The organism is Paracidobacterium acidisoli, from assembly GCF_003428625.2.
In the GTDB taxonomy this organism is placed as follows: Bacteria; Acidobacteriota; Terriglobia; order Terriglobales; family Acidobacteriaceae; genus Paracidobacterium; species Paracidobacterium acidisoli.
In genome coordinates, this window is sequence record NZ_QVQT02000005.1 from 230,686 (window position 1) to 288,356 (window position 57,671).

Here is a 57,671-nt window from a genome sequence, read left to right on the forward strand (position 1 = left end):
ATGGCCATTTCCCCGACTCACAGGACCAGCGCAACACCCTGAGAACACGCTTCCAGTATCAGGTGATAAAGCGCGCCTGGTTCGCCGGCGGCGCCGACTACGGCTCCGGCCTGCCGTTTGAGTTTGACGGAGATCCAGGAGAGGCTCTTGCAGAGTATGGACCAGAGGTGATCAGCCGTATTAATTTCGATCGGGGTCGCATTCGTCCATTACTATCCGTAAATGCGTCTCTCGGGGTCGATGTTTATTCAGGCGAGAAAGTGAAGATGCACTTTCAGGCCGATGGTGACAACCTGAACAATCGGCTCAATGTGATTGACTTCGGAGGCCTCTTCTCTGGCAATGCCATTGGTCCGGCTCGCAGCTTTGGGCTAAGGCTGAATACAACTTTCTGATCCGGCCTCGTTCCCTGTCAGATATTGATTAGAGTTGAGAGCCGCCTGTGAGCGGCTCTCTTCGTTTTTACGCTTCAAAGCACGATGTGCTGATTCGGCTGAAGTGCCAGATGCCGTGGAGCGCGGCCTGCTCCCTGAAAGGTGATGGATTGTGCCTTATCGCTGATGCCGGTCAGGCGCATCGCCTTTCCACGCTTATCTGTCGATAAACGTGCCGTACCGCCTTCGATGCGGCCAAGGAGCGCGCCACGGAAATACAGTGCTGCCCCGGTCGCGTCATAGCGCATCTCGGCCTCATAGCCCGCATCTGTGAGCAGGCTGAACTTTGCCTGATGGGCTGCCGGGTGGCCGGGACGCACATTCCATTGCAATGCCTGCTGCCCTTCGTGCAGGCCTGCAAGCCTCCACGTAAAATCCAGCATGACCAGAGCGGCAGGCGAATAATTCGGCAGATCGCCTGCAGTAAACGCACCGCTAAGCGGGTCGATCTGTTGTCGAAACGTCATATCGCGCAGAATAGCCGTGCACCATTGATCCATCAGATAGCTAAACTCTGCCGATCGGTCATAGTGGTCGAACCACCGGCCAGCCCGCAGCGCGGTCAGTGCCTGTGCTGCTCCGCCCCAGGAGTTGTGTGGAATGGGGCGAACGAAGGTCGGATCGTCGAGAGCAACGGAGGGCAAAGGAAACGGCGCCCAGAATGCCTTCGGGTTGTGAATCTGGCGCTCCCACAGGGAATCGAAAAGTTTCTGATCCACCACGTGTTCACCACACATGCGAGTCACAATGCACGTACGTACCTTGACAAAGTGATTCTGCGCATCCAGATCATAGAAGGCCGCGTCTTCGGGCACATAAAGCTTCGTGAGAATCAGTTTGCGGATATACTCTGCCTGCTCTGTCCAGCTGTCAGCTTCAGAAGGCTTGCCCAGCGCCTTCGCCATGTCGGCCAAAGCCACCCGCGCTCCGTATACTGTGGCCGAAAGGTCGGGACAAAGGCGCGGAAGCGTTGAAAGCTGCGTGCATTTCTTCGCATCTTTGTCCGGGCACTGAGGAGGAATGCCTGCCCAGCGCGGGCAGTTGTCCATTCCCGTGTCGTAGGTGCAGAAGCCTTCGATCAGTCCGGTTCCACGGGTATTGCGGTAACGCATCAGCCAGCCATCCCAGCGCGAGCAGGCTCTGTATGTAGTTTCCAGCAACTCGTGGTCTCCGGTCGCCTGAGCCAGTTCCCATGCGGTAGCGGCAATCGGCACCACCATCTGGATCTGCCCAAAGCTCGTTTCAGAGCGTTTGTTGTTTGCCGGAAGCTGACCGTCCGGCCGCTGCAGTGCAAAGAAAACCATGTGGCTGTTCCGCGCTACATCGCTGCGAAATTTTCTGTAGACCAGCGCCTCGAGCGGTCCACATTCCTGCCATATCCCTGCATATTGTGAGCCTTCAATCAGCACAGGCCGATCAAATCGCGGAAGAATCTGAACGTTATTTCGCAGAATCTCCAGCGCCTTGTCATACGCTGCCTGCCAGCCGGAATGGTTCGTTGTGAAAACCGGAGCCGTGGAAGAAACCTTGGTTGATAAGGAAGATGCACCGGATCTCGCTGCAGTCGCAACCACCGCAGAAGCCAAACTCTGCCTGATAAAGCTTCGCCTGTTCACAACTCGCACGCTACACAAAAAGCAGCGCATTGTCCAATAGGGAAATTATTCCTAGCTGTCAGCCGCCATGCCTTCACAGCCTCAATCCTGCGGCGATAACCTGTTGCCGTAAAGATTCCGGCTGTAGATCTGCTCAATCGCCAATGCAATCTGACCAGCGGGGCCAGAGATTCCAGCGAGTGTGGGTCTGTAATCACAAAGTCTTCTGGAACTCGCGGGTAGCTGCTGGGCACTGAAGCGCGTGATCCACCAGGCTTCGGAAATTTCGGCAGAACACCTCAGTGCTGAACCTCTCGGTCCATGCGCGAATAATGCCTGGGTCAAAGCGATGTTCATTGGCTTCAAAATGAAGAATCGCATTGGCGGCAGCCATGGCTGTCGTTTCATGGAAGAAGACTCCTGTGCACTGCAGCCGAGTTGCTGCCTTGTCGAGACTCACGACACTTTCGAGAGCGCCTCCTCTCCCAAAAGCAATAATGGGCCGCCCACAGGCCTGAGCCTCCACAACAGCCATACCGAAATCCTCATCTGCCGCAAAGAGAAATGCGCGGCAGCGCGCATACTCATTCCAGAGGGTTGCGTGGTCCACATTTCCCAGAAACTCAATCGTGCGGCCGGCAAGAGCACGTAATCGCGATTCTTCCGGTCCGGTGCCGATGATCCTCAGAGGCCTGCCGAGACGATTGCACGCTTCGATCAGCAGGTCGATCCGCTTGCAGGGCACCAGTCGCCCAACCGTAAGATAAGCGCCATGATGATCTTTCGCCAGATAACTGGATGCAGTATCAACTGGAGGATAGATGACAGTGCTCTCTCTTCCGTAGTAACGCCGGATTCGCGAGGCGACGTAGCGGGAGTTGGAGGCGAAATGAGTCACACGCTGCGCCGCCAGTTGATCCCAGCAGCGGACATAGTGCGCCGATGCGCTGAATGCAAGCCTTGGGATAAGTCTCATCTCGCTGCGATATACATGATACTGATCCCACAGGTAGCGCATTGGGGCATGACAATAACAGATGTGCACGGCAGATGGCCCGATGATGGCCCCTTTCATCGGTCCACTGTCTGAAGTGAGAATCAGATCATATTCACGAAGGTCAAGCTGTTCCACAGCGATCGGGTAGAAAGGGAGCAGATGACGGTGAAAGCGTCGTGCAAAGGGCAGCTTATTCAGAGCTGAGGTATGCAGGGTGCGCTTGTGCAGATCGGCTGGCAGATATTTTGGATCAACGATCAGAGAAAACAGATCTGCATCCGGATACATGCGCGCAAGGGCTTCAGCGACCTTTTCTCCGCTTCCCTGCGATACAAACCAGTGATGCACCACCGCAACGCGCACACGGACCCCACACCTGCATATTCCACCCCGGCGCAAGATGCCCGATGGCTGATGCCATTACAGTAATGGCGATCGCAGGGCATGTTGTCGGCTCGCGGTCAAAGCATTGTAAGGGTTTTGTCGAATGCGGTGACGAATGACGAAGATCACCTGGGAACGATATTGGTCGGGTGTTCTTCCTTCCAGAGTGAAGGTTCTGTCTGTTCGGCAGGGCGCAGCGAATCAAGGCTGCTCCTGGACAGCGACAACACAAAAACCGTGCGGCCGGGCCGTGATTCTTCCAGTTGCACAGTCCCGCCATGCTCCTGAACAATGCGGTGCGCGATCGTCAGGCCAAGACCAATGCCGCGACGTTTTCCATTGGTAACGAAGGGATCGAAAAGCGTGTCGCGAATGGCTTCGGGCACGCCAGTGCCGCTGTCTGTAATGCGAAGCTCTATAAGATCCGGAGAATCTGCGAGCTCAACGCGAACAATGGCAGGCAAAGCGCCATTGCGCGCCGCCTGTACTGCATTGATGAGCAAATTGCACACGGCGCGTTCGATCATCCGTGCGTCGAGCCACGTCTCAATATGAGGTAGCTGCTCCATGACAATGGTCACCGAATGAGCGTCGGGATGCATGCGGATAAGAGCTGCTGCGCGCTCAATAAGGAAGCTCAGAGATTCATAAGTGGGATTCAGAGATCTGCCGGTACGGCTGAAGACCAGTAATGACTCCAGAACATCTGTCATCCCCTGAACGGCGAGCGAAACTTCAGCAAGCAGTTCGTCACGCTCCTCCTCCGGAATGGACGAATGGCTCAGAAATTCGGCATTGGCGTAAATGGCGGAAAGATAATGGCGCAGATCATGCGAAATGGAGCTGGCCATGCGGCCGATAATAGCAAGCCGCGCAGATTCCACCAGCTCCTGCTGCGACCGCCGCAGCTGATTCCGCATATGGTCGAAGGCTGTACCCAGCTCGTTGAGCTCCCTCACTCCTCTGCGCGTGAACTGATAATCAAAATTACCGGAACCCAGGGCTCGTGCGCCTGCCAGCAGCGCATCGAGCGGCCGGGTGATGGTCCCCGAGATATAAAGAGCGAGCACCGTCCCCACAAGAAGCACCAGCAGGCCTATCCCCACCAGCAGTCGATTCAGACGCATGGCAAAGCTGCTGGCCTGATCGTAAGACTTCAGTACCAGAAGCCGCACTGGAACATCGGAGAAGGTCGGAATCGGCATAGAAGCCGTAAGGTAATGTTCCTTCCCAATCCGCAGATCACCGGTGGAAGAGTGTGGAGCGATCAGGTTTTGCTGCCTGAGCAAATCCTTGTCGTGCTCGCTGTTGAGTGTCCCCGAAATAATTTCGTTCGCTGCAAGAAATACAACGTCGGCGGCCGCTGCCTCACGTACCTCTCGAATCACATGGTCATCGATGGCATAGCCGGCAATCACGTAGCCCAGTGGAACTCCCGTGCTCTCCGGACCAAAGTAAAGCGGTTGAAACGATATCTGATAGAGACGGTGATTGCTGAAGAGATAATGCTGGCCTGACGGGGAATCGAGCACGCGCTTAAGCTGCAGGTTCATGTCCTGCCGGTCAGGCAGCGCTGTATTTGCATAAACAGCCTCGACCTGTTCTGCGCTGGTTGCCAGAGCAAACAGATCGCTGCCGCTTACCTTCCAGAATTCGACCCCGCCATCGCTGATGGTATTCAGGTCGTTGGTCGTCATCAGTGCCTTCAGGCTTGGCAGATCGGCCAGCAGCGCAACCTCGCGGTCGAGCATCTGCTGTCGCTGATGCTGAATATTGCCGAACGTTGCTGTGGAGTGAGCAAGGTCGGCAGCCAGATTACTGCGTATCTGTGTCTGCAGACTGCTGTGAATCACGATGAGACTCATCACAGTGAGCCCGCACGCGAGTGACAACAGAGAGAGCAGTAAAATCGTCCGCATTCGCATGGTAAGGTGCTCTCTCTCTGGCCGTATAAGTAACGAATTTATGTCTGTGCGACGAACTTATAGCCCATGCCGTGCATTGTCCGAATGTGTCTCGGATTCGAAGGATCGGACTCCAGCTTTTGTCTGAGCTTAAGAATCTGGTTGTCCACAGTGCGCGTGGAAGGATAACAGTTGTAACCCCAGACGTGATTGAGCAGTTCCTCGCGCGACAGAACCCGTTCAGGATTTTCCAGCATGAAGCGCAGAAGTTTGAATTCGTGCGCCGTCAAAGCAACCGGCTCTCCACTGCGGGTTGCTTCCATCTTCAGAAAGTCAACATTCACTGTGCCGAAAGAATAAGATTTGACCGGTTGAGGCTTATTGATGCGGCGAATAGCGGCTTGTACTCGCGCCAGCAGCTCACGCGGGCTGAATGGCTTCGTCACATAATCATCCGCGCCAAGCTCGAGGAGAAGAACCTTGTCTGTGACATCGGATATAGCACTGAGAACAATGACCGGCACATTGGGAAAGGCCTGTTTCAGGCTCTTGCACAAGTCGCGTCCCGATGTTCCAGGCAGCATAAGGTCGAGAATCACGATCTCAGGAGCCGTCCCTTTTATGGCCTCCTGAGCTTCCTTCCCATCCTGCGCGGACTTGACCTGAAACCCCTCCGCCAGAAACAGGCGGTGAAGCACTTTCTGAATTCCCGGATCGTCTTCGATTACGAGCACCATGGCGGTTTCCTTCAGGCGATGCCAACGATCGGCAGAATTGCCTTTTCACTTTATTTTCTCCCGCCTGGTGCCGAAGTGGTTCAAAAAACAAGCGAAGTGACATTTCCGTGACAATCTTCTGGCAAACCTGCGATCTCAGCAGGTTCTGCTTCGATATTTTGATCCTTTTCCTGTTGGGCTGTACACCATGGCATCGGCATGTCAGAAGGCTGCAGCAACCTGCACGGATTGGTATGCGGTCCCAGGCTCGGCCCGAGCTTTCGTCCGGACAAGTCAGGCCAAAACCCCAAACCCTTAAATGTCTCCCGAAGCATCATCTGCACCGGAGCTCGTATCAGACGTTCAATATTGTTGATCCGAATCGACTCCAGCCCCTCCAGAAGCTCTGCAGGGAAACGCGCTGCCATCTCCATAGATGACAGCACGATCCGTCCGCTCTCAATGACGAGTTCAATGTCCTCCCATGAGATTTGTGTCAGCGTTTCCGCCGGGCTCCTGTTACGATCCCGAACTGCGATAAAGCTGGCCACATGTCCGGATCGCAGGCTGCCCTCACCTCGTTTGAGTCGAAGAAGATGGGCCGCACGCGTCGTCACGAGCTCATACAAAAGAGCCGGTTGCGCCTGCAATTCTCGTGCAATGAATCGGATATGATCCAGCAGGTCCCCTTCCGCCGTGAGAGGAGAATCTGTACCAAGCGCGACACTCGAATGGCACTGAATGTGGTCGAGTGAGAGCGTTCGCCCCAGATTGAACAGATTCGATACCGGACACCAGATCAAGCCCATTCCAACTTGTTCCGCCCGTTTCCATTGTGCTGCTGTAAGCCCCGTGCCATGGACGAAGACGATTCGATCATCCAGTGGCAGCAGCGATGCAAGCTCGTCAAACTCTGCCTCGGCAGCAGCATCGATCCCCTCGGCGAGATGAAGAATGAATGGGGCATGATCCGATGTCTCTCGAAAACGATCGATCACCTGCCGGGGATCGGCCAGCGAGTGAGCCCATCCATAGTCGTTCGGAATATGCACGGGGAAGGCAGATTCAAATACGCACGGCAGGCAGCGGTCATGTTGCACGAGAGTCGTAACACCACAAAGAAGATTGCGTACAGCCCCCCACCAGAAGCGTATTTCGCGAGGAACGCAAAGATGCTCCTTCACCGGCGATTTGTCAGGATGATGAATCGTCGCAGCCCATTCTCGCCAGTTGCGCCAGGGGCCTTCCCCGAGCCGGGGAAAGAGCGAAAAATCCAGATGATCATGCGCATTAATAAGGCCCGGCATCAGGAGGAAGCCAGACAGATCAGCCACTATCTGGTGATCGCCGGCAATATGGCTGCTCATGGGATGATGCGAAGAAAGCGTTTCGATCCTGGGTCCGAGAAACGAGAGCGTGCCGTGAGTCGCAGTTATGGCCGAGTGTGCGATGCGGGCGTTCTTCAGTGTCACAGCTCGACTGGTTGCCTCTGTCAACTGTGTCGAGACTGAGCCGGTCGTCGCATTCATGTGTTGCGGTCCGAATCTGCTGCGAAGCGCGCCCAGTAAATGGCCGGAACCAATCTGAATTGAAGAAAGATATCCGGCTTGCCGGCAAGACGAAATATCTCCTCTTCTTCTGCGCCGAAGCAAGGCTCGTTCATCTCCTCCAGCCGAAAGCCTGAGCAGGCCATGACATGAAACAGCTCGGCGAAGTCATAGCTGTAGGTCTCCATTTCGAAAAGACCCTCGGGCGTTCTGAAGCTACGGCGCCATCCATAGGAAGCGGCATTGGGATGCACGTCAGACAAGACAAGCCAGCCGCCACAGCGCACAATTCTTCTGGCCTCCCGGGCAAACCGCTCCAGATCTGAGAGGTATGACAATACGAACGATGACAAAAGAAGGTCCGCAGAGTTTTTGAACAAAGGTGTCGCGGTGCAGTCGGAGTGAAGCAGCGTGGTGGAGCGCAGAGACTTCTTATGCGCCTCCGCGAGCATGGCCGCTGAGGCATCTACACCCGTCAGCGACGCTGGCTCCATCTGTTCCAGCCTGCGCAGCCAGCGGCCCGTGCCACATCCCAGATCCACAATATGACCCTTCGCAAATCTCTCAAGAACCGGTGTCAGGCAACGTTCTTCGAGCGTGAGTAGTGGATTCGCTGCAGAGTCGTACCAGGGGGCCCACAAGCGATAAGCATGCTCTGCCGTGAGTCGGGTCGGGCTCTCTGCGCGAGGAGAGGTCATATGCTTTCTTCCTTCGGTTTCCGTAGCCGGATCCAGTTCTGAGCCCAGCGCAGCTCTTCCGGCGCTGCATAAATGCGAAGGGAATATCGCCAAGAGGCAAGTGTGCGGAGCAAAGCGCGGCTCCACTTGCGTGCCTGAATGTCCTGGACAGTAGGCCAGCGCGTGGAGACGACAGTTTCAAAATTGTCGATGAGTTGTTTGGTCTGCGGCTTGAGCCACGGCATAGAAGGATTGACTCGAACGGTAAAGTTATACCAGCGTGGTGTGGCCCACTCATCCGGGGTGGATGGAAAATTCACCAGGCCATCAATGCCCCCATACATCTTGCCGCGTTGTGGAACGGGAGTGTAGTGCTGCACGATGATCTCTGACGTGGGGTTGATACGCTTGATCGTACGAATGAAGGAAATCGTGGCCTGCGTGTCGCCTTCAGGATCTTTTGGATTGCCGACGACAAAGGAGAACTCGGGAATGATCCCGACCTGCCGCAGACGGCGCGCGACCTCCAGGGTCTGTTCGGTTGTGATCCCTTTTTTCATCTCCTGCAGTACGCTGTTCGATCCCGATTCAGCGCCGAAAAAGATCATGGTGCATCCTGCTTTGCGGATCAGCTCGAGTGTCTGCTGAGAGTAACGGCAGATGGTGTCGATGCGGCCCTCGCACCACCACTGAAGCCCGAGAGGCGCAAGGCGTTCCATCAGCTCTCGCGTATGGCTCTCATTCACAAAAAAATTCATGTCGTAGAATTGAACGCCGTCCATTCCGTAGGCTTCTACGAGATGGCGGAGAATCGCCTCGGTTCGTGCCGGAGATTCCATCTTCTGCTTGCTGCCGAAGGCTTCATGCACCGCACAGAAAGTGCACTGAAAAGGGCAGCCGAGGCTGGCCTGATGGGCGCCAGTACGTTTTCCGAAAAAAGAAGGGCGCAAATAGCTTTCAATACGCAGCCGGTGAAACGGGCTCCACGGAAAATCATCCGGGCTTTGCATGGACCGTTCCGGGTTGTGCATGCGTTTTCCAAAGCCGTCTTTCCAGGAGAGACCGGCGACGTCGGAAGAGTCGCGCTGGCCGCGCACAACTTCGATCAGTTCAAGGAGGGTTTGTTCGCCCTGGCCCCGCACAGCGTAATCTACATAGTTCGCATTCAGCGTGGCGTCCCGATAAACAGAAGGGAAATACCCGCCCCAGACGATAGGTACATGAGGGTAACGCTCGCGAATCGTTTTACAGCTGTTCATCGCGGATACCATTTGAGGCCCGGGCATGACACTGACACCCAGCAGCTCGATTCGATTTGTTTCGATCAGGCGCGCGAGCGTTGCATCAGGATCAGAATCGAGATTTCCATCGACAATCTCGTATCTCTCTCGCCCTTCAAGCACGGCCGCAAGGGCCATGATGGAGAGAGGAAGCCGTCGATTCTTCGGCTTCGTCAATTTGGGGTAATAGAGAAGAATCATTACGCCCTCACCTGCCCTTCGTACAGATAAAACTGAGACGGCTCTCTGCGGCGTTTCATCTTCGCGATCCAGGGGCGAAGCCACCAGCGTATGCCGTACCACGCGCGATGAGTTGTCCAATCAATGCCAGTAGCGGAAAGACCATTGAGCATGTCGGGAGTGAGAAAATCCTGTGTCGCCAAAGCATCACTGCGCATACCAAAATGCGCCTGAAACTGCTCATGTCGTTCCGCGCGCATACGCTCACCGCTTGCTGCAAGTCGATAGGTCGGAGAGTCAATAATCAGGACTGTTCCTCCCGGCCGAAGGCAGCGTATTACTTCGCGAAGAGTACGATCGTAGTCGGTTGAATAGTGAAAGGAAGCATTAAAGATAGCGACGTGGAACTGCGCATCTTCGAACGGGAGCTGGTCCATGTTGGCCTCTATACGTGGAAAGAACTCCGCGAGTACCGGTGCATAATGGCGGGCAGCTTCGAGGCCATCGAATGCATTGCTGCAGAGATCGACCGCAACCGGACGGCAGCCCGCCAGCGCAAGCCGGTAACTCAGCCATCCATTGCCGGCTCCGATATCAAGAACCCGAAGCCCTTGTCCATAACGAACCTGAAGCCGTGGAAGAATACTGCGTTCGAGAAAACGATAGCTGCGCCCGCGAATTAGCCATTGACCGGAAAAGCGTCCGGTCAGATCAGCGAAGGGAAGAGCCAGATAAAATGCAGGATGCGCAGATCCGCGGCCCTCACGGCGGCGAATCTCTTCATAATCGCGTACAAACGATTCGATATTCTTCCGTCCAGACGCTGCCAGCATCCTCCATACGCCGCGCTTCTTGTGGATCTCGACACCACAGCAGACGCAGCGAATCCAGGTGAAAGATTCGTCGTCGTCGTGATGGGAGATCGAGCCGGCATTGCCTGCGCAGTCGGGACAGCGCAGCCACAACATATCGCCTTGAATCTGCGGATGGCCGACGGCAATCGCCGCAACTGCGGTGGTCATAGCCCCTCCCTCACAAAATGAAAAAGTGTGTGATCTCCGGCATTGCGAAGGAGGGGGAACCTGCCAACCCAGCGGTCGATTTGAGTCAGAACCGCAATCAGCGCCGGATATTTGCAGAAAAAGGGTTCCAGCCAGGATGGAGGAACCGTTACTCCAATGCCGCGCCATTCCCTGAGACGAAACGACGGCGCAAAAGCAGTCCTGATCTCATCCACCGTGGGAAAAAAGACCTGAACGGAAAGATTGCCCACATGGGCTCTCGTTCCTCCGGATTTATGGCGACGGAGGGCTTTTTCTCTTTGGCCATGTGCGTAATACCACACCATCTCCCACAGGCACGTACGGCCGAGCATGCAGAGAAAAAAGTTACCACCTGGACGGATGAAAGCAGCAAGCTTCCTTGCCACAGAGGGTAAATCAGAACTGCAGTTGAGACCGCCAAAATTAGACAACGCGCCGTCGAAATGACCAAAGAGATGGAGTGTCTCAAGATCTTCGTTTGCCAGCACGGTGAAGGTCACGGGCGCCGAAGCGTCACAGCCGGCAAGTTTTTGTCTGGCTATATCGAGCATTCGTTCCGACGTATCACATGCTGTAACGGAAATTCCCTGCGATGCGAGATGAAGAGCATCTTCACCGGTTCCGCAATTGAGCTCAAGGATGTGCTCGCCTGCATGGAAGGAATGAGCTATCGCATCATGAACAAGAAATCGCTGCGCATTTCCGATGCAGGTGTGGGTGAATATCTGATCGTATGTCTCAGCGACAGTGTCAAATACCGCTGATGAGGAGTACGTCTCAGGTATAGGCTCAGCTATGCGCATACGCCTGTATCTCCTGTCGACGGATAGGTATAAAGCGAGCGGCGCCTTTCACCTACAAGGGCAGTAAGTTCAGCAATCCGCGGGGCTGCTATCGTATCGAGAGTGGTTTCCTCTTTCGTGGCGCGAAGCTTCGCCAGCTCCACCTCATAACGCAAAAGCTCATCGGCTATACGATAGAACTCCCTTGGGCGGCGGCCTGTGAGTTCAAACTCCCGGTCTGAAGTCTGATCCCATGGCTTGATCTGAATCAATCGCGAAGCGACTTTATTGTAGTAAGGAGTCCCCTTGATGGGATAAGAGACTGTCGTCAGGAAAATATCGGGATTTGAAGACCGCACATGATCGATAGTTGCTTCAATATCCTCCAGCTCCTCGCCTTCATAGCCCCACATAAGAAACATGCCGGTTTGAATTCCGTATTGGCGGCACAGGGTTACTGCCTGACGAACGGCCTGCACGCTGACTCCCCGCTGCATGGAATCAAGAATCTTCTGCGAGCCGCTTTCAGAGCCGACCCACAAACGAAAACAACCCAGTTCGGCGAGTATGGCAATGACTTTCTCATTCAACCGATCGGAGCGGGAGATGCATTCAAAGGGAATATGTATCCTTCTTCGCCGCAGCTCGGCCGCCCAGCGGGTAAGCCAGTCATGATTGATCGTAAAAACATCATCTGCAATCCACAGCATGTCAGGCTTATAGCGCTCAATCAGCCATTCCAGCTCATCTGCAACAAGTTCCGGTTTGCGGCGGCGATGAGTCTGACCAAAGACGGCATGACTGCACCACTCACAGCGAAACGGGCAACCGCGCGCGGTAATGATGGAGATAGAACCTTTGCCATGATGTGTGCGCCACGTTTCGACATAGCGATCCATGTCGATGGCTTCTCTGGCAGGCCAGGGCTGCGCATCAAGATCCGTGATCTGGGTACGTGAAGCCGTACGATGCGTAACGCCGTCCTTTCGAAATGCAATGCCGGAGACAGCATCAAGTTCGGCTTCGCGGTTGTCTCGCCATGTTGTGAGCAGTTCCTGAAGCGTAAGCTCTCCTTCGCCAATCACAACCACATCCGCACCCGCGTCCAGGTATTCCTCGATGTAGGCTCCTGGCTCGGGGCCGCCGACGATCGTCTTCCAGCCAGCCTGTTTTGCGTCACCAAGAATGCTTACGATCTTCGGCCGCGTCATGAGATTTGCATAAATGCCGAGCACCGAAGGCGGTCCTGTATGGAGGCGCTCACGAAGTGCGGCGAAGGTCTGGAATGTGCTGTCGAATACTTCCACGGAAAAGCCCTTCGCTCTGAGGTGCGAGCAGATATAGAGAAGCCCCAGCGGCGGGTAGGGTTTCATAATCTGAAGTTCCTTGGGATCTTCATAGAGAAAATAACCGTGGGTAAGCAGCAGTTCCATCGTTGGGCTCCTATTCGCAGATACCGATTCCATACAGAATGGGCTCTTCTCCCATGCCGGATTGCAGCACCGGGAGCTGCGTGGGCACAGCATTTCTGCAGCGTCTTTCGAGACGGTAGACCTCGCTCCATAAATAAGCCGAGCGGCTGCGGTCCTGCCTGTCCGCGGGACGCGCATACTGTTCCACTTCATGGTGCAGCGCATTGCGCAGAGAGCGGTAGAACTCGTCGGTATAGGCAGCGCGGAACATCACAGTGAGATCATCGCTGTCGACCCAGTTGCGCTTGGCTCCGAGTTGTTCGCGCACCCGCTGATAAAAAACTGTGCCAGGAAGAGGATAGGAAACGGATACTCCGATGTCATCAGGCTGAGTCGTCCGCACAAGAGCAATCGTCTCTTCGATCTCTGCCAGGGTTTCACCGGGATAGCCGAATTGCAGGAAAAATGCAGCGCGGATGCCCGCTTCTTTGAGCCGTGCCCGTGCTTCGCGAATGGAGTCAACTGATAACCCCTTGTCCATTGCATTCAGGATCGCCTGCGATCCTGACTCGGCTCCCATCCACACCTCTTCGCAGCCGGCTCTTTTCAGGGCAAGTACAGTTTCTGAAGTCATAAGATCGGCGCGGCTTTGAATTTTGAAGGGCAGTGCGGCATCTCTCCGCTCTACCGCATCCGCAAAGTCCTGTACCCAGTGCCGGTTCAGCGCGAAGATATCATCGGCAAACCACAGGTGCTCAACCGAGTAGTCGTATTTAAGAATCTGCATCTCAGCGGCCACCGAATCCGCCGAGCGCAATACAAATCTGTTTCCGTAGATGGGCTTGGCGCACCAGTTGCAGTGAAACGGGCAGCCACGGCTGGCTACCAGATTGGTGGAGGCACGGCCGTGATGTTCGCGCCAGATCGAGGAGTAGCGATGGATGGAAGCCAGGTCTCTTGCTGGCAAAGGATACTGGTCAAGCTCCATGGACGATCTGCGCGGGCCTGTTGAGATGATCTGACCATCCGGCTTGCTCAGGTAAGCGAGCCCGGTAATATTCCAGTCGCTCGTCAGGCCATCCCGAAGTACAGCCTGGAGCAGTTCGAGGATGGTGATTTCGCATTCTCCAAGCAAAACAGCAAGAAAGCCGTGGCTGAGGTACGCCTGCAGGTGGTCGGACGAATCGGAGCCATGTACGACAGAAGGAATACCAGCCGCGGAGGCCTGCCTTTGCATGTTGAAGCTGACATCGCGCATGCGCGAGAGGCACATTTTCGAGAGGAAGTTGAAGCTGTCCTCGCAAATGATCACCAGACGCGGACGATAGCGGGTTAGCGCTTCTTCAAAGCCGTGCTCAGGATCGTCAATCATGGTGTCGAACAACGCAACCGAGTATCCCGCTTCCCTGGCCAGCCCGGCCGCGTAGAGCGTCCCAAGCGGAGGATACGGTTGCTGACGCTGTACCTGCTTGCGGTCGTAATACAAGTGATAAGAATGAGTAAAGAGAACATCCGTCCGTTCTCTGTCGATTTCCGCAGCCATCAAACAACCTCCTGCGATTTCTGTTTTCCCACTGTCGTACTGGCTGCGGTGTCAGGCCTTTGTCACTCCTTTGTCATTTGAGGCAGATCAGAGACTTACGCGCTTTATTTCAGCGCTAGGCTTTGATTTGAGTACACGGTGGAACATGCAGAACAGTCACATGGAAGAGCGGGAATTTGTCGTCTGTGCGCAGGGGCTCCTGTTCGCGGGCAGGCAGATTTTGCTGCGGACGAACGCTCCCAAAATCGCAGGCTATGTAAGCGACTTCTTCCCTGCATATGACATGGCGACGGATCACTCTGCAGGACCAGCGGCTGAGATCACCCTCATGATTACGGAAGGAGAGTCCACGGCTGGCGATGGCTTTCCGTGGTTTAGGGGAAGAGGAGAATTCGCTGTCGCCCAATTTACCCCGGACGACACGCTGTGGTTCAATCTGCGAGCGCGCAGAGTCTTCGGCAGTTTCTCGGCTGCGGTCGCCAACGACCGCGAGCGCTGGCGAAGGCACATATTTCCAACACTATTTGGCATTCTTGCCGCCGCCGTCGATGTTGCCCCGGTGCACGCAGCATGCCTTGCTCGGGATACGGGCGGCCTTTTACTGGCCGCACCGTCGGGGACTGGAAAGTCAACTCTGGCCGTTGCTCTCGGTAGGCGTGGTTACACGTTTTTGTCAGATGACTGGACGTGTCTGGCGCTGGAGGAGGGTGTGATCCGAGCATCGGGATTCCCAATGCCGGTAAAGCTCTTGCCCGATGCTGATCGCTTCTTCCCTGAACTCAGGAGCTATCGCACAGGCATTTCACTGAATGGCGAACTTGCCTTTGAGGTGTCGCCGGTCGACTGCTTCGGTCTCCAGCGTGTTCGCAGCTGCGCGGTCACCTGCATCATTCTCCTGGAGCGTACTGGGAGGACCGGCTGCGATATATCGGAGATTGATTTTGATGAGGCTGCGCAACACCTGATCGCAGAGATTGAGCCCCTGGAAGGAAGTCTTGCTGCCTGCTATGAGCGGCAGATCGATCTCATCCATCATCTGAAGGGCGCAGCTTGCTTTCGTCTCCATTTTGACGAAAACCCGGATGTAGTAGCTGAAGAGCTGGATGCAGTGTGCGGCCCATGGATAAGACATGAGCACCGGTCATAATGGAACACCCGCATCGGGTGACATGATGCATCGCCGCAAAGTGCTGGCGCTGAACGCCTGCTTTTTATGGGAGGGAAGGCGCATCGCCATCCGAACAAACTCTGTCGCAGTACTTCGTGCCGCGGCGTCAGCCGATTCTGACATGCGGATAGCTCCGTCTGATCGTGTCGACATGCAATGGGAGATTGTTGCGGAGATCCCGGATATTGTTCCGAGAAGCAGGCTGAATTGCCGCGTGGTGCGTGACAGAGGCACGGTGTATCTGGATATGGGCCCGAGCCAGTGGTTTGCCTTTGATTCGGAAACGGGCAATGGAGCAGGTTTTGTGTACGGTGCTGAATCTGATGAAGAAACAGCAGAGAACGCAGTTCAATACCTGTCTCTCATTCTCAATCACCTCAAACCAATTCTTTTGGAAGAAGAACAGGGAACCTGGCAGAGATGAATGCTGCAACGACATTTCGCAAAGCGGTGACAACCTTTCTGGGAATCAGGCGGCCGGATCTGTTGGCGGGACTGAAGCAGGCAGAGTGGCAAAGAAATCTTCGGTGGCTCGATCGGAGCGGCCTTGCGCTTCCATTGGCTTCCTGTCTCGAAAAGGGTAATAGCGAGATACCCATCCCTCCTGAAGTGGCAGATGCGCTGTTGCTGCGCCTCGCAGATAACGAAAAGCGAATGGAGAGCATACTCTGCATTTTCAGGGAGACTCTATCCGCACTGAATGCAGCTGAAGTGCGTTATTGCTGCGTCAAGGGTTTTACCCTGATACCTGAATGTTTCCACCACATTCGCGAGCGCCATCAGGTAGATCTGGACTTTCTCATAGATCCCGGCGACGTAAAGCGCGCTGTTTCGGCTATGGAGACGGCCGGTTATCCATTGCTCGAAGCTCGATCGTCCGGCGAGTTGCGTTTCTCGCGGCCGCGAAAAAAGCATCTTGGGGTGAATGCATGGCTCTACCAGATGCCTGAGACAATCTCCATCGAATTGCATACTCAGGTGTGGGAGCCCGAGCCCGGGGCAGTCAACCTCACGCCTCCCGAAAACTTCCTGAATCATACAGTGCCTCACGAAGTATCGGGTGTGAGCCTTCAATGCCTCAGTCCTTCATATCAGTTCGTTTATCTTGTGCTGCACATCTTTCGTCATTTGGCCTCTTCCTGGGTACGCCTGCTCTCTGTATACGAAGTTTCGATGCTGCTGCGTAAATGGCAGGCGGAAAAAGATCGATGGGAAGAGATATCCGTGCTGATGGAAAGCAATCAAAACCTGTCTTCAGCCTGCGCACTGATTATCGAGATAGCGCGCCGCATATTCGATGTTGAGCCTCCTCAGTTACTTGCTGAATTTTGCCGGAGATCGCTGTCTGCGGAAAGCACTCGTTGGCTTGGCCGGCACCTCGAATCATGGGCTTTCACCGATCCTCCTGGGAATAAGCTCGCTTTGCTCGTTCAGGGGCAGTTCTTTCATGACCGCAGCATCTGGCATCAATATCTGCTGCAAAGGCTGTTCCCGCGACACAAAACTCCTTTACTGAGCGAAGATGCCGATCCAGCGACGAAGGAAAGCCTGTCTTTTCGTATGGAAGACCTTCTTTATAAGGCAGATCGTGCCTGGTATCACTTCCATTCCAACTATCAATATCTGATGGCGCAGCTTCAGCGGCAGACAGCAGAGCGCAGGCGGCAGCAGATACCGGACAGATTTGCAGGCGGAGTGTAGCGATGGCATCTTCCTCAGAGGAGATACGCGCCACATCCCGTTTCGCAAGTGTTGCCCAATTCGGGCCTGCCCTCGAAAATTCGATCATCGCGGTATCGGTCATTATCCTGCTGTGGAAAGGCGTAATCGCAGGATTTCGCAGCATTAATACGGATTTCCCCAATTATTATGTGGTTGCCAGACTCATTCGCGAGCACTATCTGCTGGATCGCATTTATGACTGGGTATGGTTTCAGCGGGCCACAGATCATTTTGGAATCACCCATCAGCTGACCGGATATGTCGGCCTTACTCCGTTCTCCGCTTTTCCATTGCTGCCTTTCGCAGAGCTGAGTCCCATGCATGCAAAGTATCTTTGGGTAGCATGCAACATTGTGCTGCTTGTACTTTCTGTATGCGCACTCGGGAAAATCAGCGGCATGGGCTCGCGCAGAGCATGGTTTATCGCATTATGCGCACTTGTTCCGTTGAGAAATGATTTGCTCTATGGCCAGATGCACCTGGTAATTCTGGCTTTGCTGGCAGCGGGCTATATCTTTCATATGCGGGGGAAGCAGGTTGCCAGCGGATGCTGCATGGCCATCGCCGGTGCGTTAAAAATATATCCGCTGTTTTTCTGTTTGTACTTCCTTTTAAAGAGAAGGTGGAAAGCTCTTACAGCAACGATTCTCTGTGCCGCGGCCTGTATTGCTCTTTCATATGTTGTGGCAGGACAGTCCGCTATGCATGCATATCTTACAGAGCAGTTGCCACGCTCACTTCGCGGAGAAAGTACAGATCCCTTCCTGCCGACGGTAACCTCCGCGACAGCGATGTTCCATCGGTTGTTTCTTTTCGAGCCAGAACTCAACCCCCACCCCTTTCTGCAGTCGCCACTGCTTTATGCGATGCTTTATCCGCTTTGGCAGGCCATTCTGGCTGGTGTGCTGCTGTCACTCTTCCGGCCGGCATTTAATACTGATGCGCGCGAGGCGCTGGAATGGGCCTCGTTTACCACTCTGTTGCTGTTTCTCTCGTCCGCTCCGGCGACCTATCACTACGTCGTATTGATTTTGCCCGCGGTGATCACGCTTGCGGCATTGTTAGCGATCGGAAAGAAGAGGGCTGCGGTTGTATTCTTCCTCCTGTATCTTGCTGCATGCAATCTCACCACGATTCGCACGGCACACAATGTGGTGAACATATTCACGCCGTTGCATTACGTAAAGCTCTGGGCCGGAGTCGGTCTGATTTGTTGCTATTGCATTTTTCTATTGTCTGAAGATATCCCGGAGCCGACCGGGAAGAAATATCCCTTTGTTCCGGTCAGGACCGCGACATTTGTTCTGGGATTATGGCTTGCAGGAGCCATCATCCCTCTGAGCCATCTCCGGCATTTTCGACAGGATGTAGCATCGCGCATCGCGCTCTCTGATTCGGCATATGTGAGAAGCGCACCAATACAAACAGATCGGGGGCTCATGTATGTCGCGATGCTTCGCAGTGGGTATCACATTATGCTTTCCGGGAAGCAGTTGCCCGGCGGAACCGGGGAAAGGCAGCCAGTCGAAGATCAATTGAGTTTCACCACGGATGTATCAGGGAAAGAAGTCTGGATAGAGGAGGCTGGCTCATCGATCTCTCGTGTTGTGCGTATGGGCCCGTCTGGCGTGACCTGTGAGATCGAGAATGCGGAATCTCCGGCTTTGTCGCGCGATGGCCGCAAGGTAGCCTTCCTGCGTGAGGATCACGGACATGGCAGCCTCTGGCTTTTCGACGCTGTAAGCTGTGAAAAAACAGGGAGCGTTGACCCGGTGAAGCTCACCTCTGCCGGCATGGATGTGCGTACGGTCGTATCAGCTTCCGGAGATGAGTGGATATTCAGTGCATTGGCCGGCGGTCGAGAGCGCATTTATGCCATTGTTCCAGGTCATGCCGCGCATCCGTTGATTGAGGAGCAATCCGATCTGGATTCACCTTCCCCTGATCCCGAAGGCGGACGGATAGTAGCAAGGAAGAGAATTGGAGAGCATTGGCAGCTTATCGTGATAAATCCAGCCGCTGCTGCCCAGACCTTCCTGGAAAAGCAGCTCACATCAGGAGACTGCGACGCATATACGCCTTCATGGGAAGGTGAAAACACCATACTTTACGCCACCGATTGTTCCCGCGGTCGCGGAATGAATGCTTTGGCCACGCTAAAGGTATACAGATAAGCGGGACTCTTTGCGTCGAAGGCAGCCCGAGACAGCCGCCTCTCTGTCAGTACGATGAGGGCTGTGAGACGTCGTAGTCTTCGCCAAATTTATTTTTGTGTGGTCCCGGAATCGACGCTTCAACGGAAATCGTGCCCAGCTCCCGTGTGCGGCCGGAGACAGAGATGCGGCGTCCGAGTGCGGCGAGGCTCGCATCTGAGCTGCCCATCGCCCACACGTGCAGATCATAGGTTCCGGGCGCAACATCCGGAATGGTTACCGCCCCCGTCGCAGAGGACACGGCAAACCAGCGCGTCGGTACGGTAATGATGATGGCGCTCATTTCGGGATGAATGTTACAGAAGATATACGACACCCCTGAGCGGTCGAAATGAACGCTGCGGGTCGTTCCGCTTTCATACAATCCAAGATCGAATCGCCTGCCGTTGAAGAGCGAAAACACATTGTGGAAGAAGGGATCCTCATTTGGAAAATCAACCACGCCGCCGGTCGGTATGACGAGGAGGTGTGGGATAAACTGCTTATTTTTTTGCGCAAGCTGATAATGGGTTTTCCCGATATCGCGTGGAACCACACTGGATTCGCCCGGGTCTGCAGGCGTGAGCCAAAGAACTACATCTGCATTGGAGTGGTGCCGGCTGCTGCGATCGGCCCCCAACATCTTTACCTTTATCTGCGCAGTAATCTCCGTGCCGTCAGCATAGGCCGCAGTGGTCAGCAGGATGCTTCCGGCAACGCAGATTAAAAGAGGACGCAGAAGTCTCATCATCACTCGTCAGAAGAGGTAGCCCATCGTCAGCGTCATGTCGCCGGCCGATTGCGCTGGGCCGTAAATATACCAGGAGCGAAGGTTTCGGTATTCGCCCGAAAATACAAGGTAGCTTTTCGGGCGAAAAATAAGGTTGGCGCCCACACCGCGATTCCTTGTCAGATAGAAATATGCTGAGGTGACCGACATCGGATTGCCGTCCCGCAACTCACCGGCGTCCGCATCGTCCTCACCCCAGAAAACATTGGCTTCTGTCACCGGGTTGAACCGCGCTTTAAGCTGTGTCCAGCCGCCAGTCGCATCAAGGGCATGAGCATATTTTCCTTCATAACCGATGACGATGTTCTTGAACGCTCCTCCGCCAAGATCACCGATTCCGCTGCCCCGGTAAAATTCTCCGGATAGCTCTGCAATCCGGGAGAGGGGAATGCGCCAGTCTGCCGTTCCGGCCCAGAAGTTCAGAGAGTCGTCACCATAATAGAGCTGACGAGTGAAGTAGCCGTTGAATCCTATCTGCCATGGACGCTGCGAGTCTCCCCACTGATAAGAGGCCCTGGCCTCATAGCCGGGCTGCAGACTTCTTCTCGTGATGCCGTAGGATTGCTCGCTGGTGATGTCATCCGTAGTGGGATCGAGAAGGCCAAAACCCAGCACCGCTCGTGACGTGCCGGACATGGGAATCTTTTGTTCTACCGTCACCTGCGGAAGCCATGTCCACAGATTGCCTGACCACGCCAGCGAAGGCTCACCGACGGTGGCAAACGACGTGGGCGAGAGCAGCGAGATCATCGGTGTCTCATATCCCGCGGAGACCTGAGTATTTGTCCAGTCGAGAGTCACATCGGCGGTCCGCAGGTGGAGATTGCTCTGAGGAGCCGTCGTCGTGACAGTGGACGTGTAGCCTGGCTGGTCGAAAAAATCTGTCATCACATCTGCGGATGTACGAGCATTCCACACTCGAGGTCCGGTTGCATGCAGCCCGATCTCGGTTTGCCGGACACTGGCGCCCAGCGAATGGTGCGTGTAATCGTTGTTCTGGGGGAGTGCGATCAGTGGGAGGGTCGGATTGTCCACACTGCCATCGACCACAAACGAATTAAAAAGAAGCATCCCCGTGATGCTGAGAGGGTATTTTGACTCAGTCGTCACCTTGGTCTGATCGAAGGTCCTGAGCTGAGAATGAACGACCGCCTGATCCTCCCGCAGCTGATCGACATCAGCCTTCAGAGCATCTGCCCCAGTCGCGCGCTGCTGAGCTGCTCCTACTTCGCTTTGCAGCTCGGTTACCTGTTTCTTCAGCTCTTCCACCTGCTGATGCGAATCATGAAGCTCCCGCTTCATTTCATCGAGCGCGTGCAGAATGTCTGTAAGCTGTGGCTGCGATGAGGCCGCCGGGTTAGCTGCTCCTGCCGAAACCGGTGGTGAATCATTTTCAGGTGCTGATGAAACCTGCTGTGCCTGAAGCGGCAGAGCAAGCGAAAGTATTGTCAAAAATGCACAAAGGGAGGGTATCGCGATCAGAAGACACGGTGTTCTCCTCAATGGCATGTTCATAATCGTCACCGCGCCGACCTGTTAGGCGCAAACAACTGAAAGCAATTCCCAGCTTTACACAAGCATGATCAGATCGAAAGATCGTCGTCGATGCTTCCGTATTCTGTTGGCAGATATCCCGCTTCAGCCTGTACAGGCGATTTTTGATTTCGTCTCAGGATTAGGGTCTATCAACATGCTCCGCTTCTGTCCCACACGATATGAAGGGTCTTTGTCAGCACCCGAATATCCCGTGTGAGAGACCAGTTGCTTACGTATTCTACGTCGAGAGCAACGCGGCGTTCATACGGAACATCGCCACGTCCATTTACCGGCCACATGCCTGTAATTTCCGGCAATACAGCTCTGTACAGCGAGATACCGCCCGTATTGTGCCATCTCCTCGAGTACGACGGGGGGCGGAACCGGCCAGGCTCATCTGCCCGGGAAGAGCATTGAGGATTTGTGATAATTCGTCGAGATCGGTCCGGCGAAGGAAGCGTCCGATACCTGAGACGCGAGGATACTTCCGCAGTTTGCGATAACAGTTCCACCCATTCTGGGCATCGAAATCCACCACCCCTCCTGGTGAAGACTGAATCCACAGGCTCTGCTTCCATTCCCGGCAGATCGTGTGGCGGTTCAGCTTTATCGATATCTTCGTTGAATGCCGCAGGAGAGCTGGCAATGCAGCGTCACTTGTTTGTCACTATTTTGTCAGTGCCGCATGAAGATTCGGAACGAGGGTATCGCTTCGTCGTCATCTTCCGCTCTCGTTATCTGTATTGCCGCTGTAAACCTGCGGCTCCCCCAGACTCCCTGCGGGAGGAAGGTGGCGAATATAGTCCACTGCCTGCCACATCTCGTCATCACTCAGCGTCCCTTTGGCCGCAGGCATGCCGGAGGGGGCAATGCCATGCTCGATGATCCACTTCAGTTGCCCATCGGAGTAGCTCTGCACCTCACGCGATGCCAGTGACGGAATGGGAGGAGAAAGACTTGCGGCAAATGGAACTCCCGTGTTCTGCCCGTCCCGCCCGTGACATACAACGCAGTAATAGCCAAAGACCTGCTTGCCGGCATCGACGTTCATACTGGTATCCGGTACAGGGTTATGAACATCTCTGTCGCCGACCGTGACGTGATGCTTTGTCCACTGCACCGTCCGGGTCTCCAGATCGCCAGGAGGCTTCACGCTGCATCCGCAACTCCAGAGGAGCGCTGCGCCTCCCAGTGCCATAACTGCAATTCGTCTTTGCATGTCACTTATCTGTTACGTGAATCACAAACGTCATCGAGCCATGTCCGGAGCCGCAAAACCGCCCGCAGCGCCCCGGAAAATCACCGGCAGCCTCAGGCGTAAACGTAACCTCCGCAACATGGCCCTTTGTGATCGTCTGGTTGATATGGAGTCCCGGCACGAACAGGCTGTGCGTGACATCTTCTGACGTCAGCGCCAGGGTCACCGGTTCGCCCTTCACCACCGTGATCTCGGCGGGTGTAAATGAAAACCGTTTAGCATGAATCTCGATGCGGTGCGTGCCTGCATCAGGGGCTGCCGCCTGAGCCGCAGCGCTGGTTCCGGACAAAGTCAGCATAGGTAACAGCAGGAACATCCAGAAAAGATGTTTCATCTAAAAATCCTCATAGTCAGGGGCTGAAGGACACATCGGAACCTCTGGCGAAGAGCATCCAGAAGAAGAATTATGGAGCGAGGTAACGCAAAAGGTCCTGCTGATCTTTGCTGGACAATCTTGCCCGTGTGCGCATGTGCATCACAATGGTGCCCGTGATCTGCGGAGGAATCGTCATCGGAGGTTTATGGCAGCGCGAGCAGTTGTTCATAAAAACGCGCTCCCCGCGTGGCTGTTCAGTCTTCTGCGTACTCTGTGATGTTTTGGTCCCTGCACTGCCTGTCTGCGCGCGTGCGGTAAACGGTACTGTGCCGCTCGCGGCAAGAAGAACGATGCCGGCCAGTAAGAAGATTGTTGGGTAACGACGAAGCATCGTTTTCATCTCACTTTCTTTTCCGGCCAAAGCGGCCATGTAAAGCGATAGGTAAAGCCCGTGTTCCAGATATTGGCATCCTGTTTTGAAGTGAATTGCCGCCCATAACTCGAGATAATTCTCCAGTTGCTCTTGAGGTAGTAATTCACTCCAAAATCCACCCGTTGTGTCTCGATGTTCGGTACTCCGGAGCCGCCTCCATGAAGCGGATGGAAGTCCTGGACGCGCATCGCGAGCTGAACATTTTTCATAAAGGCATTCGCCACAGGAACCTGAGAAAGCATGTACGCTCCATCAATCCAGAATCCCTGCCCCGTAAAGGAGCGGTCGTATTGTGCCTTCAGATCGAATGGCGCCTGTAGCGGCTGCCATGAGAGATAAGCGGTTTCATTATTGCTGTGGTGTCCCTCGCGAAATCGCTGATAAGAGGTGCCCAGCTCAATATGCCGATTGGGAAAATAGACACTCACGTCCTCACCAAGCGTTCGCGATGCTTGAAGCTGATTCACGCCGCTGTGAGCCGAGTAATATGCGGAGTACTGCACGCTGGCACTGTTGGTCTGCGCAATAACACCGCGCAGCATGCCGCCTTCGCCTGCTCCGCTGGTGCGTGTGCCAATCGAATAGTCAATAGGAAGATCCTGAAAGTTACGTATCCATACCGGCTCAAGACGCTCCGATACCAGCCCGAAGGGAAGAATGTACTTGCCGGCCACAACAGTCGCATGCGTATTCGCCAGCCAGTCGAGCTGCGCATAGTCAACGGTTTTGAATATCTCTCCGGTGTAATCTCCTGAAGTTCCGTTACGGCGCTCAAAGAAGCCGGTAAATTCCGTACGGCTTTCCACGAGGAGATGGCTTCCCAGCGGAAGCAGTAAAAGCGGATTGATCTGCGGCAGGAGCGTGGGAATGCCGCCATTCACGTTGTAGATGTAATCGACATCTCCGCTCAGGACCGGCGCATAGCCGGCATGAGTCGTATCGGTATCGGCGTCCTGTGCATGGAGCTGGAGAGCGCACAACAGCAATAAGCCTGCAAGTATCCAGACTCTCATCTCGTTCCCATCTTTCCAGTGGTTGCGTTTTGCTCTTCGTGACTCAACGGCCACCTCTTTGATTCGGACTCACAGCTGCGTGAACAGCCGTGGCAACTGTCAATGAGGCGAGTGTAGGAAATGCCTGTCTGCTGCTTGCCTGCGTGATGTCATTCCTTTGTCACGTATTCGGGTCTGCAATTTAAGAGGGTTTGCCGGGATATAAATCACTCGTGATGCACGGAAACAGATGCGTTCAGGTGGATGAAAAAATGCCCTGTGAGAGCAATGCGATAAGTGAGGCCGAATCGTCGTCGCCATCGGTTGCCTACGGAGTGGGGCGCCAAAAATTTGGAGGCACGCTTCGTAAAAATCACAGAGTTCCGGTGATTTGTTGCAGGGCAACTGAAAAGTTGTTCCCGGCATTTGGCAGCAGCCTATTCCTGAATGCTCCGTCGACCTTTGCTCCGCCGGACAGGGGACCTGTTACGCCTGACTATATCGTCGGTCCAGGAGATGAACTCCTTCTCCGAGCATGGGGTACAGCAGTGCCACCGTTTTGGCGGAATAAGGAACGGCCGTATGCCCGGGAAAGGCCAAAAATCTTTAGCGCGAACAGCTGCCATTCAGGAGTTGCATTCCGATGGTACGCTGGTTCAGTATTTGTATGAGTAAGCGTTTTCCCCGGACAGCCTTCGCCTAGGAAAACGCTCGACCGACAGCCGCCGAAACGGGGAGCCCGTAATGAAAAAAACAGAGACAATGAGCCGCAGAACGTTTCTATCGGCCGCAGCAGGCACAGCCGCGGCATCACTGTTCACTACCGCACATGCCGGCGCTCTGTACTCTTCAATGGCCCAGGCGGGCAACGCAGATCCGCAGTATCCGTGGAAAGACAAAGGCGTCATCGATCTTTCTCATTCGCCGTATGCAAAACTCAAAGGCGTGCCGGTGGCCGCCGTCACCATCCAGGAAGGATTCTGGTCGAAAAGACGGCAGACGAATGTGCAGGACAGTATCCCAAGCATGTATGACGAGCTGATCGCCCACGGCCGCATGGATAATTTTCTCCGGCTTGAAGGCAGATCGGATGCGCCGCAAAAGGGTCCCGTCTACTCCGATTCCGACATGTATAAGTGGACCGAAGCCGTTGGATTTGCCCTGCAGACCCAAAATCTGCCGGCGCTTCGGGAAAAAGCCGACACAGTCATTCATGAAATCGTGGCCGCGCAGGAGCCGGGCGGCTATCTGAACACCTATTATGTGCAGGATCGGTCGAAACTACGCATGCTTCCGGATACGCAGACCACCGGGCATGAGCTGTACAACATCGGTCATCTCATCCAGGGTTCCATTGCGTACTATCGGGCCACCGGCGATCCTACGCTGCTCGATGCAGGCATAAAGTTTGTCGACGGCTTTCTTCTGCCAAACTACGGCCCCGGCCCCAATCAGAAGCCGATCGTGGCAGGGCATCCTGAAATCGAGATGTCGCTGATCGAGCTGTATCGCACCACCGGGAATCATAAGTATCTTGAGCTCGCAGGATATATCCTGCACGGCGACACGCGCATTCCGCTGAAAGAGCGGCAGATCGTGTATATGTTCTGCGGCATTCCTTTCACGTCGCGCACAAAGCTCGAAGGACATGCTGTGCGTGCCATGTATGCGTGTTGCGGCGCGACAGATTACTACCTCGAAACCGGAGATGCGTCTTATCTCAATACGCTGACGCATCTGTGGGAAGACCTGATCGAGCATCAGCTCTACATCACCGGGGGAGTCGGTGCGCGCAGCGAAGGAGAAGCCTTCGGCGATGCCTACGAGCTTCCGAACGCGCGGGCTTATGGAGAAAGCTGCGCGGCAATCGGAAACATGATGTGGAATTACCGCATGCTCTCGGCAACTGCCGACGCAAGGCATGCAGATGTGATGGAGCGCGCGCTCTATAACGGAATCAATTCCGGTATGTCGCTGAATGGCAGGCTGTATTGTTATCGCAATCCGCTGGCCTTCGACCCCTCGACTGGCGATCGTATCCGCAATCCGTGGTACGACACCACCTGCTGCCCCCCGAATCTGGAGCGCACCCTGGCATCGCTGCCGGGATATTTTTACAGCACCTCATCAGAAGGGATCTACATTCATCTCTATGACAATTCTGAGCTGAACTGGCGCCTGGAGAGCGGGAATGCGATTCGCATCACGCAGACCACAAAATATCCCTGGGAAGGCCGCGTCAATCTGCGCGTAATGCCTGGCCAGCCGGAAGAGTTCACCATATTCCTGCGCATTCCCTCCTGGTCCCGAGCGTCATCGGTGAGTGTGGGGGGTAGGCAAATGGGAAATATTGCCCCCGGACGATATCTGGCCATTCGGCGCCGCTGGAGCGGAGAAGAAAATATCGAGCTTAATCTCGATATGCAGCCGAAGCTCGTACGGGCCAATCCGGCCGTCGCCGAAGACACAGGCCGGATCGCAGTACAGCGCGGGCCGGTGGTCTTCTGTATGGAGCAGCTCGACCAGGCCGACGCAAAGCCGGACAACTTCGCGTTATTCGCCGCACGCCTGTCAGGAGAAACGACGGCGCAGTACAACGCCGACCTTCTGGATGGCGTTGTTGAGTTGACGCACGCAGGGGTGGTCAACGAGCAGGCCGCTTCCGCTGCACTTTATCAAGCTGCGCAGACCGCAGGCTCCGGAGGACAGAGCATGCCGCTCCGTCTCATTCCGTATTACGCATGGGCAAATCGGGAGCCGTCAAATATGCAGGTCTGGATACCGTATTCACGCGCATAGTCGAATTCGTTTTCACGCTTGCCTGTCCTGCTTTGGAGAGAATATGCAGAAAATATCACGGAGAAGTTTTCTGAAGACGAGCGCGGCCGCAGCGGGAGGTGCTGTCCTGCTGCGGTCCGCTCGCAGTGCGAATGCCCTTGCCGGAAATGCGGTAACGCCGCGGCTTTCTCAGTTTGGCTATGCGGATGTTCAGTTGCTCGATGGTCCAATGCTCGAACAGTTTCGAGCCAATCATGCATTCTTTCTCTCCCTCGACGATGACCGCCTGTTGAAACCCTTTCGCCAGAAAGCAGGTTTGCCTGCGCCTGGAGAAGATATGGGCGGCTGGTACAGCTTCTCGGCCGAATTCGATCCGCCGCGCAATATGACCGGTTACATTGCAGGCCACTCGTTCGGGCAATATCTGTCCGGGTTGGCGCGTGCCTCTGCTGTTACAGGGTCAAAGCCCACACAGCAGAAGGTTCAGCGGCTCGTGCGGGGCTTCGCGGCAACGGTATCGAAGAAGTTCTATATGGACTATCCGTTGCCGGCGTACACATTCGATAAAACGAACTGTGGTCTGATCGATGCACATCAGTTTGCTGCTGATCCTGAAGCGCTTGCCGTGCTGAATCACGCCACCGATGCGGTGCTTCCTTTCTTGCCGGAGAAGGCGCTTACTCGTGCCGAGCAGGAGGCGCGCCCCCACAAAAACATCGCTTTTACCTGGGACGAAACCTATACGCTGCCTGAAAACTTTTATCTTGCCTGGCAGCGCGGTGCAGGCCCTCGATACAGGCATCTCGCAGAGCGCTTTTTGCAGGACAAGGACTATTTCGATCCTCTGGCCGAAGGGGAGAACGTTCTTCCCGGGCAGCATGCTTACAGTCATCTCAATGCGTTGTGCTCCGCGTTTCAGTGCTATCTGGTAAGTGGCAGCGATGCCCACCTGCGCGCAGCGCGCAACGGCTTCGATTTCGTCAGAACAACGCAGAGCTTCGCTACCGGAGGATGGGGGCCGGATGAAACCTTCCGTGCTCCTGGGAGTGGTGAAATTGGCGAAAGCCTTGAAAAAACACATGCGAGCTTTGAAACTCCATGTGGCGCTTACGGACATTTTAAGATCGCACGCTACCTGCTCAGCGTCTCCGGAGACAGCCGCTACGGAGACAGCATGGAAAGAGTGCTCTACAACACAATCCTCGGGGCGAAGCCATTACTGGAAGATGGAAGCAGTTTCTACTACTCGGACTATAACGATTCAGCTTCAAAGTTCTATCACCAGGACAAATGGCCGTGCTGCTCGGGAACATTCCCGCAGATTACAGCCGACTACGGAATCAGCTCGTATTTTCGAAGCGCACGGGGCGTGTACGTCAATTTATATGTCCCTTCGAAAGTGACATGGCGGCAGAACGGAACACTTTGCTCGCTGACGCAGAGAACGAATTATCCTCTGCTGGCGCAGTCGAGCCTGGATCTTCAGCTTGATCAGCCGGAAGAGTTCGAGATAGCTTTGCGCATCCCCGCATGGGCCGGGTCCGGCACACAAGTATCCATAAATGGAAGAAAAGTGGATCAGGATATAAGCCCTGGAGCATTCTTTTTAGTTCGGCGTACGTGGAAAAGCAGAGATCGGGTGGAGATTGAGTTCGATATGCCAATGCGTCTCGAAGCCGTGGACCCTCAGCATCCGAATACCCTGGCTCTTACCCATGGTCCTCTGGCGCTCTTCGCAATAGGCGAATCCTTCGGACAGTTCGATCGGAGCCAGTTGATGCATGCGGCGCAGACGTCTTCCGGATCTTCCGACTGGCAGGTCGAAAGCAGCACCGGAAAAGTTCGATTTACATCCTTTGCATCCATCCGCAGCGAAAAGTACCGCCTCTATCAGAAAGTCCTCTGACGGAATCGTTGTAAGGCGCATAGTCTGCATCGCCCTAAGGTGCATCGAACACCTGGCGATTTGGCCTGTATACCGAACAAATATTGGCACAGAATGTTTACTCGCGGGAGACGCCGACACACCATGCGTCTCCTGCCGCATTTTGGTCTATTGAAATACCTTCCTGAAGAGAAATCCCTAATAAAAGCGATTTAACTATCTTCACTGACCGGACACGTCTGGTTATTGATGGATAGTTCAATGTGTCACTGCAGAGGTCTTAATCGGCCGTGCATTCATTACGGAACTTCCTTTCAAAAAACTCCTTGACACCTCTTGCAGCCCAAAGCTAAGAACTTAGCTGCAATTGAGCGATTGGTAGGCAGTTCGCTATGGAACTATAACGAATTGCAGGACTAAGGAGATATACCGTGGGCCAGCTCATTAAAAAAGCTGAGTTCCAGTCAACCTCCTGGCAACTCCTGAGCGCAGTTGCGAGAACAAAGATTGTGGATTCGCTCCGAGCCCGGATACCACCCCTCAATCCGGAATGATCGGGCAGGCAGGAAGCAGACAAATCGGTGTTGAGTTCAGAGAACTATGGATTGCTTCATTTGTCAGACTCGTGAAGATAGAACCACGGTGATATTTCAAGGAGACTATCAGTGGCCAACAGCTATAAATTCAGAAAATATACATTTCTGTACTGCGTGTTGCCGGCGCTAATCATATTATTGGCATCTGCAACAGGAGTTTGGGCCCAGGCCGGAGGAGGTTCTCTGACCGGAACGGTAACAGATCCTGGCGGTGCCGTAATCCCCAACGCCACCGTTACCCTGACGAACGCCGAAATGGGCACCAACTATTCATCGATATCGAACAGTGATGGACGATATGTGTTCCCTCAGGTCGCCGTAGGCACCTATACGCTGAAAGTCGCCGCTACGGGCTTCAGCCAGCAGATCCAGCAAGGCGTAGGCATCTCGGTTGGCAATACTACGACAGCCAATGTCTCGATGCAGATCGGCCAGGCGACGCAGCAGGTCGTAGTGAATGGAAACGTGCAGCAGATTCAGACGGAAAGCTCCGACGTTGGTACTACTGTTTCTCCGAAGCTGATTCAGCAGCTGCCTCTGAGTTTCAGTGGCCTGGTTCGCAGCCCCCTGCAGTTCATGACGCTGACGCCGGGCTTTGAGGGAGATGCCTCCGGCAATCCGCAGTCGCAGGCCAGCTTCAAACTAAACGGCGGTGGAAGCGGCAGCGCGGATGTTCTCCTGGATGGCGCATCGGTCTCTCTCGCCTCGCCGAACTATCAATGGAACTTTGGGATCAGTGTCGAGGCAGTCAACGAGTTCAAAGTGCAGACCAGTACCTTCCCTGCGGAGTATGGTCGCACGGGCGGTGGGTTTGTCAACGTTGCTACCAGATCGGGCGGGGATCAGTTCCATGGCGGTGTCTATGATCTGTTGAAGAACAAGGTATTCGACGCGAACAGCTGGCAGAACAATCATCTGGGAAATGCCAAGCCCACGGATACTCAGAACGACTTCGGCGGTTTTGGCGGCGGCCCGGTCTTTATTCCAAAACTGTATGACGGCAGAGGTAAGACATTCTGGTTCTTCTCGTATGAAGGTTTCCGTTACATCTCCGTCTCGCATAACACGCAGTCCTATCCGACGCCCGCCATGTGGCAGAATGGAGACTTTTCCGCACTGCTGCCCACGCAGTCGGTGAATGGAGTGGTTTATCCAGGAAGACAGCTCTATGACTACACAACGTGCTCGGGAGCGAATCTTGGAAAGACCTGCCAGCCATTCGTAAACAATCAGATTCCGACGGATCGGCTGGATCCGCTCGCTAAAAACTACATGGCTCTGCTGCCAACTCCTCAGATAACGACACGGCCATGGTTGAACCTGAATTATTCGCTTTCAGCTCCGGTGAACAACGACCTGTATTCTATCCGCATTGATCAGAATATCGGCCAGAGGAACAAGCTGTATGGAAGCTTCGCTCAGGCAGATATGCCGGTAGTGGATAACTATTCCATCGGCCCTCTTTTCACAAATAACTTCGGCAGCACCATGACGCACTATGTGCGTTTGGCAGAAGACTGGACAATCACGCCGAATCTTCTGAATCATCTGAACTTTGGCTTTACGCGCCGGGATCGTACGGAAGACGGACCGAACGGGATCGGTCAGTGGGAAGACAAACTTGGATGGCACGGAGATTTCGTCGATATTCTGATCCCCAACATGGGGATTCAGTATGACCCCCATGGCGGAAACATCAGCACTCCTCCTGGTGATAATGGCAGCTTTGTAGATAACAGCTATGAGATGGATGAATCTCTTTCTTGGATTCATGGTAATCACACGTTTCAGTTTGGCATTGGACATCGTAGACAGGAATTCAATGTGTACTACGGCAGTAATGCGGCCGCCGATTTCAGCTTCGAGAACACACTCACCTCTGCTGGAAATAATGCTTCGGGGAATCCGATCGATCCAAATTCCGGATCGGGTGTAGCCTCATTCTTTCTCGGTGCGGCGACGACAGGAACAGTTGGCGGACCACAGTCTGCAGGTATGCGAGCCCGGTATTGGGACTTCTATGGCCAGGATGACTGGAAGGCAACTCGCAAGCTGACGGTGAATTACGGTTTGAGATATGAAATTCCGGAACCGGTACAGGAATCTCAGTGCAGAACCTCGCAGGTAAATCCGACACTGCCGAACCCGGGCGCGGATAACCTTCCCGGTGCTATGGAATTCCAGGGTAAGGGCACAGGTCGTGATGGCAGGTGCAGTCCGATGAATCAATACTGGGGTTCATGGGGACCTCGCCTCGGAGCGGTATATCAGTTGAACAATAATACTGTCGTCCGCGCTGCGTATGGAATCTACTACACCGCGCTGAAAGTATCTAACTTTGCGAACACGGACAGCGCAGGGTTCTTCGCTCCCGGGTATAAGTGGCCTGCAAATGTAAATCAGCAGACGCCTGCCGTGATACCCAGCCAGGTAACGAGTTATCCAGGCGTTCCTCCACCGGTTATCTCGCCGACTGCCCTGAATGGCCTGAATGGTGGTGGTGGTGCCGCAACGGGTGGTCCGGTAATGCTTCCGGGAAGACTTGCCAGAGCCGGCGCGGTCCAGAACTGGACACTGGATATACAGCGTCAGCTTCCTGGACAATGGCTGCTGGATGCGGCGTATGTCGGCAACCACGGATCTCATCTGCAGGCCCTGCTGAAAGACCCGAACGTAGGTCCTGTCTCTGCGCTCTCCTATGGAAATTGCCTTTCGGTGCTGGTTACGAATCAGACCACCAGCCCGGAATGCGCCGGTATGCCGGTGGTTCCCATCCCCTATACGAACTTCCTCAACGATTTCGGTTCTGCGGCAACCGTCGCTCAGGCACTGCGTCCCTTCCCGCAGTATCAGACGGAGGACCTGGACACATCATTCAGCGCGAACCCCTGGGGAAATTACACATACAACGCTTTGCAGGTACAGCTCACCAAGCGCTACGGTGCCGGGCTGACTGTCCTGGCAAACTATACCTGGTCAAAGAACCTCACCGATGCAGACGCGGATTATGCTCCGCAGGAAGCGTGGAATGGAGGCTCTCCGGCTGGTCTCTATAACCCGGCGAATCCAAAAGATGTGAAGTCTTACAGTGAGTTCGATCAGCCGCAGAATGCCAAGATAGCCTATACCTATGAATTACCGGTTGGAAAAGGTAAAAAGGTTCTCGGCAGCACCAACAAGGCAGTCGATCTGGCAGTAGGAGGATGGACGATTGGAGGACTGGTAGCCTACTCCACTGGCTTCCCACTCTCTGTCACGGAAAGTAACTGGACTTCGGGCATCTTCGCCGGTCAGGCGACGGGAGCTCAGAACAGACCGAACATGGTCGCTGGTGCCGATGTATCAGGCTTCCGTGGCGGTAAGTATGTCTTTGGTCAGAGTCGAAAGGTCAATCCGGCGGCATTTACCCAGTCGCCGAACTATACCTTTGGAAATGCGCCAAGACTCCTGGGAGGGGCTCGAAACTTTGCACACAAAGACGAAGATCTTCAGATCGGAAAGAGGTTCCCACTCTTCACGGAACGCGTTGGGCTGAACTTCAGATTCGATGCCTTCAATATCTTTAACCGTCACTCTTATGGATGCCTCGATAACACTGTCGGAGATCCTGGATTCGGAGAATTTACCTGCGGTACCGGACCGAATGCGGAGGTAAATAACAATATCTCCACCTCGGTTCCATCGAGCAGAACCCTGCAGGCAAACTTCCGAATAACCTTTTAACTGGCTTACAAACGTGCTGGGATGCGGCGTCATCTTTTGGTAGTGCAACGAACAGATGGCGCTGCTCTGGCATCAACAGAAACCGTTCCCGGATTTGTAGCAAGACAGCAAAAGCTGTTCGGCTCATTTGCCCATATAGCTTTCCGTACTCTCAGGAAAGTGCTGTATAGTGTAGCCATGCTAAAGGGAGCTCGACGAATGAATCATCGGGCTCTGCTTTGCTGTTTATAGTCATGCTGGTTCTTGGCCGCTGCCGAAGGGGCTTCAAAGGGATAGTTACCCTTGCCTGTCTCTTTCTGGTTTTTCTTCCCTTCGCGCTGGCTCGTGATTCCGACGATGAAGCATTGCGTCACTTTGCTGCTGCACAGCGTGCGCAAAATGCAGGCCAGTTGGATGAAGCTGCCAGTGAGTATCTGAAGGTCGTCCAGCTCCTGCCAAACGCCGCGGAAGCATACGCGAGCCTTGGGCTCGTTTACAACGCGCAGGGAAAGTATGCAGACTCGGCGCAGGCTCTTGCCAAAGCTGAGAAGTTGAAGCCTGGATTGCCGGGAGTCAGCCTCTATCTGGGAATAGATGATCTCCGCATGCATCAGCCGGCGTCTGCCGTCCTTCATCTCAGAGCGGCGATACGTTCAGAGCCCAAAAATGAACAAGCGCATACGTGGCTCAGTGAGGCGCTCAGCGACAGCGGCCAGCATGACGCCGCATTGGCGGAATTGCAGAAAGCCAGTCTGCTCTTCCCCTCGGACCCTGCGCTTTTGCTGGACCTTTCAAGGCTCTGTCGCAGAGCCGCCGATCAAAAAATAGATCGCATATTTATGACGGCGAAAGGTAGTCCCCTGCAGCATCAGATCTATGGAGACATATATAAGGACCAGCATGCGTGGTCGAACGCAAAGGCGCACTATTATCGTGCGCTGGAGCTGGATACTCAGTGGCATGGCGCGCATTTCGGTCTGGGTGAAATAGCATTGCAGAATCAGGAGCTTGATCTGGCCAGTCATGAATATCATCTGGAGCTGCAGACAAACCCCCGTTCCGGGGCAGCGATGGCGAGGCTAGCCGAAATTGCGCTGTTGGAGAATAAGCCCGGAGATGCGCTGACTCAGTTTGAATCAGCGATTAAAGCTGCGCCGGAGGAGGCCGCACACGCAGTCGGTTTGCCGCCTGATCCCGTTGCCGGCAAATCGGACGAGCTTGCGAAAGACGCGCAGTCGTCGCTTCGCAGCGCTCTTTCTCAACTAGAAGCTGCACCGCCAGCACCTGCGCGAAGTCTCGCCATTGCAGTTGTTGATCTGCGTCTGGGGCAGACAGATGCATCGCTCGCGGCTTGGAAGCAATTCCAGCAAAGTGCGCCGCACTCTAATCCATCGACGACTTATCAGCGAGCCCTTATACAGTTCGACCAGCAGAACCTGAACGCTGCTGATGTCTCCGTGCGGTCATGGCTGAGTACGCACCCTGTCGATTTGCAGGCAGTATATCTCTCGGCCAAAATCGATCAGGCTCTCTCCTTCTCTGCACTTCAGAAGTTATTGGAACTGGCTCCCGATTCTTATCCGGCCCATCAGGCCTTGGGCGATATATATGAGGAGTCCCAGAATGACAACAAGGCACTGAGTGAATACAAGCTCGCCGAATCGATGGCTCCGAATCTGCCAGGTATACATTTTTCTATCGGGAATCTGTTCGTGAAGCTGCATCGTGAAGACGATGCCCTTACAGAGTTACAGACAGCTCTTGGCATGGATCAGGATAATCCGGAAGCGAATGCTGAGGTTGGCGCGATTTATCTGAATCGGCTTGACCCCGCGAAGGCAATCCCTTACCTCGAGCATGCAGTTCAGCAGGAGAATGATCTGTGGTCGGCCCATCAGCAGCTTGGAAAGGCCTACTACACGCAGAAAGAGTATACGAGGGCCACAGCGGAGTTACTGCTCGCCGTACAGCATGATCCTGATGGCGCGGCGCGTTACCAGCTCGGCCTGGTTTACCGGGCCCTTGGGAAAAACAAGGAAGCCGGCGAGCAATTTGAAATAAGCCGAAAGATCAAGCTTGAAAATCTGTCTCATGCCAAAACAGAGATGACAACCTTTCAGAAGCAGCTGCAATGATCGTGTTCACCCGTCAGGCCGGTTATTTCCTGCTCATTTCCGTGCTGCTCTGCTCAGCTTCGCCATCGTTTGCTCAGGCCGATCCGGTGCAGCAAGGCGTTCAGTTATTTCGTCAGGGAGATTATGAGGATGCGTTGCACGCATTCCAGGCGGCAAAGCGCGCGCAGCCGAACAATGCATCCCTTGAGAACCTCATCGGCATCACCGAAACCCAGTTGGGCCATATTGAGAACGCGAATAAGGCATACGAAGCGGCATCCCGGCTGAACCCAAAACTTGCAGATCCACATAAAAATCTCGCATTCAACTACCTGCGTGCCGGGCAATACCTGCCGGCCGAGCAGCAGTTGAAATCAGCTCTGGCCCTCGATCGCAATGATCCGGCGATTCACTACTATTTTGTTCTTGTCTATCTCTCGACCGAGCAGGATCGCGGCGTTGTCTCGCACCTCCTGGCAGCAGAGCCATTCCTGAAAAACGATCCTCAGGCAGCCGCTTCGGCAGCTAAGGCATGTTTGCGTTCCGGCGTGCCCGATCAGGCAAAGCAGTTGATTGATCTGCTGGAAAACGGTTCGGGGTTTTCGATTGAGCAGGAATACGATCTTGCGAAAGCATTCAGTGACAAAGGCATGTATCTGGATTCAGCCCAGCGCTTCCGCTCCGTCCTGAAAGCTCACCCCGAATCATGGGAGAGCCGGTATAACCTCGCAATTAGCCTTTCAAAAGCAAATCAGACAGAGGAAGCAATTCATATCCTCGCATCTCTGGAAGCAGAACATACAAAAGATGTGAATGTCCTTTCCATGGTAGCGTCGGCCGCAGAGTCGGCCGGAAATTCTGCACTTGCTCTGAAGGCTCTTGAAGACGCTATTGTCGTCGAGCCTCACAGTCCCGACCGCTATCTGGACTGCACGCATCTGTTGATGGACCTCAACCGTTACGATGAAGCAGCCGAGTGGACGCAGCGCGGCATCGCGCAGCTTTCCGATCCCTACCCACTGACAATTCGCCTGGGTGCGATTGAGATGATGCGAGGCAATCACGACAAAGCTGCAGCTGATTATCAGGTGGCCATCCAAAGGCATCCGGAAATTGCGCTCGGTTACGTGGCTCTGGCGCAGGCGTATATGAAGGATGGAAAAGACCAGGAAGCACTGGTAGTGCTGACTGACGGACGCGGAAAAGTTCCCCCTGACTTCGCGCTCGAATATGTGTTCGGGCTTGTTTCTGCGAGAGTAGGAAAGCAAGCGCAGGCAATCGACGCACTGGTGCGCGCGGCACAACTCAATCCGCAGATAGTTGAGCCGCATTACCAGCTGGGGGTCATTTTCCTCCAGCAGGAACAGCTAAAGAAAGCGCAGGAAGAGTTCGAAAGCGCTATACGAATTGATCCAACTCACGCGGAAGCATATTTTCAGCTGAGCCGCGTCTATGCCCGCCTTGGCGATAGGCAGAAGGCGCAGGCCATGGGCGTGAGAGCTCACGAACTTGCTCAGACACAGCAGGAAGAAGCGATCAAAGAAGAAAAATCACGGCTAAGCACGCTCCCACCGCAGTGAAAAGCTAAACCGGATCTCGCATCGAGGAGAATGGAACGGCGCAAAAGTAAAGGCTCTCGCGCCGCATGCTTCACCTTCCTAGTGTTTCGCCCCTGGAGCCTGAAGGCTGGTGGAAGGAGCCAGTGAGGATGCTCCCGGTGCAACACTGCCGGTAGCCGCCCATTCAGTTCCGCGCGCCAGCAGATCCATGAAGCCAGGCTGAGTCATCGCCAGCAGATCATGGCCCAGTACAGTGACCATTACTCGCCCCTGGCCATAGTTAACCGTCCACACGGCTGGTTCGGTCTTGCCTGTGCCGCCTGGATTGTTCGGGTCGTCAAAGGCTGACGCCAGCACATGGGCAGTCGGTTTGAGGTCTATCTTGTGATAAAGCTCATCATTCGCCACAAAGGTCGGAGGAAGCCCCTTGTCGACAGGGCTGTCGCGGTCGACCCACTGAACCACAAAAACGTGACGCTTTGCGTGACCAATATTATTGATGTCCCAGGTCATGCCGACCATATCCGTGAAAGCCTGCCATGGCTCTCCTTCCAGTCTGCGGGGTTCTGTTGGAGTTCCGCCAGCCTGTCCAAAAAACGGACCATAGAGCACGCCGTGTATCGCAACCATGCCCTTACCGGAGCGGATAAAGTCTTCGACTGCTTTTTCGGTGCCGTCGCCCCACCGCGGACCATAGTAATAGTCAACCAGTACGTCGTAGTGAGATAGAGTTTCTGCGGTGATCCCGCGTACTTCCTCTTCGAGCTTCACATCAAAGCGTCCGGTATTGTTGAGAATGCCCTGCAGAAAGGGTGCCGTTCCCTGCCAGGGATGAGACCAGTCTGAGTTTCCTGTCAGTATCAGAACTCTGATCTTTTGATCGGCTGTTCTTTGCGATGGCGATGTAGTTTGGGCGATGGCCGCACTCGATCCGAGCAGGCAAAGAGTAAGACAGCATCCAATAACGGTATTCCTCAGGGACATTCCGCCTCCTTCTTAATTCATGAAGCCTGATAACAGGTAATGCACATGTATTTCCTGCGGTTGCGGCCTCACTTATCAATCAGGAGCAGCGTATGGAAACCCTTTGACAGGAGCCGACGGCACAGTATAGTACTATTCCAGTCGAATTAGAAATTAGTTCATTTCGGAACTAGAACTGAAGATTCTAACTGGAAATTTGGCAAGCTCGAAGAGAAGTGTTATGTCGGATACCGTGGTCATGATAAGTCTGATTGAGCCATCGAAGCTCCGTCTGTCAGCCGCGGCAGTAGCAAACTACCGGGACACGCCGGAGACCGTATTGATCGATAGTAAGTCGGAAGTGCATCTGTAAAGTGGCTCACGAAAGAGCGAAGCGAGAGGACATCTGGAACTATGTTGTTTATCAAGCCGGCTGCTTATACGTTAATGTCGTCACTGGCTGTCTTTGGCGCATCGGCGCAGGTGAGAAATGTTGCGCCACAGGAAGAGCTTTCGAGCGGAACGACCAGGATAAAAGTGTACCTTCCGGATGCGGCTAAAGGCTTTTATCGCGGAACCCGGTTCGACTGGTCGGGTGTTATTGGAGAACTGGACACACTGGGGCACACCTGGTTTGATCAATGGTTTACTCGCGGCGACGCCACAGTGCATGACTTCAGCTACGACGGATCGGATATTGTGGCCGGTCCCTGCACCGCGGCAACCGGACCCGTTGAAGAATTTACAACCCCACTGGGCTACGATGAAGCAAAGCCGGGCGGAACATTCGTCAAAATTGGCGTGGGTGTTCTTCGCAGGCCTGACGATGCGAAGTACGATTCATTCCGCCTGTACGAGGTCGTAGACAATGGACACTGGCAAACGCGAAAAAAAGGGAACTCGATCGAGTTCGGCCAGGATATTCAGGACCCATCCAGCGGATATTCGTACAGCTACGAGAAGACGATAACGGTTCTGCAGGACAAGTCGGGAATTGTGATCGATCACAGACTAACGAACACCGGGAAGCGGTCGATTAAGACCGATGTCTACGACCATAATTTTCTGGTACTCGATAAACAGCCGCCAGGGCCGGACTTTACCATTACATTCCCTTTTCAGATCAGTCCGGTTCACCCGCCTGAAGCAGGCCTGGCGGAATTGCGGGGAAATCAGATCGTTTATCTGAAAAAACTCACCGGAGAAGATCGCGTTTTTACGACAATCCATGGATTTGGAGACGATGCGAAAGACTATGATGTGCGCATCGACAATGCTCGCCTCGGTGTTGGACTCACTATCACCGGTGACAGACCGCTGAAGAATGTGGCCATGTGGTCGATTCGCCCCGTTATGGCGGTCGAGCCGTTCATCGAGATATCGGTCAATCCAGGGCAGTCATTTACCTGGCGATATGAATATGCCTTTCACAAGCTGGGATCTTCTGGAAAATAACAAAGCATCGATCTTGTGAAAGATAGACTGTTCAGTCGTCGTATATGAAAAGTAAGATGCAGTTGCTGAAAAATATGCGGCACATGCATCGAGCGGGAATGGCGATAGCCGTTATTATTCTGGGCTCTCTCCAGTGGGCACCTGATATAGCCGTCGGAAAGGCGCTCCATGCGGAGAAGAAGGCACCGGTAGATGCCGCCTGGCGCGATGGCTATGCAGGGGATGCAGCATGTGCCGGGTGTCACAAGGATCAGGTGGCTTCATACTCGCATACGGCCCACTACAGCACCTCTGCGATTGCTGGCAGCAATTCGATCGCGGGCTCACTTCGGAACGAATCAAATGTGCTGATGATCGTAAGGCCGGAAACCACCTCTGAGAATCCAGGTCTGTTCTTCAAAATGGAAGCTCGCAACGACGGCGCGTATCAAACTGCGGTAGCAGGCTGGCCCGGCCAATATCAAACGAAAACAGCTCGTATGGATATCGTGGTCGGGTCCGGAGTTCGAGGTCAGAGCTACCTGTCCTGGCAGGGAGACGAACTGTATGAGCTGCCGGTGAGCTACTGGACAGACGGCCATCAATGGATCAACAGTCCTGGCTACAAAGATGGCTCGATGGATTTCTCCAGAGCGGTGGTGCCGCGTTGTCTTGAATGCCATAGCACCTATATCCACCAGTTATCCGCTAATCCGTTAAGCAATCGTTACGACAAGGCAAGTCTGGTCGTCGGCATTACCTGCGAAAAATGTCACGGTCCGGGCAAAGCTCACATCGCGCTGGAATCGGCAGCAAAGCCAAGTGCCGCACCGGCAGCCGGCGTCGGCATTCTGAATCCGGCAAAGTTCCCGCGAGACCGGCAGGTCGACCTTTGTGCCCTTTGTCATAACGGATTGCGCGGCGAAGAACTCGCTCCGGCGTTTTCGTTCGTTGCCGGTCAGTCTCTCGATAAATATCTGCAGCCAAACTCCGGGGAGATAGCAGAGAAGCCGAGTGTCCATGGAAACCAGGTCGGCTTGCTCAAAAAGAGTCGCTGCTATTTGTCTTCCCCCGGCATGAGTTGTTCGACCTGCCACGATATCCATGCGCCGGAAAAAGAAGCGGCTTCTTATTCTAGCCGCTGCCTTACCTGTCACCTCGCATCGAGCTGCGGCATGTTCAAAACCGGGGGAGTGAAAATCGCGGAGAATTGCGTTGATTGCCACATGCCTGTTGAGCAGACAGATGCTGTTGTGTCAGAAACCGTCGGTCGCGCAATACAGCCGAAGATGCGTAGTCACTGGATCAGGGTGTATCGCTGAGTTGCAGTAAAGAAGAAGAAACACTGTGCGGAAGATTCGTTGGAGAGATCAATGAAAAAAATCAGGACCGCTATCTTTGGAACTGGCTTTATGGGACGTGTTCACACGGAGGCAGTTCGACGTCTGGGCAATGTCGAGGTTGCGGCCATCGCAGCCAGAACAGCCGATCAGGCGAGAAAATTTGCAGATACCCTTGGCATTGAAAGCGCGACAGGCGACTATACAACGATTCTGAACGATCCGGAGATCGAAGCAGTGCACGTCTGCGCTCCGAATGCACTTCACTTCGAAATGACAAAGTCTGCGTTGCAGGCCGGTAAGCACGTCGTATGCGAAAAGCCGCTGGCATCCACAATTTCTGAAGCGCAGGAAATGGTCGATCTTGCCAAAGCGCGCAATCTCGCCAACTGCACCCTGTACAACATTCGCTTCTATCCGCAGATACAGAACATGCTTCACATGCGTGAAGCCGGTGAATTCGGCGAGATTCAGATCGTGCAGGGAACGTATTCGCAGGATTGGCTTCTCTATGACACCGACTGGAACTGGCGCATCGAATCCGGACCCTCCCGTGCCTTCGCCGATATCGGAACACACTGGTGCGATCTGGCCGAATATCTCACGGGGCTGAAAATCACTTCCGTCTGCGCCGAGCTGGAGACATTTCGTAAAGCCCGTAAAAGGCCGAAGCATTCTATTGAGACATTCGCCGGAAAGAAACTGCAGCCTTCTGATTACGATGAGGTCCCTGTGAAAACGGAAGATTTCTGCTCCATGATGTTCCATATGGGCGAAGGTGTCAGAGGATCGATGACGGCAAGTCAGGTTTCAGCCGGGCGCAAAAATTTTCTTTCGATAGAACTTTATGGCACAAAAGCATCCGCCGCATGGAATGCGGAGCGACCGGACGAGCTGTGGGTGGGCAATCGAAACTCGGCGAATGAGCTCTATATCAAAGATCCGTCTTTGATGAGAGCGGGAGCGAGTCAGTATGCGGACCTGCCGGGTGGTCACAGCGAAGGCTACGACGATACCTTCAAACAGATACTTCGGCAGTTCTACAAGAAAGTTGCCGATAGTGAGCAACAGGCCGAATTTCCTACCTTTGTCGACGGTATCCGTCAGTTGTACGTCCTGAACGCCGTCCTTGAGAGCGCCGCAAAGCGTGCATGGGTCGATGTAGCTGGCGGCGACTGGTAAATCCTGGCAGAACAGGCTCACTCCTAAGTGGAGCGAGCCGTTGCCGGAGCATGACCGCGGCGAATAAGCGCTTCTTTCCCCATAAATTCGTGCGGCACATAGTGAACGACCGGAGCAGATCTTCCTCGTACGATAGGCAGAGCAAAGTTCAGCAGATCGGGACCATAGCGTTCCGGATGAAAACAGACAGTCCCGATGCATGGGCTGTCAGGGTCTGCAGCGATATCGAGAATCTCCATGCTCCCGCCATGCCCCACAACGGCAAGCTCTGTGCCATACCGTGCCTGATCGGCCGCTTCGATCGCTCCAATCGCGCTTTCGTCGTTAATTCCTACAATCAGAATTCTCTTTTTACCTTTTGATTTCATAAAGCCTGCTACTGCACTTTTCGAAGTAGCCCTGTCACCGCCTCCGTCAAGATGATGTACATCCTTTTCCGGCAGCGGTCCTAGCCTCTCCTGAATGCCTTGTATGGCCCCGACCAGTCTGCTCTGAATGGTTCTTCCTGCGCGCGGAGACTCAAGCAGCAAAAGGGCGTCAATCTGGGACTTCCAGTGCCTCAGCGCAAAATCAGCCAGAGCGGTTCCGGCCGCAAATCCAGCGCGGTAGTTATTCACGCCGAAGTACACAGTTCCATGATGCGGATTGACGAGAGAGATGAGCGGAATCTCTGATCTCGAAAAGATATCGGAGATGACAGGAGCCACGTTCTCGAACAGCTGAAATTCGATCGCCAGGTCGACCTTACTTACGGCCATTTCGCGCGCATTCTGAATTGCCTTATCGGCGCTTCGATCGTTATCCCAAACCACAAGATCAATCCCGGCAGCCGAAGTAGCTGCTTTCAGGCTCTCTTCGATTTCAACGGCGAGCGAAACATGTTTGGAGAGATTTGCAAAGCCAAACTTGAGTCTGCGCCGTAGCTGGTTAAGACGATACTGGCGCCCGGATCGATTGAGGTAATCCCTCAGCACCAGTGTGTGCAGAATCCGATAGGCGGTTGTATGGGGAATCCCCGTTGACTTTACCACTTCTTCAAGCGTCAGCGGTTTGGTGGCAGCTCCGAAACAATCGAGAAGATCGATTGTTCTCGCAACAATGGGAATCCAGTACTTATCCACTCTTCTGGAGTTATCCTGGTTCATCGCATCCGGCTTATTCTTTATAGCTGTCATAGGTGCAATATCTTTCGCGAGACCAAATACTACACAATCAGCTCAATGTTGAAAAGAGTTCTGTCCGGAAATTCGAAGGCAATGGATACCGCCGGTAAATACTCTGAATGCATGTCCATCTGAGGCAGAACGCCTCACAAAGTTCAATGAAGCCTTGCCAATTGATGCATGCCTGGCTATAGTCTCCGACAGAATTAACGAATCAGAAAAGAGTTCTAATTGGAACTTATGCACTGATTCTCTTTACTCAGCAATGACGCGATTGTGTGCTCTGGGCACGAAGATACACCCCGTGGCTGTCGGACGCAGGTCGCACTCGCCGTCTAAATCGCAGGGAGACAAAATGGGGGTATGTGAGTTGCACGACCTGAACTTTATTGCTGGTAAGTGGCATGCCGGACAACTGGACAGACACTTCGAGGTCTTTAATCCCGCTACGGCCGAGATACTTTCCAGCTATCCGCTGGCCGGCGAAGAGGATGTCCGACTCGCTGTCGCTGCTGCTTCAAAGGCATTTCCAGGATGGCGCCGCACTCCGCCTCAGGATCGAATTCAGTACCTCTTCAAATTCAGAGATCTCTTGATAAAGAACTCTGACGGGATTGCCAGGCTCACGACACAGGAAAATGGTAAGACCCTTGCTGAGGCTCGTGCCGAGCTGCAGCGTGGAATCGAAAATGTCGAAGTAGCCTGCGGCATTCCCACGCTCATGCAGGGTTATAACCTGGAGGACATCGCCTCCGGCATCGACGAAATCATGATTCGTCAGCCGATTGGTGTCACGGCCGCGATTACGCCTTTCAATTTTCCCTCGATGATTCCGCTCTGGTTCATGCCATATGCTCTGGCATGCGGCAATGCATTTATCCTCAAGCCTTCAGAGCGGGTTCCGCTTACTGCGCATCTGCTGATCGAGCTGCTTCACGAAACGGGCATTCCTGAAGGTGTAGTCGGAATGCTGACCGGCGGCAAAGAAACAGTGGACGGCCTGTTGCATCATCCTGACGTGCGGGCCATCAGCTTTGTCGGTTCCACTCCGGTTGCGCGTTATGTATATGCAGAGGGATCTGCGCAGGGCAAGCGTGTACAGTGCCAGGGCGGGGCGAAAAACCATGTTGTGGTCATGCCTGATGCCGATCTCGATATGACGGCAAAGATCGTAAGTGACAGCGCCTTCGGGTGCGCCGGTCAGCGCTGTCTCGCAGTATCGGTTGCGATCACTGTAGGCGAAACGTCAAAAACCTTCACCGACCGCCTCGTTGATCTTGCTTCAGGCCTTCGTGTTGGTAACGGTCTCGATGAAGGAGTCCAGATGGGACCGGTCATATCTCCTGCGAGCAAAAGTCGAATAGAGAAGCTGATCGATGGTGGGCTGCATCATGGAGCAAAAGCAATTCTCGATGGACGCAACGGTGTCGCCGATCATGCCGGCGCGTTTCTCCGGCCTACAGTACTGACGGATATTGGTTCCGACGATGAATTAAGAGATACAGAGATATTTGGTCCTGTGCTTTCGATTCAGCAGGCGTCGAACTTTGATGAGGCGCTGGCGATTCTCTCGCAGAGCAGGTTTGGCAACGCGGCTTCTATCTTTACCACCAGCGGCAACCATGCCCGCAGATTCCGATATGAGGCGCCCACTGGAAACGTCGGCGTAAATATTGGCGTCGCTGCTCCGATGGCCTACTTTCCATTCAGCGGATGGCGCGACAGCTTCCTGGGTGTCCTGCACGGCCAGGGCCGTGATGCCGTCGAGTTCTATACGGACAAGAAGGTAGTCATCGAGCGATGGCCGAAGAAATGGTCGCGGAAGTTTTAAAACTCAATATTCCTCAGTCGATCAAAACCGGCCACCGTTTAAAGGGAGAAAAGACAATGAGCCAGGATGTACAAACGAGCGTCGCGTATAAAAGCCCTCTCTATGAGATGACCCACACTACGCCTACATGCCTGTGGAATGATTCTGCGGCAGAATCCGAGCTGGCCTATTCCATGGAACACGGCGGAGTGGGAGCTACATGTAATCCGGTGATCGTTCTGGATGTACTGAAAAAAGAGTCACAGGTCTGGAATCAGCGCATTCGCGATCTCGCAATAGAAATGCCTCATGCAACCGAGGATGAGATTGGCTGGAAGCTGGTGGAGGAGATATCTGCAACCAGAGCGAAAATGCTTCTGCCTGTATTCGAGGCCCACAAGGGAAAGAATGGCAGACTGTCTATCCAGACCGATCCTCACAATTATCGAAATGCAAAAGCTCTGTTGGAGCAGGCACTGCGCTTTCATGCTCTCGCGCCAAACATGATCGTAAAAATTCCGGCAACCGCTGCCGGCATTGAAGCAATAGAGGAAGTCACATATCACGGCATCAGCATCAACGCGACCGTCAGCTTCACCGTCGCTCAAAGCATTGCTGTAGCCGAAGCTGTGGAGCGCGGTTTGAAAAGGCGGGAGAGTGAGGGAAAAGATATCTCGCAGATGGGATCAGTCTGCACAATCATGGTAGGCAGGCTCGATGACTGGCTCAAGGTAACGGCCGAGAAAAAAGGCATTATCCTCGATCCCGGCTATCTTGAATGGGCCGGCGTAGCTGCATTCAAAAGGGCCTGGCAGTTATATCGCGAGCGTGGATATCGCATCAGGCTTCTCTCGGCCGCATTTCGCAATCATATGCACTGGAGCGAGCTGATCGGCGGAGATGTGGTCATTTCTCCTCCGTACAAGTGGCAGGTACGCTTGAATGCGAGTGACATCGACGTTCAGAAGCGAATCGACAAGCCGGTCGATGCTCATATTGTTAACGAACTATTGGATAAGTTTGTCGATTTCCGGCGAGCATATGATGAGAAGCTGTTGCCTGTCGATGAGTTTGATGCCTTTGGGCCAACAGTAAGAACACTTCGCCAGTTTCTGGAAGCGACCCACGAGCTGGCTTCCCGGGTCAGAGACATCATTCTCCCGAATCCCGACTCTCTGCTCTGAGTTGCACAGAGAATGCGGTCGTATTGCTAGACCTGCAGCACTACTGAAGCCTTCTTCATCAGTGCTGCACGCATTAGCTGTGCAGATTTTTTTCCTGTTGCATCCGGGCAACGATCAGCAGAGCGTTTTAGGGTAAACGCCGAGTATTTCAGAGCCCGTTTTCGTAACGAGCACATCATCTTCAATGCGAAAGCCGCCAACGGATTCCGAATAGATTCCCGGTTCTACCGTAACCAGTGCGCCCTCTTCCAGAACCTCTTCTGACGATGGAGAGAGAAGATAGATAGACTCGTGGTAACGAAAGCCTAATCCATGCCCGGTCACATGTGGGAACAGCGATTCATAACCGGCATTGCGAATGACTTTGCGTGCGGCCTCGTCAACGTCAGCTCCCGTTACACCCGGTCGAATGGCAGAGATAGCAGCTTCCTGAGCCTCGCGAACGATATCAAATATCTTCCTCTGTTCCGGAGTTGGCCTGCCCGCAACACGAACGCGCGTTCTGTCAGCCCAGTATCCATCCGCAACAACGCCTAGTTCCAGCAATGCAATCTCGCCGTCTTCCAGCCTGCGCGTAGTTGAAATTTCATTTGGTCGGTAGCCACTGGCAGACTCCTTCGCGCCGGTGGCAACCTGAGCAAAGGCTCTGACCCGAACAGCGTCGTCAAAGCCGGAACCCTGGACCATCACTGCATGTTCTACTGCAGCTGCGAGTTCCACGCCGGAGATACCAACCTCCACGAGCTCCTCAAAAGCCCTAAGGCCAAATGAGGAGATCTCGCTGGCTCGCCGAAGTTTGTCTGCTTCAAAGGAAGTCTTCAGTGCACGCTCTGACTGAAGAAGGCGCGACGCGTCGATCAGCTCGCTGTCAGGAAATACGCTCTGAAGGAAGGCAGGGGTATTCACCGGAAGAAGGAGAAACTCAGCACAGTTCCAGGACGGTGCCGTGGTGTGGAAGCTTCCTTCGTAGCCGATTCGCTTCCATGACAAACCAGAGGAGGCTTCCTGCAGGAGACTCTTCACTGCAGACAGACATTCCGGCGCCTCCAGTATGCCGTATGGGTATCGCAGCGTCTGGACAGTTTCAAAGAGTTGCTTCGCATCTCCCTCATAGCACTCCGGAAGAATGCAGACAGGAGCACCATGCAAAGGGAAGACCAGAACAGAAGCTCCAATCATCGGCCAAAATCCGCTGAGAAGGAGAACGTTCTCGGGAAGGCTTACTACAAGAGCATCCAGCCCCTGGGCTTCCATAGCCAGACGCATCCTGTTCAGCCGTTCCATTACCGACATTGAATTACCTTTCTCCGCGCCTTATATGCGCCAATGCAGAAAGAATATCAGCCTGCATCGATAAATCCGGGGTACAGCGTCATGCCGCCATCAATATATAAGGTCGTGCCATGAACATAATCCGATTCATCAGAAACAAGCCAGACAACGGCTCTGCTCACATCCTCGGGCTCGCCAATTCTTTTGCTTGGAATAAGCTTTAAAAGTGCACTCTCGAATACTTCAGGCGAGGTGAGCTTCTCCACGTTCATTGGGGTTCTTATTGCCCCGGGGGATATGGCGTTTACCCGAATCCGCAGATGCGCAACCTCCTGTGCCAGGCTCTTCATAAACAGCATCAGTCCGCCTTTGGCTGCCGCATAGTTTGAGTGACCTGCCCATGGAATGATGTCATGTACGGAGCTGACCAGAAGCAGCTTTCCGCACGCATAAGAGATGGAGCGATCAATACCCTGTCGCTTGAATATTCGTACTGCTTCGCGGCAGCAGAGAAATACCCCGGTAAGGTTCACACCGATAACCCGCTCCCACTGTGCCAGCGTCATTTCATCCACGTGAGCGTTGAGTTGTAAGGCCGAGTTGGGAATGCAGATGTCCAGGCGGCCGAAGGTCTCCATCATAGCGCTGAACATCGCCAGGACTTCGTCTTCTTTGGACACATCCGCTCGGAACGCAATCGCTTTGGCGCCCAGTGCGTGAATTTCAGCAACTGTAAGACGAGCACCTTCTTCATCGCTGTTGTAGTTCACCAGAACGTCTGCACCAGCTTTGGCCAGGCCGATCGCAATATCCTTGCCCAGCCCCTTACTCCCGCCGGTCACCAGCGCCTTTTGTCCAGTCAGAACTCTGTGAATAGATGCAGGGGGCATCTCATTCGGAGGGGTATAGTTCTCACTCGATGACATTTGCAGTCCCTCCGGTCTTCATAGCGTACATCTCTCCGGCATGCAGCTCCGAAGTCTGAATAAATCGACGCCGCCAATCTGTCTGATCCAATAGCGCAAAGACTTATCAGGGGCAGTTGCTACTCGACAACATTCCATTTTGTCACTGTAACGACGGCAACAGGATCATTTCCTGCAGCTCTGAGCGCTGCAAACTTCTGAAAGTGAGATGTTGCCAGATGTGCTTCCAGCGCAGCCTGGTCCCTGAATTTTTCATAAAACAGAAACCTGCCGGAATGTTCCTGATTGCGATGGAGCAGATACGTCAGACAGCCCGGTTCTTCGCGTGTTGGAGCAACCAGTGCCAGCAGGGCTTTCTCAAGCTCCAGTTCACGGCCTGGAACTGCTTCCATATGTACATCCAGAACAACAGCATGATCCATGGGCATCATCTCCTGCTTATGCAAAAAAAAGTCCTGACACATCAGGGAAATTGTGTACGATTCGGCTGTCTGTATTCATGATTCGTGCTCGGACAAACAGCCTCATAGAGAAAGCACGTTGCTTCTGGCTATCCTTCCGGATACATCAGGACCTTAAGCGCTTTCCTGTCTCTGCAGAGCTCAAATGCTTTTCGCCATTCGGAGATAGGGAGCTTGTCTGAAATCAGATCGTTCAGCCTGATTCGCCCTTCCGCGTAGATCTTCATCATCCGTTCCCACGTCCGCGCCGTATAGCAGACGGAGCCGTTCAGTTTGAGCTGCTTATAGAAAATCTGATCGATCGGAAACTGAATATCCTGTCCGCAGATCGCGACCTGCATATAGCGCCCCATCGGGCGAAGCGATTCGAGGCAGCCGCGAACGGAATCAGGATGACCCGCGCACTCGAAGGCGACATCGATGCCTTCTCCTTTGGTTAGTTCCTGAACGGCATCACTCAGCTTTTGTTCCCCTACATTCACAACCGCTGCTGCGCCAAAGCGAAGGGCGGCATCCAGACGCTCACCGTCGCCGGCGGCTCCGGCAACAATTGTCTTGACGCCTTCGGCTGCTAATAACTTCAGACATAGAAGCCCGATAGGTCCAGGGCCCGAAATGAGTGCCGTGTCGCCGATTCTGACATCGGAAATTTCCGTCACTGCCTGAACAGCAGCAGCAAACGGTTCACTCATCGCCGCCTCTTCCAGAGTGAAATTGTCAGGAATCCGGTACAGTTGATCGGGGCGCATAACAACATAACGGGCAAATGCGCCATTCACGCCGTGTCCCATGCCTCTGCGGTTAGAGCAGAAAATAAAATAGCCCGATCGGCAGTAGTGGCACTCACCGCAGGTAACAGCGGTCGCGCCCAGGCCTGCCACGCGCTCACCCGGCGTGACGGCACCATTTACATTCCTGCCTACCTCAACAACGGTTCCCGAGAATTCATGACCAAGAATGACTGGCGGATAGTTGCGGAAGGTATCGTGAAGTACATGAATATCCGTGCCGCATAACCCGCAATATGCGATCTCAAGCTTTACCTGCGAATCGCTGCATTTGGGTTCGTCAACGTCGCGGATATCGACATTTCCATCGCCACTTGCGTATTTAACAAGAGCCTTCATTCGTTGATCCTTCTAATGCCTTCTCCATTCGGTTGCTGACAGCCTTCCGTATTCATTTGCCGGTATGGAAACGGCATTCCGATCCGCATAAGCTCTCCCGCGGTTGCACCGCTTTACCTTTCGGTCCGAATGAAGATTGATCCATGCGGTGAAGTCCATGCAGTTTCAGAAGAGCTATCCGTTAAGTTCCTGATAGAACTATTTTCCAGTCCATGACTTAGCTACTATAAGTCCGATTCAGCATGTTAGCAATATGCTTCGCAGACAGGGCAAATACTTGTTCATACTGGAACCGCTTGCATGGGAACTGCTCAGAATCCGTCATAAAGTGGCAGACAGAAATCATGGTTTTGAACTCATTTGTCGGTGTTATTTATGAAGTCGTTACTATACTGAGCATCTACTGAGCGAAGCACTTCCTGTGCCTGGATCGGGGATGTACAAAGCTCAGGTCGGTTGTATCCACGCCTTTCTGATAGAAGGATTTCCGGCTGTATCCAGGCGTTGCATCTGATCCTCGGTGAGAGTTACCTCAAGTGCCGCAATGTTTTCCTGGAGTTGTTCCGTCCTGCTGCCGGCGATGATGGGCAGTACGGATGGTTTGCTCTGTCGCATCCACGCAATGATCGTCTGAGTGGGGTCACAGCCGGCTTCATTCGATACTGCCCGAAGTACTTCCAGTCGCTCGACTGAATCAGGCCCCGCGAACTGAGCCGGAATTTCGCGATCGGCGCGCGTATAAGCTCCCTGAAGAAGAATCGAATATCCGACAAGTGTGATTTCATGATGCGTGGCATAGTCCTTGAGGTCATCGTCGATAAAAATCTGGGGCCCAAAGTCCGCACCGTGGCGTGGGCGCAGATAGGTATACCTTTGCTCAACTACCGAATAGGGCGTCCAGCCGTGCATGCCGGCCGTCAGATTCGCTTCTGCAATACGCCAGAGGGCAAGATTACTGGCGCCCAGCGCGCGAACCTTCCCGGCCTGAATCAGGCGATCAAAGGCCTCCATCGTTTCTTCCAGAGGAGTGTCACGATCGTCTCGATGGGCCTGATACAGATCCACTCTGTCAGTCTGCAGCCGCTTCAGGCTCATCTCGCATTCGCGCTGGATTTCAGTGGCTCGTAAACCGCCAGGAGAGCCGGGGTAATCGAAGGCCAGCTTGGTAGATACGACCACCTCGTCACGATTACGGCGCTCTTTCATCCATTGGCCAATCGTCGTCTCGCTTTCTCCACCTTTACATCCGGGATACCAGCTCGCATAGAAGTTCGCAGTATCCAGGAAATTACCGCCCCGCTCCCGATAAAAATCAAAGAGAGCAAAGGATTGATCGCGATCGATCTTGCTTCCAATCAGATCTGTTCCCAGCGCGAGAGAGCTCACTGTTACATTTGATTGCCCGAGCCGAACCCTTTTCACACGCGATCTCCAAATGCACGGAAGTGATATACGTCTGCGGTAGAAAAAGCAGAGAGCCGAAAGCTATCTGCTGTATGTGGAAAGGTAAACACCCCCCACCATAACAATCGCGCCAATAATGTTCAGCGGCCCGACTTTTTGGATCGGAGAATCGAGCCATCCGAAATGAGAAAGAGCCATTCCGCCCAGAACCTGGCCTGCGATAAGCGTGATGAAAACTCCGCGAGCTCCCACATGAGGAAGCATCCAGGCAATGGCGAATACAAGGCATGCGCCCAGTGCTCCAGCCGTCAAAAGCAAAGGGTGCACCTGCTTAAAGCCGCTCAGAACGCCGCTCTGCCATCCTGTCAGGCCGATCAGAACTGCAGCACATGCGCCGATGCACCAGAAAACTGCATTCCCGACACGTGCATTATTGATGACGCTTCCTACCTTCCCATTCATGGCTAAATGCACGGCCAAAACGATTCCAAGCAGGACAGTGAAGAGGTAAAACTGAAGTTTCATCCTTTTGCTCCTGGCGCGATAACCGATCAAAAAAGCTGTTCAGCAGGTCTTTACCCGCATTCACTCCGTGAAGCGGAAAGTTATCACTCATATATAGCAGCAATAACTATCCTGTAGGCCACTGGTAACTTTGCTAAAGCAGGAATCCGGTTAAGTTCCCATATGAACAAAATACCAAGTGACGTATAAACTGAAGCTGACGGTATACCCGGATTTCTTTTCGTGTCAAGGTGGTTTTTGGACGCCGAAGAATAATCATTTCCTGAGCCGCTTTTATGATTCGGAAAATGGGGATCCAGCCTGCGATGTTGGGCTTACGTTCTGCCGCTGTGCCCTCTGTCTGCGTCAGAAAGTAATCGCAGCGACCACCTTCACAGGGAATGTGGCCTGACCTTCAACCGGGATCGATGGAGCCGTCGAGGTCAGCTCTCCACCAGAAGAAGAGGACGCGTGCATCGTGAAAGACCGCGGAACGGCGGCGCCTTCATAAAAGCGCGCAGTTGCGGAAATACTCATCGTGCCTATACTTCCGGCGGGATAAGTGCTCAAAAATGCATCATTTGCAGGGCTTGTTGTGATTGCTCCGGGTGCAACATGCCATGCTACCCAATAGGTTGCGTGAAGCGGGGTGATCGGTGTTTGATTCGGAGGTATGGTCCCCACCACAGTTCGCGTAATGCTCTCGATTACGCAGCCTCCACGAGGAGAGGGCTTTGAAAGATGCCACTGTCTCACCCAGGAGCTCGCGTTCGGCCCGCCGGAAATCGTTTTATAGCTCAGTATCTGGCCCTGCAGGTTGAGGCCGTTCACCGTGATCTGAGTTGGAATCAGGCTGCCTGTTGCTGAGACGGTGCCATTATCCAGAGAGAACTGGCTCACTTTTGATGGAAGGGCCTCTGCACGGAAGCTCTGCCGCCAGTCGCCGGTTGCCACCCAGGCAGCAGCCTTCGACGGACGGATATCGGAAGAAATCCAGTTATCGGAATTGGCCGTGGAAAAGCGGACGAAGTATCTCATTGCGCTCGATGCAGTATTGAGATCCACTTCGGAATCAGCAGACTCGCCGAAATCCCAGATAGCACCGCCAACCTGAAGAACCGCGTTCATACCAGGGGAAGCAGATCTCTGCCCATGCTGGCCGGAACGAACAATATCGCCTGCGGTCCCCAGTTGAACTGTAGTTTCGCCTCTGCTGTCATCGAACAGATAAACCAGTGTGAACGGTGTGCCATCCGGAATGCGGTCTCTCGAGTAATATCCGAACACCGGTCCCTCATGGACGTGAATCCCCTTTACATGGCCGGTGATAGTCACCCTGACTGTAGCTGCCCGCGCGGTTGCCATCAGGCAGATCGCGGCAAGTAAAACAAAGCCTCTCTTCATATGTCCTCAGTGAGTGGATGCTTCCGGATACGGAAAATGTCAGATACTCCCGGCGGCTGACAGATTAAACGAGACTATGACAACAAATAAACGGAGCTGTCCAATTCCGCGCTCGAATAATAGTTCAGAATGCGGCATTGCAGCAGCGACAGAATCCATGCCCTCTTGTACGCAACACAGCATTGGCATTGAGTAAACTCAGTTGCGATTGCGCGGCTTCCGTTCTTTGTTCTTCGGAGGGGAAACTGCTTGACAGTCCGGAAAGTGCAGGTATAACGTCGCGTACAGTTTAAGACCATTGAAACTAGTTCATACCGGAACTGAAGCGAGAATCGGTAAGGTAGCCGCCGCAGTTCAGTGTGCTGTGCCAACAAATAATTCAGATGTGTAACTGAGGGATAGGCAATACGCTTATGAACCTTCCATCGAAGATTGTCGTTTTGCTCAGAGCCACTGGAGTAGCTATGGTTCTCCTGGTATCGACAGTCACAGCAGTAAGGGCGCAGGCGCCGGCAGTCGATCCCGCCGCGGCTGCAAGAGGCAAGGGAATCTTCGGTGCGAATTGTTCCTTTTGCCATGGCGCGCAGGCGACAGGCACGGAACAGGCGCCGAATCTTCTGAGAAGCCCGCTGGTGTTTCAGGATAAAGGCGGCGATGTTCTGGGGCCATTTCTCAAAACGGGCCGTCCAACGCTTGGCATGCCATCGTTCGCCTCCCTGGCCCCCGCTCAGGTATCGGATATCGCTGCCTTCCTTCATCAGCGCCTTACAGAAGTTCGGGGCAAACGTCTCCCGGAGGCCGCACTGCTGGTAGGCAATGCAGATGCGGGCCGCGCGTACTTCAATGGACCAGGAAAGTGCAGCACCTGTCACTCTCCCACCGGAGATTTAGCCGGCATCGGTACAAAGCTGCAGCCCCTCGCCCTGACAACTGCGTTTCTTACGCCGCAGGCAAAGCCGGAGCAGGTTCGTGTCACCCTCCCCTCGGGAGAGGCGGTATCCGGAACGCTGAAGTTCATGGACGAATTTACCGTCGCTCTGATCGATTCATCCGGCACGTATCACTCATGGGTACGATCCTCCGTGAAGTCCGTGGATGTGACCGATCCGCTCGCGGCTCACAAGGAAATGCTTCCGCACTATACCGATACAGAGATTCATAACCTGCTGGCATATCTGGTGACACTGAAATGAAACGTCTGCTTCTGTTCTCGTCGCTGATCTTTGCCCTGTTCCCCCCGACCCTGCCCGCGCAAAACGTGGATTCGGCGACCCTGCTTCATCCCCCTGCCGATTCATGGCCGACATACAACGGAGAGTATTCCGGCCAGCGCTTCAGCAAGCTCGATCAGATCAACTCTTCCAACGTCAATTCGCTTGCTCTGGCGTGGGCAAGCCATTTCGACTTTGGCGCACAGTCTTTTGCCCAGCAGGCGAACGAAGGCCGTCGTATCAAAGCCAGCCCGCTCCTCGTCGACGGAGTGCTTTACTTCACGATCACAGACAATGTGTGGGCCATTGATGCCCGCTCCGGGCGCGAGATATGGCACTATGCGTGGCCAAACAACAATGCGATCCATGTCGCCAACCGCGGCCTTGGAATCTACGGCAGCTGGCTCTACTTCATGACCCCGGATGACTATCTGGTCTCGCTCAATGCAAAAGACGGCACGGAGCGCTGGAGAGTACAGATCGCTGACGTCAAGCAGGACTTCTTCTCCGCTTCAGCCCCTCTCATCATTGGAAACCACGTCCTCGTGGGGCCTGGAAACAACGACGACATCCGCGCCTTTCTGGAGTCGAGAGACCCTGCTACGGGAGCACTGCAGTGGCGCTGGTGGGTTGATCCCGATCCCGGCGCTCCCGGCTCCCAGACGTGGAGCGATAACGCGACCATGATGAAGGGTGGTGGATTTCCCTGGTTGAATGGTACCTATGATTCTGAGCTGAACCTCTACTACCTGGGAACCGGCAATGGCGTCCCTATGGACCGCCCTCCGCATCCCACACCCGACGGAGACAGTCTCTACACCGCATCGATCGTAGCGCTGAACCCCGATACTGGGAAGCTGGTCTGGGCCTATCAGGTTACCCCGCATGATACGCACGATTACGATGCGGCGCAGATGCCGATCCTTTTCGACGCCGAGTTCAACGGGAAACCCCGCAAGCTTGTCGCTCAGATATCCAGAAACGGATACTTCTTTCTGCTCGACCGTGTCACCGGTGAACATCTCCTGACGACGAAATTCATGCCCCAGACCAACTGGGCCAAAGGAATCGATGCTCAGGGACGTCCGATTCCGGACTACACGAAGGATGCCAATCCTCCCGGTGCTCTGGTCTCGCCCTATCCCATCGGTGCGACAAACTGGTGGGCGCCAAGTTACGATCCTAAGCTTGGTCTTCTCTATGCGAACGCCGCGCGGACATGGGCTTACTTCACGACTGCGGGCTATGGCCGCTTCCGCTTTCCGCCGCAGTATGTCACCGTGGCCATCGACTATAAGACGGGAAAGGTCGTCTGGTCGCACGAACTGGGCGATCAAAGCGCTGTGCTGATCGCTGGGCTCATCACCACAGCCGGCAACCTTCTCTTTACCGGCGACTCGACCGGAAATTTCATGGCTCTGGACCCCTCCACGGGCAAAACTCTGTGGCACGTCGGTCTCGGTCAATATGTCACAAACGCCCCCATCACTTACATGCTTGACGGGCGCCAGTATGTTCTGGTGGCCGCCAACGACACATTTTTCGCATTTGCTCTGCCGGAGCCACCGGCAGGGGCAGGGCAGAGCGCATCGGCGAAACACCGCTGAGGGAACAGAGGATTTCGAGTCGTCTGAAAGAACAAACGACCAAACGATGCAGACGGCATCCACACGGGCAGGGAAGAAGCTGATATCCGGCTCGGGCAAATATCGGGAAGGAGCGTAGGGATGGATCGGCGGAATTTTTTTAAAGGAGCGATAGCGGCTGCTTCTGCTACCGCGATTGGCGGGACAGCTCTGTATGGTCAGCAGAAACCTGCGCCTGATCTGTTGGCACACGACAACGCGGCCTCTCGTCCCCCGGATGATCCATGGCCGGGAAAGAAAAAGATTCTCGCTATCGCAGATCCTGAGGAATGGTACTCCTCTCCGGGATATCACCACGATGCCGCTTCGCACACGCTGGCAACTGTAGAACGCCTTGGCCGCGAATCAGGAGCCTGGGTGACGATCATTCGGACTGATATGCGTTTGCTCACAAAGCAGCCCATCCCCGGCTTCAATGTGAGAAACCTCAATAATTTTGACGCGGTCTTCTATATGGGAGAAGGTCCGTGGAACATTACCGATCAGCAGAAAGCAGATCTGCTCTCCTTCGTGCATGACGACGGCAAGGGCTTCATCGCAGGCCATGCAGGAAACGGCGGCCATCTTCTTCTGTGGCCGGAATACGCGCAGATGATCGGTGGCAATCTCATCGGCGAATTTCCAACCGCCTCGATGCCGATCATTCTGGAAGATCCATCTTTCCCCGGCGTCCAGGGATTCCCTCGCGAATTCAACTTCAAAGATCAGTTCACGATCGTCGGGCCAAACTATTCGCGTGACGTGGATCACGTCATTATGCGAATGGACGCTACGAAATTTCCCCAGGTCTTTTCCCAGTTGCGCCCTGAAGGGGATTTCAACCGGCCAGTAAGCCTCGAGAAATACAGAGCCAACTTTGAGAGGCTGGCCGCGCTCCGCACCGATGGTGACTTCCCCATCGTGTGGGCCAGAAATTACGGAAAAGGCAGAGTCTGGTACTCAACCATCGGCCATCTGGAGGAATCTCTCGACGACCATCGCGTACAGGAAATGTATATCGGCGCCATTAAATGGGCGCTTGGTCTCGAAAACGCCGATATTACGCCGCGGCCCTTCCCCGGAAAATGAAGGCAGGGTCGCACACCCTGCCTCCTCCGCAAAAGAG

47 protein-coding genes (1 of these 47 running past the window's edge) are annotated in these 57,671 nt (G+C 54.1%); 19 read left to right on the forward strand and 28 right to left on the reverse strand.

Going from position 1 to position 57,671, the window contains the following annotated elements; genetic code table 11:
* Nucleotides 1-395, forward strand: the end of a protein-coding gene (locus D0Y96_RS14940) for a TonB-dependent receptor (protein WP_117301431.1). The gene continues 1,930 nt to the left of window position 1, outside the view; only the last 395 of its 2,325 coding nucleotides appear in the window; its start codon lies off the left edge, out of view; its stop codon occupies nt 393-395.
* Nucleotides 396-469: 74 nt separating this feature from the next.
* Here the strand turns inward: D0Y96_RS14940 and D0Y96_RS14945 are convergent, their stop codons facing one another.
* From D0Y96_RS14945 to D0Y96_RS14995, 11 genes are all read right to left on the reverse strand, one after another.
* Nucleotides 470-2,080 carry an MGH1-like glycoside hydrolase domain-containing protein gene (locus D0Y96_RS14945; RefSeq protein ID WP_199480352.1) on the reverse strand — a complete coding sequence of 537 codons (1,611 nt, stop codon included), beginning with the start codon at nt 2,078-2,080 and terminating at the stop codon, nt 470-472.
* A gap of 163 nt (nt 2,081-2,243) precedes the next feature.
* Entirely contained in the window at nt 2,244-3,389 is a 1,146-nt protein-coding gene (locus D0Y96_RS14950) for a glycosyltransferase (RefSeq protein WP_117301433.1), read from the reverse strand.
* A gap of 146 nt (nt 3,390-3,535) precedes the next feature.
* Entirely contained in the window at nt 3,536-5,329 is a 1,794-nt protein-coding gene (locus D0Y96_RS14955) for an ATP-binding protein (protein ID WP_158562413.1), read from the reverse strand.
* A gap of 44 nt (nt 5,330-5,373) precedes the next feature.
* Complete coding sequence (locus tag D0Y96_RS14960) at nt 5,374-6,051, reverse strand: response regulator transcription factor (protein ID WP_117301438.1); 678 nt, start codon at nt 6,049-6,051, stop codon at nt 5,374-5,376.
* Nucleotides 6,052-6,131: 80 nt separating this feature from the next.
* Entirely contained in the window at nt 6,132-7,559 is a 1,428-nt protein-coding gene (locus D0Y96_RS14965; RefSeq protein ID WP_147325079.1) for an amidohydrolase family protein, read from the reverse strand.
* The gene (locus D0Y96_RS14970; RefSeq protein WP_117301444.1) at nt 7,556-8,275 is read right to left on the reverse strand and encodes a class I SAM-dependent DNA methyltransferase; all 720 of its coding nucleotides are present in this window, start codon (nt 8,273-8,275) and stop codon (nt 7,556-7,558) included. The genes D0Y96_RS14965 and D0Y96_RS14970 overlap by 4 nt, the downstream gene beginning before the upstream one ends.
* Nucleotides 8,272-9,735, reverse strand: a complete 1,464-nt coding sequence (locus tag D0Y96_RS14975) for a B12-binding domain-containing radical SAM protein (RefSeq protein WP_117301446.1) — start codon at nt 9,733-9,735, stop codon at nt 8,272-8,274. Before D0Y96_RS14975 ends, D0Y96_RS14970 begins: the two co-directional genes overlap by 4 nt.
* Nucleotides 9,735-10,682: a class I SAM-dependent methyltransferase gene (locus tag D0Y96_RS14980; protein ID WP_215601628.1), complete on the reverse strand. Its 948-nt coding sequence runs from the start codon at nt 10,680-10,682 to the stop codon at nt 9,735-9,737. Before D0Y96_RS14980 ends, D0Y96_RS14975 begins: the two co-directional genes overlap by 1 nt.
* A gap of 50 nt (nt 10,683-10,732) precedes the next feature.
* Entirely contained in the window at nt 10,733-11,560 is an 828-nt protein-coding gene (locus tag D0Y96_RS14985) for a class I SAM-dependent DNA methyltransferase (protein WP_117301451.1), read from the reverse strand.
* Nucleotides 11,551-12,972, reverse strand: coding sequence for a B12-binding domain-containing radical SAM protein (locus D0Y96_RS14990; RefSeq protein WP_117301453.1), 1,422 nt, complete (start codon nt 12,970-12,972; stop codon nt 11,551-11,553). Before D0Y96_RS14990 ends, D0Y96_RS14985 begins: the two co-directional genes overlap by 10 nt.
* A 10-nt stretch (nt 12,973-12,982) precedes the next feature.
* Complete coding sequence (locus D0Y96_RS14995; protein ID WP_117301455.1) at nt 12,983-14,494, reverse strand: B12-binding domain-containing radical SAM protein; 1,512 nt, start codon at nt 14,492-14,494, stop codon at nt 12,983-12,985.
* A 160-nt stretch (nt 14,495-14,654) separates the two neighbouring features.
* On the opposite strand from D0Y96_RS14995, the gene D0Y96_RS15000 reads away from it, so the two are divergent.
* Genes D0Y96_RS15000 through D0Y96_RS15015 form a run of 4 tightly spaced genes read left to right on the forward strand, consistent with a single transcriptional unit; the run spans nt 14,655 to nt 19,558 of the window.
* Complete coding sequence (locus tag D0Y96_RS15000) at nt 14,655-15,641, forward strand: hypothetical protein (RefSeq protein WP_117301457.1); 987 nt, start codon at nt 14,655-14,657, stop codon at nt 15,639-15,641.
* A complete protein-coding gene (locus D0Y96_RS15005) occupies nt 15,625-16,086 on the forward strand; it encodes a hypothetical protein (RefSeq protein ID WP_147325082.1) in 462 nt (153 codons plus the stop codon). The genes D0Y96_RS15000 and D0Y96_RS15005 overlap by 17 nt, the downstream gene beginning before the upstream one ends.
* On the forward strand, nt 16,083-17,363 hold the full coding sequence (locus tag D0Y96_RS15010; protein ID WP_117301461.1) for a nucleotidyltransferase family protein: 1,281 nt from the start codon (nt 16,083-16,085) through the stop codon (nt 17,361-17,363). Before D0Y96_RS15005 ends, D0Y96_RS15010 begins: the two co-directional genes overlap by 4 nt.
* A gap of 2 nt (nt 17,364-17,365) precedes the next feature.
* On the forward strand, nt 17,366-19,558 hold the full coding sequence (locus tag D0Y96_RS15015) for a glycosyltransferase 87 family protein (protein ID WP_117301463.1): 2,193 nt from the start codon (nt 17,366-17,368) through the stop codon (nt 19,556-19,558).
* 46 nt (nt 19,559-19,604) lie between these two features.
* Here the strand turns inward: D0Y96_RS15015 and D0Y96_RS15020 are convergent, their stop codons facing one another.
* Complete coding sequence (locus D0Y96_RS15020) at nt 19,605-19,880, reverse strand: peptidase associated/transthyretin-like domain-containing protein (RefSeq protein WP_158562415.1); 276 nt, start codon at nt 19,878-19,880, stop codon at nt 19,605-19,607.
* A gap of 48 nt (nt 19,881-19,928) precedes the next feature.
* Between D0Y96_RS15020 and D0Y96_RS15025 the strand changes: the two genes are divergently transcribed.
* Entirely contained in the window at nt 19,929-20,303 is a 375-nt protein-coding gene (locus D0Y96_RS15025; RefSeq protein ID WP_158562416.1) for a hypothetical protein, read from the forward strand.
* Between the two features lie 30 nt (nt 20,304-20,333).
* On the opposite strand, the gene D0Y96_RS15030 is transcribed toward D0Y96_RS15025, so the two are convergent.
* The 7 genes from D0Y96_RS15030 to D0Y96_RS15060 all read right to left on the reverse strand — a co-directional run bounded on the left by D0Y96_RS15030 (nt 20,334) and on the right by D0Y96_RS15060 (nt 24,922).
* Nucleotides 20,334-21,668 (reverse strand): HlyD family secretion protein, encoded by a 1,335-nt coding sequence (locus D0Y96_RS15030; RefSeq protein WP_117301468.1) that lies wholly within the window; start codon nt 21,666-21,668, stop codon nt 20,334-20,336.
* Nucleotides 21,669-22,051: 383 nt separating this feature from the next.
* Nucleotides 22,052-22,219, reverse strand: a complete 168-nt coding sequence (locus tag D0Y96_RS20790; protein ID WP_350449088.1) for a sugar transferase — start codon at nt 22,217-22,219, stop codon at nt 22,052-22,054.
* Nucleotides 22,189-22,440, reverse strand: a complete 252-nt coding sequence (locus tag D0Y96_RS20795) for a sugar transferase (protein ID WP_350449097.1) — start codon at nt 22,438-22,440, stop codon at nt 22,189-22,191. The genes D0Y96_RS20790 and D0Y96_RS20795 overlap by 31 nt, the downstream gene beginning before the upstream one ends.
* 180 nt (nt 22,441-22,620) lie before the next feature.
* On the reverse strand, nt 22,621-23,055 hold the full coding sequence (locus D0Y96_RS15045; RefSeq protein WP_350449089.1) for a c-type cytochrome: 435 nt from the start codon (nt 23,053-23,055) through the stop codon (nt 22,621-22,623).
* Nucleotides 23,056-23,122: 67 nt separating this feature from the next.
* Entirely contained in the window at nt 23,123-23,494 is a 372-nt protein-coding gene (locus D0Y96_RS15050) for a cupredoxin domain-containing protein (RefSeq protein ID WP_252263817.1), read from the reverse strand.
* A 70-nt stretch (nt 23,495-23,564) separates the two neighbouring features.
* The gene (locus tag D0Y96_RS15055; RefSeq protein WP_117301479.1) at nt 23,565-23,876 is read right to left on the reverse strand and encodes a cytochrome c family protein; all 312 of its coding nucleotides are present in this window, start codon (nt 23,874-23,876) and stop codon (nt 23,565-23,567) included.
* On the reverse strand, nt 23,873-24,922 hold the full coding sequence (locus D0Y96_RS15060; RefSeq protein ID WP_147325084.1) for a hypothetical protein: 1,050 nt from the start codon (nt 24,920-24,922) through the stop codon (nt 23,873-23,875). Before D0Y96_RS15060 ends, D0Y96_RS15055 begins: the two co-directional genes overlap by 4 nt.
* 723 nt (nt 24,923-25,645) lie before the next feature.
* On the opposite strand from D0Y96_RS15060, the gene D0Y96_RS15065 reads away from it, so the two are divergent.
* The 5 genes from D0Y96_RS15065 to D0Y96_RS15085 all read left to right on the forward strand — a co-directional run bounded on the left by D0Y96_RS15065 (nt 25,646) and on the right by D0Y96_RS15085 (nt 37,556).
* Entirely contained in the window at nt 25,646-27,700 is a 2,055-nt protein-coding gene (locus D0Y96_RS15065; RefSeq protein WP_117301484.1) for a glycoside hydrolase family 127 protein, read from the forward strand.
* 43 nt (nt 27,701-27,743) lie between these two features.
* Nucleotides 27,744-29,585: a beta-L-arabinofuranosidase domain-containing protein gene (locus tag D0Y96_RS15070; protein WP_117301486.1), complete on the forward strand. Its 1,842-nt coding sequence runs from the start codon at nt 27,744-27,746 to the stop codon at nt 29,583-29,585.
* 713 nt (nt 29,586-30,298) lie between these two features.
* Entirely contained in the window at nt 30,299-33,883 is a 3,585-nt protein-coding gene (locus D0Y96_RS15075) for a TonB-dependent receptor domain-containing protein (protein WP_158562418.1), read from the forward strand.
* A 233-nt stretch (nt 33,884-34,116) separates the two neighbouring features.
* Entirely contained in the window at nt 34,117-35,997 is a 1,881-nt protein-coding gene (locus D0Y96_RS15080) for a tetratricopeptide repeat protein (protein ID WP_147325085.1), read from the forward strand.
* Entirely contained in the window at nt 35,994-37,556 is a 1,563-nt protein-coding gene (locus D0Y96_RS15085; RefSeq protein WP_117301493.1) for a tetratricopeptide repeat protein, read from the forward strand. Before D0Y96_RS15080 ends, D0Y96_RS15085 begins: the two co-directional genes overlap by 4 nt.
* Nucleotides 37,557-37,634: 78 nt before the next feature.
* On the opposite strand, the gene D0Y96_RS15090 is transcribed toward D0Y96_RS15085, so the two are convergent.
* Nucleotides 37,635-38,519, reverse strand: coding sequence for a ThuA domain-containing protein (locus tag D0Y96_RS15090; RefSeq protein WP_117301495.1), 885 nt, complete (start codon nt 38,517-38,519; stop codon nt 37,635-37,637).
* A gap of 393 nt (nt 38,520-38,912) precedes the next feature.
* Between D0Y96_RS15090 and D0Y96_RS15095 the strand changes: the two genes are divergently transcribed.
* The 3 genes from D0Y96_RS15095 to D0Y96_RS15105 are packed head-to-tail and all read left to right on the forward strand — an operon-like array spanning nt 38,913 to nt 42,454.
* Nucleotides 38,913-39,953, forward strand: a complete 1,041-nt coding sequence (locus D0Y96_RS15095; protein WP_147325086.1) for a hypothetical protein — start codon at nt 38,913-38,915, stop codon at nt 39,951-39,953.
* Between the two features lie 56 nt (nt 39,954-40,009).
* The gene (locus D0Y96_RS15100) at nt 40,010-41,254 is read left to right on the forward strand and encodes a multiheme c-type cytochrome (RefSeq protein WP_158562419.1); all 1,245 of its coding nucleotides are present in this window, start codon (nt 40,010-40,012) and stop codon (nt 41,252-41,254) included.
* 39 nt (nt 41,255-41,293) lie between these two features.
* Nucleotides 41,294-42,454, forward strand: coding sequence for a Gfo/Idh/MocA family protein (locus tag D0Y96_RS15105; protein WP_252263818.1), 1,161 nt, complete (start codon nt 41,294-41,296; stop codon nt 42,452-42,454).
* A 23-nt stretch (nt 42,455-42,477) separates the two neighbouring features.
* Here the strand turns inward: D0Y96_RS15105 and D0Y96_RS15110 are convergent, their stop codons facing one another.
* Complete coding sequence (locus D0Y96_RS15110) at nt 42,478-43,629, reverse strand: substrate-binding domain-containing protein (RefSeq protein ID WP_117301505.1); 1,152 nt, start codon at nt 43,627-43,629, stop codon at nt 42,478-42,480.
* A 154-nt stretch (nt 43,630-43,783) separates the two neighbouring features.
* Here D0Y96_RS15110 and D0Y96_RS15115 point away from each other — a divergent pair, with 154 nt between their 5' ends.
* Nucleotides 43,784-45,448: a CoA-acylating methylmalonate-semialdehyde dehydrogenase gene (locus D0Y96_RS15115; RefSeq protein ID WP_252263819.1), complete on the forward strand. Its 1,665-nt coding sequence runs from the start codon at nt 43,784-43,786 to the stop codon at nt 45,446-45,448.
* Nucleotides 45,418-46,611 carry a transaldolase family protein gene (locus D0Y96_RS15120; protein ID WP_199480354.1) on the forward strand — a complete coding sequence of 398 codons (1,194 nt, stop codon included), beginning with the start codon at nt 45,418-45,420 and terminating at the stop codon, nt 46,609-46,611. The genes D0Y96_RS15115 and D0Y96_RS15120 overlap by 31 nt, the downstream gene beginning before the upstream one ends.
* A gap of 114 nt (nt 46,612-46,725) precedes the next feature.
* On the opposite strand, the gene D0Y96_RS15125 is transcribed toward D0Y96_RS15120, so the two are convergent.
* The 7 genes from D0Y96_RS15125 to D0Y96_RS15155 all read right to left on the reverse strand — a co-directional run bounded on the left by D0Y96_RS15125 (nt 46,726) and on the right by D0Y96_RS15155 (nt 53,709).
* A complete protein-coding gene (locus D0Y96_RS15125; protein WP_117301510.1) occupies nt 46,726-47,904 on the reverse strand; it encodes a M24 family metallopeptidase in 1,179 nt (392 codons plus the stop codon).
* 47 nt (nt 47,905-47,951) lie between these two features.
* Nucleotides 47,952-48,809, reverse strand: coding sequence for an SDR family oxidoreductase (locus tag D0Y96_RS15130; RefSeq protein WP_117301513.1), 858 nt, complete (start codon nt 48,807-48,809; stop codon nt 47,952-47,954).
* 119 nt (nt 48,810-48,928) lie between these two features.
* On the reverse strand, nt 48,929-49,231 hold the full coding sequence (locus tag D0Y96_RS15135) for a putative quinol monooxygenase (RefSeq protein ID WP_117301925.1): 303 nt from the start codon (nt 49,229-49,231) through the stop codon (nt 48,929-48,931).
* 128 nt (nt 49,232-49,359) lie between these two features.
* Nucleotides 49,360-50,397 carry a zinc-dependent alcohol dehydrogenase gene (locus D0Y96_RS15140; RefSeq protein ID WP_117301516.1) on the reverse strand — a complete coding sequence of 346 codons (1,038 nt, stop codon included), beginning with the start codon at nt 50,395-50,397 and terminating at the stop codon, nt 49,360-49,362.
* 447 nt (nt 50,398-50,844) lie between these two features.
* A complete protein-coding gene (locus tag D0Y96_RS15145; protein ID WP_215601629.1) occupies nt 50,845-51,819 on the reverse strand; it encodes an aldo/keto reductase in 975 nt (324 codons plus the stop codon).
* Nucleotides 51,820-51,882: 63 nt separating this feature from the next.
* Nucleotides 51,883-52,326 carry a DMT family transporter gene (locus D0Y96_RS15150; protein ID WP_117301521.1) on the reverse strand — a complete coding sequence of 148 codons (444 nt, stop codon included), beginning with the start codon at nt 52,324-52,326 and terminating at the stop codon, nt 51,883-51,885.
* A 345-nt stretch (nt 52,327-52,671) separates the two neighbouring features.
* Complete coding sequence (locus D0Y96_RS15155; RefSeq protein ID WP_147325087.1) at nt 52,672-53,709, reverse strand: hypothetical protein; 1,038 nt, start codon at nt 53,707-53,709, stop codon at nt 52,672-52,674.
* Between the two features lie 464 nt (nt 53,710-54,173).
* Between D0Y96_RS15155 and D0Y96_RS15160 the strand changes: the two genes are divergently transcribed.
* From D0Y96_RS15160 to D0Y96_RS15170, 3 genes are all read left to right on the forward strand, one after another.
* Complete coding sequence (locus tag D0Y96_RS15160) at nt 54,174-54,902, forward strand: c-type cytochrome (RefSeq protein ID WP_158562421.1); 729 nt, start codon at nt 54,174-54,176, stop codon at nt 54,900-54,902.
* Nucleotides 54,899-56,527 (forward strand): acido-empty-quinoprotein group A, encoded by a 1,629-nt coding sequence (locus D0Y96_RS15165; RefSeq protein ID WP_117301528.1) that lies wholly within the window; start codon nt 54,899-54,901, stop codon nt 56,525-56,527. The genes D0Y96_RS15160 and D0Y96_RS15165 overlap by 4 nt, the downstream gene beginning before the upstream one ends.
* 222 nt (nt 56,528-56,749) lie before the next feature.
* The gene (locus D0Y96_RS15170; RefSeq protein ID WP_158562422.1) at nt 56,750-57,634 is read left to right on the forward strand and encodes a ThuA domain-containing protein; all 885 of its coding nucleotides are present in this window, start codon (nt 56,750-56,752) and stop codon (nt 57,632-57,634) included.
* Nucleotides 57,635-57,671: the final 37 nt, after the last annotated feature.

Coding starts and splice junctions, on each gene's coding strand:
- D0Y96_RS14945 (WP_199480352.1), bottom strand. CDS start 2,080: ATGCGCTGCTTTTTGTGTAGCGTGCGAGTTGTGAACAGGCGAAGCTTT.
- D0Y96_RS14955 (WP_158562413.1), bottom strand. CDS start 5,329: ATGCGGACGATTTTACTGCTCTCTCTGTTGTCACTCGCGTGCGGGCTC.
- D0Y96_RS14960 (WP_117301438.1), bottom strand. CDS start 6,051: ATGGTGCTCGTAATCGAAGACGATCCGGGAATTCAGAAAGTGCTTCAC.
- D0Y96_RS14965 (WP_147325079.1), bottom strand. CDS start 7,559: ATGAATGCGACGACCGGCTCAGTCTCGACACAGTTGACAGAGGCAACC.
- D0Y96_RS14970 (WP_117301444.1), bottom strand. CDS start 8,275: ATGACCTCTCCTCGCGCAGAGAGCCCGACCCGACTCACGGCAGAGCAT.
- D0Y96_RS14975 (WP_117301446.1), bottom strand. CDS start 9,735: ATGATTCTTCTCTATTACCCCAAATTGACGAAGCCGAAGAATCGACGG.
- D0Y96_RS14980 (WP_215601628.1), bottom strand. CDS start 10,682: ATGTTGTGGCTGCGCTGTCCCGACTGCGCAGGCAATGCCGGCTCGATC.
- D0Y96_RS14985 (WP_117301451.1), bottom strand. CDS start 11,560: ATGCGCATAGCTGAGCCTATACCTGAGACGTACTCCTCATCAGCGGTA.
- D0Y96_RS14990 (WP_117301453.1), bottom strand. CDS start 12,972: ATGGAACTGCTGCTTACCCACGGTTATTTTCTCTATGAAGATCCCAAG.
- D0Y96_RS14995 (WP_117301455.1), bottom strand. CDS start 14,494: ATGGCTGCGGAAATCGACAGAGAACGGACGGATGTTCTCTTTACTCAT.
- D0Y96_RS15000 (WP_117301457.1), top strand. CDS start 14,655: ATGGAAGAGCGGGAATTTGTCGTCTGTGCGCAGGGGCTCCTGTTCGCG.
- D0Y96_RS15005 (WP_147325082.1), top strand. CDS start 15,625: ATGAGCACCGGTCATAATGGAACACCCGCATCGGGTGACATGATGCAT.
- D0Y96_RS15010 (WP_117301461.1), top strand. CDS start 16,083: ATGAATGCTGCAACGACATTTCGCAAAGCGGTGACAACCTTTCTGGGA.
- D0Y96_RS15015 (WP_117301463.1), top strand. CDS start 17,366: ATGGCATCTTCCTCAGAGGAGATACGCGCCACATCCCGTTTCGCAAGT.
- D0Y96_RS15020 (WP_158562415.1), bottom strand. CDS start 19,880: ATGAGCGCCATCATCATTACCGTACCGACGCGCTGGTTTGCCGTGTCC.
- D0Y96_RS15025 (WP_158562416.1), top strand. CDS start 19,929: ATGAACGCTGCGGGTCGTTCCGCTTTCATACAATCCAAGATCGAATCG.
- D0Y96_RS15030 (WP_117301468.1), bottom strand. CDS start 21,668: ATGAAGCGGGAGCTTCATGATTCGCATCAGCAGGTGGAAGAGCTGAAG.
- D0Y96_RS15050 (WP_252263817.1), bottom strand. CDS start 23,494: ATGAAACATCTTTTCTGGATGTTCCTGCTGTTACCTATGCTGACTTTG.
- D0Y96_RS15055 (WP_117301479.1), bottom strand. CDS start 23,876: ATGAAAACGATGCTTCGTCGTTACCCAACAATCTTCTTACTGGCCGGC.
- D0Y96_RS15060 (WP_147325084.1), bottom strand. CDS start 24,922: ATGAGAGTCTGGATACTTGCAGGCTTATTGCTGTTGTGCGCTCTCCAG.
- D0Y96_RS15065 (WP_117301484.1), top strand. CDS start 25,646: ATGAAAAAAACAGAGACAATGAGCCGCAGAACGTTTCTATCGGCCGCA.
- D0Y96_RS15070 (WP_117301486.1), top strand. CDS start 27,744: ATGCAGAAAATATCACGGAGAAGTTTTCTGAAGACGAGCGCGGCCGCA.
- D0Y96_RS15080 (WP_147325085.1), top strand. CDS start 34,117: ATGCTGGTTCTTGGCCGCTGCCGAAGGGGCTTCAAAGGGATAGTTACC.
- D0Y96_RS15085 (WP_117301493.1), top strand. CDS start 35,994: ATGATCGTGTTCACCCGTCAGGCCGGTTATTTCCTGCTCATTTCCGTG.
- D0Y96_RS15090 (WP_117301495.1), bottom strand. CDS start 38,519: ATGTCCCTGAGGAATACCGTTATTGGATGCTGTCTTACTCTTTGCCTG.
- D0Y96_RS15095 (WP_147325086.1), top strand. CDS start 38,913: ATGTTGTTTATCAAGCCGGCTGCTTATACGTTAATGTCGTCACTGGCT.
- D0Y96_RS15100 (WP_158562419.1), top strand. CDS start 40,010: ATGCAGTTGCTGAAAAATATGCGGCACATGCATCGAGCGGGAATGGCG.
- D0Y96_RS15110 (WP_117301505.1), bottom strand. CDS start 43,629: ATGACAGCTATAAAGAATAAGCCGGATGCGATGAACCAGGATAACTCC.
- D0Y96_RS15120 (WP_199480354.1), top strand. CDS start 45,418: ATGGCCGAAGAAATGGTCGCGGAAGTTTTAAAACTCAATATTCCTCAG.
- D0Y96_RS15125 (WP_117301510.1), bottom strand. CDS start 47,904: ATGTCGGTAATGGAACGGCTGAACAGGATGCGTCTGGCTATGGAAGCC.
- D0Y96_RS15130 (WP_117301513.1), bottom strand. CDS start 48,809: ATGTCATCGAGTGAGAACTATACCCCTCCGAATGAGATGCCCCCTGCA.
- D0Y96_RS15135 (WP_117301925.1), bottom strand. CDS start 49,231: ATGGATCATGCTGTTGTTCTGGATGTACATATGGAAGCAGTTCCAGGC.
- D0Y96_RS15140 (WP_117301516.1), bottom strand. CDS start 50,397: ATGAAGGCTCTTGTTAAATACGCAAGTGGCGATGGAAATGTCGATATC.
- D0Y96_RS15150 (WP_117301521.1), bottom strand. CDS start 52,326: ATGAAACTTCAGTTTTACCTCTTCACTGTCCTGCTTGGAATCGTTTTG.
- D0Y96_RS15155 (WP_147325087.1), bottom strand. CDS start 53,709: ATGAAGAGAGGCTTTGTTTTACTTGCCGCGATCTGCCTGATGGCAACC.
- D0Y96_RS15160 (WP_158562421.1), top strand. CDS start 54,174: ATGGTTCTCCTGGTATCGACAGTCACAGCAGTAAGGGCGCAGGCGCCG.
- D0Y96_RS15165 (WP_117301528.1), top strand. CDS start 54,899: ATGAAACGTCTGCTTCTGTTCTCGTCGCTGATCTTTGCCCTGTTCCCC.